This is a genomic window from Aureibaculum marinum (genome assembly GCF_003813905.1).
Lineage (GTDB): Bacteria > Bacteroidota > Bacteroidia > Flavobacteriales > Flavobacteriaceae > Aureibaculum > Aureibaculum marinum.
In genome coordinates, this window is sequence record NZ_RPFJ01000017.1 from 1 (window position 1) to 57,671 (window position 57,671).

Annotated in this window: 52 protein-coding genes and 2 pseudogenes (1 of these 54 running past the window's edge); 17 read left to right on the plus strand and 37 right to left on the minus strand. The window is 29.7% G+C overall.

Annotation, left to right across the window (positions count from 1 at the left end; genetic code table 11):
* From EGM88_RS16045 to EGM88_RS11975, 8 genes and pseudogenes are all read right to left on the minus strand, one after another.
* Nucleotides 1-1,482 (minus strand): annotated as a pseudogene (locus EGM88_RS16045) (hypothetical protein); the annotation flags it as partial.
* Between the two features lie 96 nt (nt 1,483-1,578).
* Nucleotides 1,579-2,325 (minus strand): DUF6090 family protein, encoded by a 747-nt coding sequence (locus tag EGM88_RS11935; RefSeq protein ID WP_123898530.1) that lies wholly within the window; start codon nt 2,323-2,325, stop codon nt 1,579-1,581.
* Nucleotides 2,326-2,444: 119 nt separating this feature from the next.
* Nucleotides 2,445-3,626 carry a DUF1624 domain-containing protein gene (locus EGM88_RS11940; RefSeq protein WP_123898532.1) on the minus strand — a complete coding sequence of 394 codons (1,182 nt, stop codon included), beginning with the start codon at nt 3,624-3,626 and terminating at the stop codon, nt 2,445-2,447.
* Nucleotides 3,627-4,055: 429 nt separating this feature from the next.
* Nucleotides 4,056-5,885 (minus strand): annotated as a pseudogene (locus tag EGM88_RS11955) (DUF885 domain-containing protein).
* Between the two features lie 181 nt (nt 5,886-6,066).
* On the minus strand, nt 6,067-6,945 hold the full coding sequence (locus tag EGM88_RS16050; protein WP_238988434.1) for an ester cyclase: 879 nt from the start codon (nt 6,943-6,945) through the stop codon (nt 6,067-6,069).
* 280 nt (nt 6,946-7,225) lie between these two features.
* Entirely contained in the window at nt 7,226-7,744 is a 519-nt protein-coding gene (locus EGM88_RS11965) for a nuclear transport factor 2 family protein (RefSeq protein WP_123898536.1), read from the minus strand.
* 19 nt (nt 7,745-7,763) lie between these two features.
* Complete coding sequence (locus tag EGM88_RS11970; RefSeq protein ID WP_238988435.1) at nt 7,764-8,522, minus strand: hypothetical protein; 759 nt, start codon at nt 8,520-8,522, stop codon at nt 7,764-7,766.
* Nucleotides 8,523-8,571: 49 nt separating this feature from the next.
* The gene (locus EGM88_RS11975; protein ID WP_123898539.1) at nt 8,572-9,084 is read right to left on the minus strand and encodes an ester cyclase; all 513 of its coding nucleotides are present in this window, start codon (nt 9,082-9,084) and stop codon (nt 8,572-8,574) included.
* A 175-nt stretch (nt 9,085-9,259) separates the two neighbouring features.
* Here EGM88_RS11975 and EGM88_RS11980 point away from each other — a divergent pair, with 175 nt between their 5' ends.
* A complete protein-coding gene (locus tag EGM88_RS11980; RefSeq protein WP_123898541.1) occupies nt 9,260-11,194 on the plus strand; it encodes a sensor histidine kinase in 1,935 nt (644 codons plus the stop codon).
* Nucleotides 11,195-11,219: 25 nt separating this feature from the next.
* On the opposite strand, the gene EGM88_RS11985 is transcribed toward EGM88_RS11980, so the two are convergent.
* Nucleotides 11,220-11,948, minus strand: coding sequence for a LytR/AlgR family response regulator transcription factor (locus EGM88_RS11985; protein ID WP_123898543.1), 729 nt, complete (start codon nt 11,946-11,948; stop codon nt 11,220-11,222).
* A 250-nt stretch (nt 11,949-12,198) separates the two neighbouring features.
* Here EGM88_RS11985 and typA point away from each other — a divergent pair, with 250 nt between their 5' ends.
* Together typA and EGM88_RS11995 are read left to right on the plus strand one after the other, a co-directional pair.
* On the plus strand, nt 12,199-13,971 hold the full coding sequence (typA, locus tag EGM88_RS11990) for a translational GTPase TypA (protein WP_123898646.1): 1,773 nt from the start codon (nt 12,199-12,201) through the stop codon (nt 13,969-13,971).
* 184 nt (nt 13,972-14,155) lie between these two features.
* Nucleotides 14,156-15,016: an FKBP-type peptidyl-prolyl cis-trans isomerase gene (locus tag EGM88_RS11995; RefSeq protein ID WP_123898545.1), complete on the plus strand. Its 861-nt coding sequence runs from the start codon at nt 14,156-14,158 to the stop codon at nt 15,014-15,016.
* Nucleotides 15,017-15,102: 86 nt separating this feature from the next.
* Here the strand turns inward: EGM88_RS11995 and EGM88_RS12000 are convergent, their stop codons facing one another.
* The 10 genes from EGM88_RS12000 to clpB all read right to left on the minus strand — a co-directional run bounded on the left by EGM88_RS12000 (nt 15,103) and on the right by clpB (nt 26,199).
* Nucleotides 15,103-15,741 (minus strand): outer membrane beta-barrel protein, encoded by a 639-nt coding sequence (locus tag EGM88_RS12000; RefSeq protein ID WP_123898546.1) that lies wholly within the window; start codon nt 15,739-15,741, stop codon nt 15,103-15,105.
* Between the two features lie 355 nt (nt 15,742-16,096).
* Nucleotides 16,097-17,050, minus strand: coding sequence for a transketolase family protein (locus EGM88_RS12005; RefSeq protein WP_123898549.1), 954 nt, complete (start codon nt 17,048-17,050; stop codon nt 16,097-16,099).
* A gap of 55 nt (nt 17,051-17,105) precedes the next feature.
* A complete protein-coding gene (locus tag EGM88_RS12010) occupies nt 17,106-17,693 on the minus strand; it encodes a Maf family nucleotide pyrophosphatase (protein WP_203229463.1) in 588 nt (195 codons plus the stop codon).
* A complete protein-coding gene (locus tag EGM88_RS12015; protein ID WP_123898551.1) occupies nt 17,683-18,612 on the minus strand; it encodes a geranylgeranylglycerol-phosphate geranylgeranyltransferase in 930 nt (309 codons plus the stop codon). The genes EGM88_RS12010 and EGM88_RS12015 overlap by 11 nt, the downstream gene beginning before the upstream one ends.
* On the minus strand, nt 18,609-19,067 hold the full coding sequence (gene smpB / locus EGM88_RS12020) for an SsrA-binding protein SmpB (protein WP_123898553.1): 459 nt from the start codon (nt 19,065-19,067) through the stop codon (nt 18,609-18,611). The genes EGM88_RS12015 and smpB overlap by 4 nt, the downstream gene beginning before the upstream one ends.
* A gap of 85 nt (nt 19,068-19,152) precedes the next feature.
* Nucleotides 19,153-19,653: a SixA phosphatase family protein gene (locus tag EGM88_RS12025; RefSeq protein WP_123898555.1), complete on the minus strand. Its 501-nt coding sequence runs from the start codon at nt 19,651-19,653 to the stop codon at nt 19,153-19,155.
* A gap of 169 nt (nt 19,654-19,822) precedes the next feature.
* Nucleotides 19,823-20,281, minus strand: coding sequence for a hypothetical protein (locus EGM88_RS12030; protein ID WP_123898557.1), 459 nt, complete (start codon nt 20,279-20,281; stop codon nt 19,823-19,825).
* Nucleotides 20,282-20,358: 77 nt separating this feature from the next.
* Nucleotides 20,359-20,787 carry an Hsp20/alpha crystallin family protein gene (locus tag EGM88_RS12035; protein WP_203229464.1) on the minus strand — a complete coding sequence of 143 codons (429 nt, stop codon included), beginning with the start codon at nt 20,785-20,787 and terminating at the stop codon, nt 20,359-20,361.
* A 280-nt stretch (nt 20,788-21,067) separates the two neighbouring features.
* The gene (locus EGM88_RS12040) at nt 21,068-23,440 is read right to left on the minus strand and encodes an alpha/beta fold hydrolase (RefSeq protein ID WP_123898561.1); all 2,373 of its coding nucleotides are present in this window, start codon (nt 23,438-23,440) and stop codon (nt 21,068-21,070) included.
* Between the two features lie 170 nt (nt 23,441-23,610).
* Nucleotides 23,611-26,199 (minus strand): ATP-dependent chaperone ClpB, encoded by a 2,589-nt coding sequence (gene clpB, locus EGM88_RS12045; RefSeq protein WP_123898562.1) that lies wholly within the window; start codon nt 26,197-26,199, stop codon nt 23,611-23,613.
* A gap of 223 nt (nt 26,200-26,422) precedes the next feature.
* Here clpB and ytxJ point away from each other — a divergent pair, with 223 nt between their 5' ends.
* A complete protein-coding gene (gene ytxJ, locus EGM88_RS12050) occupies nt 26,423-26,794 on the plus strand; it encodes a bacillithiol system redox-active protein YtxJ (RefSeq protein ID WP_123898565.1) in 372 nt (123 codons plus the stop codon).
* A gap of 83 nt (nt 26,795-26,877) precedes the next feature.
* Here ytxJ and EGM88_RS12055 read toward each other — a convergent pair whose 3' ends face one another.
* From EGM88_RS12055 to EGM88_RS12075, 5 genes are all read right to left on the minus strand, one after another.
* On the minus strand, nt 26,878-27,858 hold the full coding sequence (locus EGM88_RS12055) for an OmpA family protein (RefSeq protein ID WP_123898567.1): 981 nt from the start codon (nt 27,856-27,858) through the stop codon (nt 26,878-26,880).
* Between the two features lie 384 nt (nt 27,859-28,242).
* On the minus strand, nt 28,243-28,620 hold the full coding sequence (locus EGM88_RS12060; protein ID WP_123898569.1) for a DUF2752 domain-containing protein: 378 nt from the start codon (nt 28,618-28,620) through the stop codon (nt 28,243-28,245).
* A gap of 31 nt (nt 28,621-28,651) precedes the next feature.
* Complete coding sequence (locus tag EGM88_RS12065) at nt 28,652-28,990, minus strand: CCC motif membrane protein (protein ID WP_123898571.1); 339 nt, start codon at nt 28,988-28,990, stop codon at nt 28,652-28,654.
* A gap of 21 nt (nt 28,991-29,011) precedes the next feature.
* On the minus strand, nt 29,012-29,311 hold the full coding sequence (locus tag EGM88_RS12070) for a DUF2752 domain-containing protein (RefSeq protein WP_238988436.1): 300 nt from the start codon (nt 29,309-29,311) through the stop codon (nt 29,012-29,014).
* Nucleotides 29,301-30,140: a hypothetical protein gene (locus EGM88_RS12075; RefSeq protein ID WP_123898573.1), complete on the minus strand. Its 840-nt coding sequence runs from the start codon at nt 30,138-30,140 to the stop codon at nt 29,301-29,303. Before EGM88_RS12075 ends, EGM88_RS12070 begins: the two co-directional genes overlap by 11 nt.
* Nucleotides 30,141-30,325: 185 nt before the next feature.
* Between EGM88_RS12075 and EGM88_RS12080 the strand changes: the two genes are divergently transcribed.
* Nucleotides 30,326-31,459 (plus strand): cysteine desulfurase family protein, encoded by a 1,134-nt coding sequence (locus EGM88_RS12080; protein ID WP_123898575.1) that lies wholly within the window; start codon nt 30,326-30,328, stop codon nt 31,457-31,459.
* A 100-nt stretch (nt 31,460-31,559) separates the two neighbouring features.
* Here EGM88_RS12080 and yidC read toward each other — a convergent pair whose 3' ends face one another.
* The 6 genes from yidC to dnaN form a co-directional block, all read right to left on the minus strand.
* Entirely contained in the window at nt 31,560-33,479 is a 1,920-nt protein-coding gene (gene yidC, locus EGM88_RS12085; RefSeq protein ID WP_123898577.1) for a membrane protein insertase YidC, read from the minus strand.
* A 237-nt stretch (nt 33,480-33,716) separates the two neighbouring features.
* Nucleotides 33,717-35,423, minus strand: coding sequence for a gamma-glutamyltransferase (gene ggt, locus EGM88_RS12090; protein WP_123898579.1), 1,707 nt, complete (start codon nt 35,421-35,423; stop codon nt 33,717-33,719).
* Between the two features lie 147 nt (nt 35,424-35,570).
* Entirely contained in the window at nt 35,571-36,161 is a 591-nt protein-coding gene (locus EGM88_RS12095; RefSeq protein ID WP_123898581.1) for an acyl carrier protein phosphodiesterase, read from the minus strand.
* Nucleotides 36,162-36,268: 107 nt separating this feature from the next.
* The gene (locus EGM88_RS12100; RefSeq protein ID WP_123898582.1) at nt 36,269-36,964 is read right to left on the minus strand and encodes a hypothetical protein; all 696 of its coding nucleotides are present in this window, start codon (nt 36,962-36,964) and stop codon (nt 36,269-36,271) included.
* Between the two features lie 111 nt (nt 36,965-37,075).
* Nucleotides 37,076-37,774, minus strand: a complete 699-nt coding sequence (locus EGM88_RS12105; protein WP_123898584.1) for a hypothetical protein — start codon at nt 37,772-37,774, stop codon at nt 37,076-37,078.
* A gap of 361 nt (nt 37,775-38,135) precedes the next feature.
* On the minus strand, nt 38,136-39,254 hold the full coding sequence (gene dnaN, locus EGM88_RS12110; protein ID WP_123898586.1) for a DNA polymerase III subunit beta: 1,119 nt from the start codon (nt 39,252-39,254) through the stop codon (nt 38,136-38,138).
* A 211-nt stretch (nt 39,255-39,465) separates the two neighbouring features.
* On the opposite strand from dnaN, the gene EGM88_RS12115 reads away from it, so the two are divergent.
* Complete coding sequence (locus EGM88_RS12115) at nt 39,466-41,952, plus strand: PIG-L family deacetylase (RefSeq protein WP_123898588.1); 2,487 nt, start codon at nt 39,466-39,468, stop codon at nt 41,950-41,952.
* 123 nt (nt 41,953-42,075) lie between these two features.
* Complete coding sequence (locus EGM88_RS12120) at nt 42,076-43,803, plus strand: sodium:solute symporter (protein WP_123898589.1); 1,728 nt, start codon at nt 42,076-42,078, stop codon at nt 43,801-43,803.
* Nucleotides 43,804-43,856: 53 nt separating this feature from the next.
* On the opposite strand, the gene EGM88_RS12125 is transcribed toward EGM88_RS12120, so the two are convergent.
* From EGM88_RS12125 to corA, 3 genes are all read right to left on the minus strand, one after another.
* Nucleotides 43,857-44,234 carry a hypothetical protein gene (locus EGM88_RS12125; protein WP_123898591.1) on the minus strand — a complete coding sequence of 126 codons (378 nt, stop codon included), beginning with the start codon at nt 44,232-44,234 and terminating at the stop codon, nt 43,857-43,859.
* Between the two features lie 214 nt (nt 44,235-44,448).
* Complete coding sequence (locus EGM88_RS12130) at nt 44,449-45,573, minus strand: DmpA family aminopeptidase (RefSeq protein ID WP_123898593.1); 1,125 nt, start codon at nt 45,571-45,573, stop codon at nt 44,449-44,451.
* Nucleotides 45,574-45,605: 32 nt separating this feature from the next.
* The gene (gene corA, locus EGM88_RS12135; RefSeq protein WP_123898595.1) at nt 45,606-46,685 is read right to left on the minus strand and encodes a magnesium/cobalt transporter CorA; all 1,080 of its coding nucleotides are present in this window, start codon (nt 46,683-46,685) and stop codon (nt 45,606-45,608) included.
* Between the two features lie 145 nt (nt 46,686-46,830).
* Between corA and EGM88_RS12140 the strand changes: the two genes are divergently transcribed.
* Nucleotides 46,831-47,676 (plus strand): transketolase, encoded by an 846-nt coding sequence (locus tag EGM88_RS12140; protein WP_123898597.1) that lies wholly within the window; start codon nt 46,831-46,833, stop codon nt 47,674-47,676.
* A 61-nt stretch (nt 47,677-47,737) separates the two neighbouring features.
* On the opposite strand, the gene EGM88_RS12145 is transcribed toward EGM88_RS12140, so the two are convergent.
* Entirely contained in the window at nt 47,738-48,343 is a 606-nt protein-coding gene (locus EGM88_RS12145; RefSeq protein WP_123898652.1) for a trimeric intracellular cation channel family protein, read from the minus strand.
* A 58-nt stretch (nt 48,344-48,401) separates the two neighbouring features.
* Nucleotides 48,402-49,118: an RDD family protein gene (locus EGM88_RS12150; RefSeq protein WP_123898599.1), complete on the minus strand. Its 717-nt coding sequence runs from the start codon at nt 49,116-49,118 to the stop codon at nt 48,402-48,404.
* 123 nt (nt 49,119-49,241) lie between these two features.
* Here EGM88_RS12150 and EGM88_RS12155 point away from each other — a divergent pair, with 123 nt between their 5' ends.
* Genes EGM88_RS12155 through hisIE form a run of 8 tightly spaced genes read left to right on the plus strand, consistent with a single transcriptional unit; the run spans nt 49,242 to nt 56,162 of the window.
* Complete coding sequence (locus EGM88_RS12155; RefSeq protein ID WP_123898601.1) at nt 49,242-50,195, plus strand: stage II sporulation protein M; 954 nt, start codon at nt 49,242-49,244, stop codon at nt 50,193-50,195.
* 4 nt (nt 50,196-50,199) lie between these two features.
* On the plus strand, nt 50,200-51,090 hold the full coding sequence (locus EGM88_RS12160; RefSeq protein WP_123898603.1) for a glycerophosphoryl diester phosphodiesterase membrane domain-containing protein: 891 nt from the start codon (nt 50,200-50,202) through the stop codon (nt 51,088-51,090).
* A gap of 4 nt (nt 51,091-51,094) precedes the next feature.
* Nucleotides 51,095-51,820: a DUF4129 domain-containing protein gene (locus tag EGM88_RS12165; protein ID WP_123898605.1), complete on the plus strand. Its 726-nt coding sequence runs from the start codon at nt 51,095-51,097 to the stop codon at nt 51,818-51,820.
* A 1-nt stretch (nt 51,821) separates the two neighbouring features.
* Nucleotides 51,822-53,015 (plus strand): DUF4350 domain-containing protein, encoded by a 1,194-nt coding sequence (locus EGM88_RS12170; protein ID WP_123898606.1) that lies wholly within the window; start codon nt 51,822-51,824, stop codon nt 53,013-53,015.
* A gap of 2 nt (nt 53,016-53,017) precedes the next feature.
* Nucleotides 53,018-54,022: an AAA family ATPase gene (locus EGM88_RS12175; protein WP_123898608.1), complete on the plus strand. Its 1,005-nt coding sequence runs from the start codon at nt 53,018-53,020 to the stop codon at nt 54,020-54,022.
* 18 nt (nt 54,023-54,040) lie between these two features.
* Entirely contained in the window at nt 54,041-54,769 is a 729-nt protein-coding gene (hisA, locus tag EGM88_RS12180) for a 1-(5-phosphoribosyl)-5-[(5-phosphoribosylamino)methylideneamino]imidazole-4-carboxamide isomerase (protein ID WP_123898610.1), read from the plus strand.
* A 29-nt stretch (nt 54,770-54,798) separates the two neighbouring features.
* Nucleotides 54,799-55,554, plus strand: a complete 756-nt coding sequence (gene hisF, locus EGM88_RS12185) for an imidazole glycerol phosphate synthase subunit HisF (RefSeq protein WP_123898612.1) — start codon at nt 54,799-54,801, stop codon at nt 55,552-55,554.
* A gap of 11 nt (nt 55,555-55,565) precedes the next feature.
* Nucleotides 55,566-56,162 carry a bifunctional phosphoribosyl-AMP cyclohydrolase/phosphoribosyl-ATP diphosphatase HisIE gene (hisIE, locus tag EGM88_RS12190; protein ID WP_123898614.1) on the plus strand — a complete coding sequence of 199 codons (597 nt, stop codon included), beginning with the start codon at nt 55,566-55,568 and terminating at the stop codon, nt 56,160-56,162.
* Here the strand turns inward: hisIE and EGM88_RS12195 are convergent.
* On the minus strand, nt 56,159-56,596 hold the full coding sequence (locus EGM88_RS12195; RefSeq protein WP_123898616.1) for a hypothetical protein: 438 nt from the start codon (nt 56,594-56,596) through the stop codon (nt 56,159-56,161). The two genes, hisIE and EGM88_RS12195, sit on opposite strands and share 4 nt — an antisense overlap.
* A gap of 137 nt (nt 56,597-56,733) precedes the next feature.
* Between EGM88_RS12195 and EGM88_RS12200 the strand changes: the two genes are divergently transcribed.
* Nucleotides 56,734-57,411 (plus strand): DUF2461 domain-containing protein, encoded by a 678-nt coding sequence (locus tag EGM88_RS12200; RefSeq protein ID WP_123898618.1) that lies wholly within the window; start codon nt 56,734-56,736, stop codon nt 57,409-57,411.
* Nucleotides 57,412-57,437: 26 nt separating this feature from the next.
* Here the strand turns inward: EGM88_RS12200 and EGM88_RS12205 are convergent, their stop codons facing one another.
* Nucleotides 57,438-57,671, minus strand: partial view of a ribose-5-phosphate isomerase gene (locus EGM88_RS12205; RefSeq protein WP_123898620.1) — the 3' portion only. The gene runs 117 nt beyond the window's last position; 234 of the gene's 351 nt are visible here — the last part of the coding sequence; the start codon falls outside the window, past its right edge; the stop codon is at nt 57,438-57,440.

The window sequence follows — 57,671 nt, forward strand, 5'->3', positions numbered from 1 at the left end:
TTCAGAAAAATTATTGACAAAGTTTAATGGGTTTTGAATTTCATGAGCAATACCCGCAGTCAATTCTCCTAAACTTGCCATTTTTTCAGATTGAATTAATTGAGATTGTGTGGCTTTTAGTTCTTCTAAAGATTGATTGAGTTCTGAAGTACGTTCCATTACTTGAGTTTCTAAAGTTTCATTTTGTGAAGCAATTAGCGAACTCTTTTCAGCTTCTACTTTTACAAGTTCCATTGCTTTCTGTTGCATTTCTAAATTCTTCTCTCTCATGCGATAGGCTACATATGCTAACATACCTAAATAGAGAATGGCCTTAGCTATCACATCAGAATTAACCATGATTAACCTTAAACTAAAATCATCGGCTACATAAGATGACCTTATTAATAGTCCAGTAACAGTTAAGATATAAGATAATGTTAAACTGTACATAAGAACCCGAACAGACATTGCTTTCTTTGCAGACTTGACGGATAAATAGAGTAAGAAAACACCAGTTCCAATTGTTAATAGAAAAAATAGAAAATAGTAGGGAATAAATGGTATGATTAAACTAACTAGAATGAACCACTTTGGGAGTTTACCATAGAAAATTCTGTAGGCAAATAAAAAGCACAATGGGAAATAGTAGTAACCTAAAAAACCTCTAACAAAACTAATGAATACCATGTAATTAGATGGTAGTGTAAATAATAAGCTGTCCCCACCATTGAAAACCACGCTAAGGTTAAATAGTAACATTACAGTGCAAAAAAGAGCTAGAATGAGTAGCTCACGTTCCTTTCTAATCAGAAAATAAAGAAGCCAAAAAAGGATGAAGAAAATAAAAGAACCTAGGAAGTTGAATAAATCTTTATAACCCAAAAAGCTCATATAGTCAAAATAGTCATTCGTTACAATTCGAGTAGAACCTAATAGAAGGTTTTTTGCAACACCACCATAGGTGCTATAGTCTACATAGTGAATTACCAATGTGTGTACCGTATCAGGTTCTAAAAATATTGGGGTTCTAATTTCGAAATCTTGAATGTGTTCTTTGAATGACGCTCTGTCGTTCCCTTTTTCTCCAAATTGGCGGAATAATTTACCATTTAAATAAATGTCTTCTGCAGCATGATCTTCTTTGTCTAAATAGAGTGGAAGTTTTGCTATAGCACTATCAATGGTAAATTGCAATCTAAACCACCCTTCAAATTTGCCAGAACTATCTGCCATGTCATTAGATATCTGTGAAGGACTTAATCGTTCCCAACCCCTTAAATCAATATTTACAGGAGATGAATCTTTTTCATTGCCCGATTTAAATATCCAACCAGCACTATTTTTTAAAGTTAAGCCAAAAAGTGGATCTAAATCTGACTCGGTGAAATGGACGATTGTATCCAGTGCCAATCCGTTTTTATTTACAGGGTTTTCTTGTCCACTTGCTGTAAATAGCATACAGAAAAATAGACTAATTGATATAAGCGTTTGTCTAATCATTGATACTTAAGTTAATAGTAAATATAGTAACTTTGTTTTTGTTTGTCTCCACCTTTAATTCCCCACCATGACCACCGGTAATAATTGCATAGCTATTTAAAGAATTTTATTGGTTTCTTTAATAATTCTATCCATAGCATTTTCAAGGCCTTCAAGAGCCATTATATGATTTAATATGGCCCAAGATTGATTATCCATCACATTTTCAAATTCTATATCCTGAAACATGTTATGGTTATCATGCTTAAGTTTTGTTTTTTTATTCCACTGTAAAAAGCCATAATTGTCTATGTTTTTCATAGAAGCGTTCTTACTTAAAAAAGGTAAAACAAGATTTTGACCAATTTCATCTAATGTGAGATAGTTTTCTTGATTTTCTTCTAATTTGCTCGACCACTCAAATAGCTTTGCCCGCAAAGAATCTGAAGAAATTAAATTTAGCTTTCCAGAAGATATTAAGTCTAAAACCACAGCTTGACTTGGTTTATAGGTTCTATAATCTAAAGTTTGTGCTTGTAGGCTATCCAGATTATATTTATCAAGAATTTCCTTAAGTTCGCCAATTAAATTCATAATGTCTTTTGCAGATGAAAGGATCTTTTTGTGATGCTGAATATATTCTTGAAGATTTACCCTATTCTTTTTAAATTCAAAATTTAGACTCTTAACAATGTGCTGCTCGTCTCTTTTATTACCAAATTCATTATTCCAATTATTTATTTGAAGTGCTATTAAAATCCCAACAACTACTAGTACAATTTCTCCAATGGCATATTTGAAGTACTTGGAAGTTTTACTTTCTGTAAGAAGTTTTTTTCGGATGTTTCTAAAGAATTTTATCATATTTTTGGTTTCTATTTTTTCCGCAATCAGCTATCTTCATCAAATGTCCACAAGACATTCGATTTTGCGAAGGAAAAATTTTGTTTCGATAATCGGAAAAAATCAATCATAGTTTATAATTAAAGGTAGCTAAGCCACCATTTGCTTTTATTGTTTGTTTTATAGTTCATATATTTTTTACAGATAGGGTAAAGTAGAAGTATTATACCAATCCAAATTGCATATACTACCAAAAGAGAATAGCCATAAATCAATAGATTTTGATTGATAAAAGATTGGGCATCTAAAATCATATTTTTCCATTCACCTCCAAAAATTAAGATTCCAACAATTGCGAACACATGAATTACGAGTACATGCAAGAAATAATAGAATAAAGGAACTCGACCAAAAACTAAAAAGAAATTAGTCACTTCGTTTTTAGTAGTTTCAATGGTATATAAAAACAATAATGATGGACCAATGGTAATACATAGATATAATAGTGACGGTGGGTATTTGGTGACATTAAAAAAGGATATGATTGTTTTGGATGTAGTTTCTTGATGTGTCCAAGGTACTAAATCACCATAAACATTTAAACCTCTTAAACCAAAAAATAAAAGAATGGTACCAACCCCTAAATAGAATAACCATTTTTTGCGAAGACCGACTTCAAAATCTTTTTGATAAAGTGTACCGAATAAATAACCGAGAGCCATCAGCCCAATCCATGGAATTAGAGGGTAATGAATGAATATTATGGAGTTTGGGCTTAAAACAAAAAGTTTTCCTTGATGAAAAATATACCAAATGACAGATTGTAAACTTTGACCTTCTAAAACAACTCCATCCATAGCATTATGGCCTGCGACTAATAGAATACCAATAGTGAGAATTATTTGTTTTGGTAAATAAATTAAAAAAGATAGACATACCATACAAATACCAATAGTCCAAATAACCTGAAGAATTAGAAAGCTATAAGTGAGGTCAAATGTCCATATCAAATTATTAACGACTACCTCAAGGAAAATGAGCCAAATTCCGCGTGTAAACAAAAATTTAAAAAGCTGAGGTTTTGATTTTTTAGTACCGTACAAAAAAGCTGAGGTTCCTGCTAAAAATACAAATACAGGTGCACAATAGTGTGTTATAAAACGTGTAAAAAAAAGGATTGGCGTAGTCGTTTCCAAATTAGTAGGATTTGTAAAGAAAGAACCATAATGGAAATAACTACGTACATGATCTAATGCCATGATTACCATAATAACACCTCGTAAGATGTCTATGGATTCAATTCGGGTTGATTTTGGTTTCATAGTCCCTAGAACGGGTATTTAGTTAATTGACTTTTTAATTTTTTAGATATACTCCGTTCATTAATTCCTTCCTCTTTATATTTTATTCAAAGTGTGTAAGTTACAATTTTTAAACAAAGGTTTTACGTTTAACTGCTGATTTATAATTTGTTATTAAATCGGGATATGTGTAAACTTCTATGTTTGCATAGCATCCGCTAATTTTTTGGTATCAGCATACTTTTGAAATTTGTCAATTTTGTTGTCTTTTAAAGTCCAAAAATATGCTACTAGAGTATTGTAGGGTTTTCCTGTTTCTTAGTTTTTACTCCCTTTTAATTTCTCTTGTTTTTTTAAAGAACCCTAATTGACATTTTTTTTAGATCAAATTAATTTTGGTATTCATCTATTCCATAAACTTTGAATTCGTGTTATTTTGCGTGTTACCAATCAATTACCTTTTTGATTGATTATCCATTGGTTTACATTGTCTTCTAGTACATTTAACGGAATTGAACCACTACCAAGAACTACATCATGAAATGACCTAATATCAAATTTATCTTTAAGGGTTTCTTCAGATTTCTTTCTAAGTTCTTTTAATTTTAGTTCACCAATTTTGTAAGCTAAGGCTTGTCCGGGCCAAGCGATATACCTATCGATTTCAACCACAATATCATTTTCATTTTTTCCGGAATTCTTTAAGAAATAGTCAATGGCTTCTTGTCTTGTCCATCCAAAAGCATGAATACCTGTATCAACCACCAAACGCATAGCACGCCACATTTCATACGTCAATTGTCCGTATTGAGAATAGGGGTCTTTGTACATTCCAAGTTCTGGACCTAAACTTTCAGAGTATAGTCCCCAACCTTCAATAAACGCTGTGAAATTAAGCATGGTTCTAAACTCTGGAACGTTCTCTAACTCTTGGGCAATTGAAATTTGTAAGTGATGGCCAGGCACGGCTTAATGAATAGTCAACGCTTCCATCTCCCATTTTGGTCTCGATTTTAAGTTATAGGTATTCGCAAAGAAATAGCCTGCCAGACCTGTCTGCAAAGAACCTGGATTATAATAGGCAGTTGTGCTAGCTTTCTCTGAATAAGCAGGAACTTTTTTTACTCCATAAGGAAGTCTTGGTAGTTTTCTAAAAAGTTGGGGTAAGACAGGATCTAGTTTTTTGCAAATGTCACGATAAGCCGAAAGTAATTCTTCGGGCGTATTAAAATAAAACTGAGGGTCTTCTTTTAGGAACTTATTAAATGCATTTAAATTTCCTTTGAATCCTATCTCAGATTTCACCTTTTCCATTTCGACTAATATTCTCGCAACTTCTGATAGACCTAAGTCGTGGATTTCCTGAGCCGTCATATTTGTGGTGGTATGAAACTTTATTTGTTCATTATACCAAGCTGTCCCATTTGGTAATTCACTTATACCATAGGTGTCTCTTGTGTTGGGTAAATAGGTATCCGTCATAAAACTCCTGAACTTTTCTAAAGCTGGGTTTACACTTTTCTCAATAATCATTTTCACCTTTTCTTTTAAAACATCATTTCCTTCTAAGTTTGCAAAAGGTGTATAAAAAAGGCTTTCTATTGAATTTTTAGCAATCATGCTTTTTAATTGCTCGGGTACTTGTACTACAGTATTTCGTGGCATTACGATTCCCTTTTCAATACCTTCAGATAAGGTTATTTCAATATTTTGTAGAAGTTGTGGTATTCCCTTAAGTCTAGCTATAATGTCTTCTAATGCTTTTGATGAATTGGTTGGCATCATTTGAATTATTGCGGGGATATACGTATGAATGCCCTGAATTTGATCTATAATTAAATACTGTTCTGGAAACTGGCTATTCAAATCATATTGGTCGCCAACAGAGCGATTAAAAATGCTGAAATTAATCTTATCATCATCTGTTAACTTATCCAGGTTAAACCAGTTTTTAGATTCGTTAAAAATCTTTAGAACCGCTAAGTTTTTTTTAGTTCCTTCTGGTGAAACGTCATCCCATAAATGATTGAATCCAGGTTTTCCAAAAAAAGTAGCCCTTGCGGGAGATGCTTCTAATTGACTCTTTGTATAGACTTCAAAAAGCACCTTTATACGTTCACTTTCACTACTGAAATTTTTACTGTCTTTTATATAGGCGAGTTTTTCGATAATAGTACCATCAGGTAGATTTGTTTCTTGAGCATATCCGTAAATAGTCATTATAAGAAAGAAAGCTAGGCTTAACAAAAAAAATATATGCTTCTTGATGATTTTTTTCATGTTGTTTTATTTTAAAATTATGTTTCTAAGATTAATCAATTAACGTGTTTTGCTTTTTCAATTTATTCTTTTTTCAATCTATGTTCTAACCTGCTGTTCTAAAACAGAAAGCAACACATCATCAATGGGGAGAGAGGATTGATATAGAATTAGTGTAATGAATTAACCATTTTTAGTCAAATTATATTTTCTCAGCATCCGTCAATTTTTTGGTATCGGCATATTGTTGAAATTTGACAATTTTATTGTCTTTTAAAGACCATAAATGTGCAACTTGTGCATTGTAATATTTTCCTGTTTTTTTGTTTTTAGCATCATATCTTAAAGTAGCTAACACTTTGTTGTTACTCATTTCATGAAGTTCAATATCAGATAGTTTAAAATATTCATGATTGGCTACGAGACGTGCAAAAACACCATTTAAAATAGCATCCGGACCAATGTATGGATTGCCATCAGCATAACTATTTCCTTCTGCTTCGTTCCAAACAATTGCGGCGTCCATCGTACCAAGAACGGAGGACATGTCTCCAGTTGAAAATGCATTATAAAGTGCATCTATAATAGTAATGTTATTAGGGTTAGAAACTAACCCTAATTGCTCAATAAAAATGGCATTATCCATAAAATCTTGTTCTTTAGCAATTTTCCCATTTTTCATTTTTATAAGCGTAACACCATCAATATTTACTAATTTTCCTGTGGCAGGTATACCAAAGAAATCACCAGTATGTTTACCTTTAAAATTCCAATGTTTCACCATTTTTTCTCCTTGACCAAAAATATCTATAATAGAAAATTCTATATCAGAAAAGCCGATTAGGAAATTTTGATAATAGCCTTTAAAATCATTAACTCCAATAATATTTTCAGTATTTGAAACAAGTATAATATCGGTATCAAAATAGATGTCATTGATAAGATCAATTTGACCTTGGTTAAGAATTTTATCCCATATATGTTCATACATTTTTATGTTACTTTCAGTAGAATGTTTTTGTCCGTAAGATATTGATATGGTAAGTATAGCAAATACAAATAAAAAGTTTTTTGTTTTCATAGTTTAGGGAGTATATATATATTTAATTAAAGGTTTTATTTTTGGTACAAAATGTTATCTAGAACTTTTTCAGATAGCTTTTATTGGTTACTAAGTTGTCATCTGAATTGAAAACTTTGTTGTAAAAATGTTTTGGTTACATAACTTTCACTAAAATCATAATCTCCAGTAATTACTTCTTTTTTTATAGTTATTAAATTTTTAAGGTTAACTGTTTTGGAAGAGTTAAGTGCGTCCTTAGTTTTTTTATAATATTTAGGAGTGTTATAAAAATTCAGTATCATTCTTCAGACTGGTCTTCATTAGCTAATTTTTCTTTATCAGCTTCTATAGTTTGAAGATTTAATACGATTTCTGTTGGGTCCCAATATCCATACTCTTTAACAATTTTTCCATCTACAAATTGATAGGTTAGATGTATGGGCATTTCAATTTTTTTACCATTTCCAGCCAATGTTGCATTCCATTCTAACCAACAATTCACCCAGGTATCACCGTCATCAGTAAGTACCATTTCATATTCAGGATCTTCGTTAGAAAACATTCTAGATGTATAAAGGGCTTCCCTTTCTTGATGATATGTTTTTACTTCAGCTGGTGACATCGGGTTATCATTCGTATTGTAAAATGTTTTTGAGCTATCAGCATAGATGCTTATATCAATTGTCTTTTTGTTATAATTATCAATAAGCATTTTTACTGTTTCAATCTCTGGTGATTGTTGTGTGTAGCGTTTCATTTGCTTTTCACAAGCAGTAAATAAAACTATTGCTAGTGCTAAAAAGATAAGCTTTTTCATGATTTATTTTTTTTAATTATTATTTTGCTGTATAGCCCAAATCTGGACGCATCCATCCGGATGTAGTTTCATATTTATCCAATAAAAGGAACATTTCTCCCATTAGTTTTTTGCCTTCATCACCAAGGAGAGTCTCTGTTTGATTAGATAATTCGATATAAGATTTTTCATCTTTGGCTGAAATAGTAACAAGATAATAGTCGCCCATAGTTCCAAATCCGTTATAGTAAATTCTAAAATATTCTTTAGCTCCTTTTTTTTGATAAAGAGCTTTTATTTCTTTAATTTTTGCTTTCAATTTGGTAATATTACTAGGAGTAACATGTAAGAAATGCCATTTTCTATAATTTTGTCCTGCTGTATTCGTGGTTAGTCCGTTAGGCATATAAGAAAGTTCAGGGGTTAACACAACAACACGGTCTCCATGTTTATCATAGCATTCGTTAAATCGTCTAAAAAGGTCATTAAATTTATCTTCACCCATTTTATCCGCTAAAGGAGCTAAAGGATTCTTGTCAAAGTCGCTCATATTGTTGATTGGAGTAATGCTTAAATATGTACCATTATTTACACGGGCAGTGGCCCAATCAGCCCCTTTAAGGTTATGTTTTTTGCAGGCTTCAATAAATTCTTTTGTGATTTTTTCATAATCGCCTTGTTTAGAAGGTTTTACTTGGTCTTCATGAATCCAATAGGATTGGCGATTATTAGTTTCTTGTGCGTTTAAGGTCACTGGACTTAGCATAAACACAAGTGCTAAGATTAGTATTGTTTTCATAGTTTTCATAATTATCTGTTTTAAGGTTTGTTATAAATGTTAATTTAGTTTATTCAGTAATAGGTAGATTTAGTGTAAAACCTAATTGTTGTAATAAATCCAGTTTATTGTAAAACACATCTTCTCTATATATTTTGCCTTCTTTATCAAAAAAAAGATGTGAAATTCCGTTTACTTTTACTTTTTTTCCAGTGGCATTAATTTCTCCAAAAGTTCCTGTATGTGTCCCTGTAAATATCCATACGATAAAGGCTTCATTACCTTTTATAAGTTGAGTTGGAAAAGTAAAAGTCATATCAGGAAAGCCATTGAGAAAAACATGCATATTGGATTTGTGTTCACTAATATTTGATACCATTTGAATTCCATTCATATTCCTGATAAAAGATTCTGAAAGTAACGTATCAACTCTATTTTTACCTATACTATTTTGAGTTAATAAATAACTAGAAACCTGATTTTTAAAATTAGGAACAGCTTTATTTTTAGTCGTTTTATTAGTATGGTTACAAGAAACCATTAAAAAGAGTGTAAGAACATAAGTAGAGATGATAATTCGCATTGTTTTTCTTGTTATTAAACTCTAAATAATTGATTTATAATATAGAAAACAAGACGGTTAGGACGAAGTATCATTATTAGTGTCCGAAAGAGCTTTTTGAGTTTTCAAAGCTTTTTACTGCATTATAATTATAAATGGTAACTTAGCTTAATTCAAATAATGTACTTTTATATAGATGGTAAAGAATTTAAACAAGCAATTAATATTCACAACAATAACTATTTTAAGTACTATTTTTTGTTATGCTCAGCTAATTGATTTACGTAAAAAAAACTCTTATAAAAAGGTATTTGTAGATACTGATAATTTTGGTGCTTCTTACTTAGATATTTTAGAAGTAGCCTTACCTAAAATAAAAACGGATACCATTAAATTTTCTGTGTTAAATGATTTGGCCTATTATTGGCATACACGAAATTTAAATAAAGCCTTGCATTTTGTAACTCAGGGTTTAAAAATAACTCAAGAGAAGAACGATACCTTGTGGCATGGCAAATTTCAAATAACTCAAGGAGCAATTTTGCTTAGGATGGAAAAACTAGATAGTGCTTTTTTTGTGTTACAAGAGGCTAGAAGTAAAGTTAGAAAGCAAGATTTACCTAAGTTAAATACAGAATTAGGTTATGTTTTTGAACGAAGAGGGTTATTGGCTAAAGCTGCTGATTATGCGTTAGAAGCATTAAGGTTAGGAGAGGAATTAAAAAACAACAGAGTAATTGCATTGGCATACAGTGATTTAAGTAATTTATTTTGGAAACAATCTAAATTTGATGAAGGCTTAGAGTATGGATTAAAATCGGTTGCTCTATTTGAAGAAGTTGGTATTAATGATTTAGATTATGATTTTACGTTGTATGTAGTAGGTAATAATTATCTAGCACTAAAACAAGAGGAAAAAGCTCTCAATTATTATAACCATGCAATTGCAATTGGCGAACGCTATGGCTTTTATAACAATTTAAGTGATATTTATATTTCATTAACTGATTTAAATGCTTATTTAAATAAATTTGATCAAGCAGTATGGGCAGGTGAAAATGCAATTAAATATGCGAATTTATTGGATAATAATTTTTTGCTTATGCGGTCATGGCTTTCATTAGGCAAAGCTCAGAATTTGGAAGGAAAATATCTTAGTGCTATCGAAAGTCTTCAAAACTCTATACGTATTGCAACGCCTAATTTTGGGGATAATTACTATCTAAGTCAGGCGTATAATAATCTTGGTAGAGCACATGCGGGAAATCATAATTATCAAGAAGCTTATGCTGCCTTTGCGGAGTATGATCAGTTAAGGAGTAAAATATTTACGGCAGAAGCAGATCAGAGAATTTCTTTATTACAAACAGAATTTGAGGTTACTAAAAAGGAGAATACCATTAAACTACAAGAAATTGAGATTAAAAAACAAAAATTAAGGGAGTCTTTAATTTTTGTCATCTCAGGAATGCTTTTTATAGTGCTTGCACTTATCTATTTTGCATATCAAAACATAAAAAAGAAAAGAGTATTACTCCAAAAACAAAATCAAGAAAAAGAGTTTTTATTAAAAGAAATCCACCATCGGGTAAAGAATAATTTGGAAATTGTTTCAAGTTTATTGGCATTACAGTCTGCTCAAATGGAAGATAAAAAAATGGTTGATGTTATGCTGCATTGCCAAAACAGGGTTCATACAATGAGTTTGATTCATCAAAAGTTATATCAACGTAATAATTTGTCAAAAGTTGAAATGAAAGATTATTTTATGAATTTATGTCAACATGTATTAGATTCGTTTGGAAGTAATAATCGTATTGCAGCTGTTTGTGATATGGAACCTCTTGAAGTTGATATTGATATGGCTATACCATTAGGTCTAATTGTTAATGAATTATTAACCAATGCAATGAAGTATGCATTTCCAAATAATAAAAAAGGAAATATTTTTATAAGTTTAACAAAAAGAAATAAAAATAACTATAGTCTTATTTTTAAAGACAATGGTATTGGATTTGATGAAAAGAGACAGGCCCTTGGTACAGGTTTTGGTACGCAGTTAATTAACCTTTTAGTAAGTCAATTGGGGGCGTTATTAATAAACAGAGTGAGAATGGAGCCTCAATATTAATTACCTTTAGTTTTGAAAAAACAACTTAAATTGTTTGAAGCCTTTTCATTAAATCCATTTTAAATGATTTACTCATAGGAACAATTTTGTTAGCTACCATTAAATGACTTCCTGCTACTTCATCAATTTTAGTCAGATTTACAATATAAGATCGATGTATTCTTAAAAAATGTGTTTTTGGCAGTTTTTCATTAATATTCTTTAATGTATTTACAATTAAAAACGCTTTGTCTCTGCAAAAAATGCGACAGTAATTCCGATCAGCTTCAATATAATATATATTTTTAAGAGAAATTTTTACCATTTTTTCATGATCTCTTACAAAAATGCAATCTTCTAATACATATGGGTTTTTTAGTTCTTTTTTTTCTTTTTCTATCTCAATTGTATTTATAGCTAACTCTATTGCACGTTGTAAATCTAAATTCTTAAAAGGTTTAGATATAAAAGCAGCTGGTTTTGTAGTTTTAGCTTCATTAAAATAAAAATCGTCCGTATTGGCAGTTAGGTAAATTATGGGTATTTCAAATTTAGTTTGTATTTGCTTTGCGGTATCTATTCCACTAAGTTTACCTTTCAGTTGAATATCCATTAATATAATGTCAGGTAAATTGGCTTCAATGTGTACAAATGCATCTTCTCCATGGGAAACCATACCAATTACTTCGTACCCCAATTTTTGTAGTTGTAAAGAAATATTGGCGGCAATTATCATTTCATCTTCTACTATAAAAATTTTAATTGGGCTTGTCATGGTTATGAAAAATGCTGATTCTTAATGTGTTAAATGTACGCTTTTTTATTTAGTTAGAAGTATTTTTTAAATACCATTTCTAATACTTGAAATTCTAAGAAATTTAGTTTCTTATAAAATAGAGATTGATTTTAATTACTCATAATTTTAGTGTATTTTCTTACTTTATTAAAAACTAATAGAAAAAAAAAGAACCTTAAACCATTATTAATCAAATTAAACACTACTTTTGCACCTCGAAAAAAAATATATGCAATCTATTAGAAACATAGCTATTATAGCACACGTTGATCATGGTAAAACAACTATGGTTGATAAAATTATTGATCAAGCCAAAATTTTAGACGAGCGTAAAGAGCGAGTTGATTTGTTATTAGATAATAACGATTTGGAACGTGAACGCGGTATTACAATCCTATCCAAAAATGTATCGGTAACTTATAAGGGAGTAAAAATTAATGTAATTGACACACCAGGTCACGCCGATTTTGGAGGAGAGGTAGAGCGTGTATTGAAAATGGCCGATGGGGTTTTATTATTAGTTGATGCTTTTGAAGGTCCTATGCCACAAACTCGTTTTGTATTAGGTAAAGCATTAGAATTGGGTTTAACTCCTATTGTAGTGGTTAACAAAGTTGATAAAGAAAATTGTACGCCAGATTTGGTACATGAAAAAGTTTTTGATTTAATGTTCGCTTTAGATGCAACAGAAGAGCAATTAAACTTTACAACTATTTATGGTTCTGCTAAAAATGGTTGGATGAGTACAGATTGGAAAGAGCCAACAACTGATATTATTCCTTTGTTAGATGCTGTTATTGAATCTATTCCAGAAGCACCAAACCATCAAGGTACGGCTCAAATGCAAATTACTTCTCTAGATTTTTCTGCCTTTACAGGAAGAATAGCAATTGGACGAGTATTTAGAGGTGAGCTAGAAGAAGGTAAAGATTATATGCTTTGTAAAGCTGATGGTGTGACTAAAAAAGTTAGAATTAAAGAATTACACGTTTTTGAAGGCATGGGTAAAGCCAAAGTTTCAAGAGTAAGAAGTGGTGATATTTGTGCCATTACTGGAATTGAAGGTTTTGATATTGGTGATACTATAGCAGACGTTAACAATCCTGAAGCATTACCAAGAATTGCGGTTGACCAACCTACAATGAGTATGTTATTTACTATTAATAATTCTCCATTTTTTGGTAAGGAAGGTAAATATGTAACTTCTAGGCATTTACGTGATAGATTGTACAAAGAAACAGAAAAAAACTTAGCTCTACGTGTTGAAGATACAGATACTGAGGATAAGTTTAATGTTTTTGGAAGAGGAATATTGCATCTATCTGTATTAATTGAAACCATGAGAAGAGAAGGGTATGAGCTTCAAGTAGGTCGCCCTCAAGTGATTCTTAAAGAGATTGACGGTCAAAAATGTGAACCTTATGAGACTATGGTTGTTGATGTGCCTGAAGAGTCTGCAAGTAAAGTTATCAATTTAGTTACTTTACGTAAAGGCGATTTATTGGTCATGGAACCTAAAGGTGATTTACAACATTTAGAATTTGATATTCCTTCTAGAGGATTAATTGGTTTACGTAATAAATTATTAACTGCTACTGCAGGTGAAGCCATTATCAATCACCGTTTACGTGGATATGATGTTTATAAAGGTGAATTTAATGATGTTACCAACGGGGCAATTGTCTCTGCAGAAGGAGGGAAGGCTACGGCTTATGCTATTGACAGATTACAAGATAGAGGAAAGTTTTTTATTGATCCAAATGAAGAAATTTATAGAGGACAAGTGGTAGGCGAAAATAGTCGTCAAGATGATATGGCAGTAAATTTAATTAAAGGAAAAAAACTATCTAATGTTCGTAGTTCAGGAGCTGATGATGCTGCTAAAATATTTCCAAAGGTTGATTTCTCTCTAGAAGAATGTATGGAATATATAAGAGATGATGAATATTTAGAAATTACACCTAAGAGTTTGCGTATGCGTAAGATTAATTTTAAAGGATAACTTTGGTTGTTATCACTAAATTAATCTATTTTTAGTAATATAAGTTATTCTCTTAAAGAGGGGCCAGAAAGTATTATACTACTTTAGTTAAAATACTGATAATATAAACTTTTGTTAAAATAAACATGCTGTTTTAAATCATAGAAAATAGCCGTAAATTGCGAAAAAATTAAATAGTTTAGAAATGAAATTGACTTTAAACTCCATTTTTTACATTTTTCTTTTAGGAATAGTTTTAGTATCATGTAAAAAAGATGATGACGATACAATACCACACGATCCTGAAGCTCAAGCTTTATTAGATGATGAAAATTTAGTGGATTTTTTACAAACACATTACTATATACCTCCAGCTGAAGGAGAGTCATTTGGTGTAATTGATACCATTTTAAATGATGAAGAGCCTTTGTATTCAATCGTGAAAACTAAAGATATAACCTATAATGAGATTGATTATAAGTTATATTATTTGGTGAATAATGTAGGTGAAGCAGATTTGTATCCAAGCCGTACGGATTCTGTATTGGTGAAATATAATGGATTTGATTTAGATAGTACTAATTTTGATAGTAAAACTAATTTTACTTGGCTTAAATTATCTAGTACAATTCAAGGTTGGGGATATGGTTTTTCATTTTTTAAAGGGGGAACAAATGTATCTCAACCTGGAGAGCCTTTGGCTTATGAAAATACAGGTAAAGGAGTGCTTTTTATTCCTTCTGGATTGGCTTATGGACAATACGGTTCAGGATCAATTGGGGTAAATGAACCTCTAATATTCCATATAGAGTTAGCAGCTGTGAAAAGAGTAGATACAGATGGTGATGGCATTTTTGATATTTATGAAGATGAGAATGGAAATGGAAATTTTAATGATGATGATACAGATGAAGATGGTGTTCCTAATTATGGAGATACAGATGATGATGGTGATGGTATATTAACAATTAACGAAAATTCAGATCCTAATGGTGATGGTAATCCCGATGATGCGTTAGATACAGATGAAGATGGTACTCCAGATTATTTAGATGCAGATAATTAATTTATATAAAAATTATAACATAAAAAAGCACCAAATTCATTGAATTTGGTGCTTTTTTATGTTACTGAAATGCCTATATATACAAACTAACGTCGTCTATCATTAAAACGATATGCTAAACTAAATATAACCTGATTGGGTCTGTTATCTACATTAATGTTTGTATTTCCTAATTTACCATCTATATCATTAGAAAATCCTTTCTCCCAACGTACATCTAAACCAAGACGTCCTAATTCTATACCAGTTCCAATTTGTAAACCAACACTAAAATCATCAGTTTCAATATTGTTAATTTCGTCTTGACTAAAATCAGATTTTATCAAATATTGAATGGAAGGTCCACCAAAAATATGTACAGGACCAATAAGTTTTGTACCCAATAAAATAGGAATGTCTAATTTTTTGGTTTTAAATTTTGTATTAACATTAGCAATTGGTGCTTGATTGTCATACGAATTATTAAGCTCGGTATAAATAACTTCAGGTCTTAAATATAGTCCTGCAAAATGAAATCGAGTCCATAATCCAAGATGAAAACCAGCTCTATTGTCTGCACCTGTGCTAACAATATTTGAAGCATTGTCGCCAATTTCAGAGAAAATTTCTTTAAAATCGCCTCCAAAATTATAATTCACACCTCCTTTTAGACCAATATCAACTTGGGCAAATAAAAAAGATGTAGTTAAGGTAAGGGTTAGTGCGGTCAATACTAATTTTTTCATAATAATAAATTTTAGTTATAATAAAAACCCACAACTACGTATTAAAAAAAAATAGTTAATATCGTTTGAAGTAGTATAAAATAAGTTTTTATTTTTCTTAAAAAAAGAGAATACTATTTAAAAGATATAAAGTTACTTATTTTTCTATTTCAAATTTAATTAATGATTTTTAATACACAATTGGGGTTGCTTATTTTTCTTAAACGCAAAAGTCGAGCCAATATGCAAAATGTTGATAACTGTTTCTAGAATAAAATTGAGAACAATAAATTTAAAACACTGATAATGTGCAGTTTATTTAATTGTTTTTATTAATTTAAATGAGCAAAATAAAATTAATATTAACCTTTTAAATCTATTTTCTTTCTAAAACTTTAGTTACAGCTTTAACAATAGCACTACTATTTAACCCATATTTTTCCATTAATTGTTCTGGAGTACCTGATTCACCAAAAGTATCGTGAGTGGCAATAAATTCTTGAGGTGTTGGAAGGTTTTCAGATAATACACGAGCAACACTTTCACCTAAACCACCTAAATAATTATGTTCTTCAGCAGTTACTATGCATCCTGTTTTTTTAACAGATTTTAAAATGGCATTTTTATCTAAAGGTTTTATAGTATGTATATTAATAACTTCTGCTGATATTCCTTTTTCTTCAAGAGCTTCAGATGCTTGCAGAGCTTCCCAAACCAGATGGCCTGTAGCTACAATAGTAACATCTGTACCTTCTGTAAGTTGAACAGCTTTTCCAATTTCAAATTTTTGATCAGCATCAGTAAATATAGGTACTTTCGGACGTCCAAAACGCAAATAAACAGGACCTTGGTGATCTGCAATAGCAATAGTAGCTGCTTTTGTTTGATTGTAATCACACGTGTTAATAACGGTCATTCCTGGTAACATTTTCATCAAACCTATATCTTCTAAAATTTGATGTGTAGCTCCATCTTCACCTAAAGTTAAACCTGCGTGAGAAGCACATATTTTTACATTTTTATTAGAATATGCGATTGATTGACGGATTTGATCATACACTCTTCCTGTAGAAAAATTTGCGAAAGTTCCAGTAAATGGAATTTTTCCTCCAATAGTTAATCCTGCGGCAATACCCATCATATTAGCTTCGGCAATACCTATTTGAAAAAATCTTTCAGGATTTTCTTCAATAAACTTTTCCATTTTTAAGGAACCAATTAAATCGGCACAAAGTGCAACTACATTAGGATTGGTTCTGCCTAATTCTGCTAACCCTGCTCCAAAGCCAGAACGCGTATCTTGTTTTTCTGTGTATGTGTATTTTTTCATTTTGGTAAAAGTTGCTAAAAAAATTTAAAGACAAAAATATCAATTGTAATGAGGATTAACTGGTAAATTCCATCATTTCTTTATAAAACTTATGAACAGGAAAGCCCATGACTGTGTAAAAACTTCCTTCAATTTTATTTACTGCTATATAGCCAATCCATTCTTGAATGCCGTATGCTCCAGCTTTATCATAAGGTTTATACTTGGTAATATAGTAATCTATCTCTTCTTCTGTTAATTTTTTAAAATGAACGGCAGTTGTATCATTAATAATTATTGATTTATCTTTTGTTTTAATACAGATAGAAGTAATAACTTCATGTAATCTTTCTGATAAAAATAATAACATTTGTTTTGCCTCGGCACTATCTTTAGGTTTTCCTAAAACTTTACCTGCAGCTCTAACAATAGTATCTGCTGTTATCAGCATTTCATTATCTGCTAAAACTTCAGAATAGGTATCAGCTTTTAATTTAGCTAAATAACTGGTAATTTCATTACCGTGTAAATACTTTGGATAATCTTCATCAATATCAATTGTAACAGTGTCAAAGGTTAATCCTAAATTTTTTAACAATTCTTTTCTTCTCGTTGATTGAGATCCTAAAATAATCTTGTAGTTTTTTAATTTTTCAGCCAGCATAATAAATAGTTAATGAAAGGATTACTATAGAAAACATTCCTAACAACATAATTAATTTTAATAACATACTTGCAAACTTATAATCCTTTTTTGATTTTGCATATAAAATTTTAGTCATAAAATAGAGTAGTGGTAATAACACTACAATAAGCATATATGCCAATACAAAAGGAACATTAGGAAAATTATTAAAACTATATGAAGTAATTATAATTAAAGGAACGAAGCTTAATGCAAAAATAATATAATTTGTTCTTTTTCTACCTAAAAGTATAGGTAATGTTTGCATATTCATATATTTATCTCCATTAATATCTTCAACATCTTTTACCATTTCGCGTAAAAGCATAAACATAAAAGCGAATGCAGCATAATCTATCAAAACTTTAAAGGCATAATATTGGTCAATATCATTATCTTCTGTAACTACTGGTATTACCTCAAATACTCCTACAATTAAAATACTCAAAGAAACTAATAATGCTACAATAATATTACCAATTATAGGTCTTTTTTTTAAATCAGAATTATAAACTTTCAAAAGTAAAATAGTAATAACAAAAATAGCAACAAAAGATAGTTTGTCTATTGTATGAGCTAAATATAGTCCTGTTAACAATCCAACTCCATTAAATATATTGTAAAGAAAATGAGCTCTTTTTTTTGATATTTTTTTTGTGACTAAGACTTTAGTTGGTTTATTAATTTTATCCGCTTCAACATCAAATATATCATTTAGAATATTACCTGCGGCTGCAATAATTAGTGTAGTAAAAACTAAAATAGAAAAATTAAAATTTGACAACGCTGTATCTACTGTAAAAGCAGGAAAATAAACATATTTGAATAAAATTTGAATGAGAGCTAGCATTACCAAATTCTTCCATCTAACCAATTGAAGAAAAGAACTTAAGGTCATTTATAGATTTTTTTAATTCTATCTAAATTTCTTTTACTATCTCTATTTTTAATTGTTTCTCTTTTGTCGTATAGCTTTTTACCTTTGGCTAAACCTATTTGTAATTTAGCCCAACCTTTGTCCGTCAAAAACAATTTTAAAGGGATTATAGTTAAACCAACATTTTGAACTTCTTTTTGTAGTTTTTTTAGTTCACGTTTATTAAGTAAAAGTCGGCGTTCACTTTTTGGTTTATGATTATAAATGTTACCGTTAATATATTCTTCTATATACATATTAATGACAAACAATTCACCTTTATCATTAAATTCGCAAAAGCTTTCAGTTATGCGGGCTTTACTGGCTCTAATAGATTTTATCTCTGTACCAGTTAGTTGAATTCCAGCTGTATAGGTGTCTAGAATTTCATACTCATAACGAGCTTTTTTATTTCTTATATTTATATTCGGTTGCATTGCTGCAAAATTAACTAAAATTGCAGTATTATAAAGATTAAAGGGGTAAAATTTGAGATTATAACGTAAGAGATTATAAATGAAATTATTCTACATCTATCATTACATGTTCAATAAGGTCACCTTGAATGGTAACTAAATATAAATTGTCATAATCATCTTCATCCATATTTAAATATTTTCCATTACCAATTAGTTTATTTGTTAAACTGGGTATGGTATTACTATGGCCGACTATTAGTATAGATTTACCTTTGGTTTCATTTAAAAATGAATTTAAATTTAAATTTCTAGGGTGGTATTTTTTAATTGTTAACTTTTTATTTTTAGCGGTTACCGCAGCTGTTTGAAGTGTTCTGTTATAATCAGTAGAATAGATTGCATCTAATTTTAATTCATCAAAAATGTTGCTCCATTTTTTGGCTCGTTCTTTTCCTTTTTTGCTAAGTTCTGGGTTTTTATTGTTTTTATCGCTACTATCCTTTTCAGAGTGACGAATTAAATAATAAGTTGTTTTTACTTGTTGTTGCGAATATGCTGTTACTGTTAAAGAAAACAGTAAAATAGCCATTAGAAACTTTTTCATTGGGTTGGGGTTAATTAAGTTTTATTAGTATAAGTTGTTTAGCTATTAATATTAACGCACTTTTTTTAGTTTTCTTATACCAAGACTAAACCCATGAAACTTTAATGTGCTATATTTTTTTTCGAGATGGTAAGATTAATATCAAATTAATGGGCGAATATAATTCGCCCTAAAGTTGTTTTATAGAAGGATTTGTTTCTTTTAAATAGTATCTATTTTTTATAGAATCCATTTGTTTAAAGATATCAATAAAGTTGTTATGTCTTAAATTAAATCTTTTTTCAAAGAAATCATCAGTATAGAAATCATTCATTTTAAAAGGTGTATCCATAAAAAAATCTTTCATAAAAAGACTGTCAATATTAGGAAAGTTTTTATCAAAATCTAATTTAAAATTTTCAAAGAATTCTTGCTCTAAAATGGAATCGTTTTTAATATTAGAATAAAAATAAGAGTATGTAGAATCAATACTTATTAAGTTTCCATTTTCATCATATTCTTTATGAACGCTACTACTAATTTTTGGCTGTATTGTATCTTTTTTAGAAGTGTTTTTTTGAGTTTTTTCTTGCCCCATACAATTTATTAACGAAAAAGATAACAATAGGCTAACTATTAAATTTTTCATTGTTTTATGTTTTTTGATTTTAATATAAATGATGATAAAGGCGAAAACTATTCGCCCTTATCATCATTTATAACAAATTATTTAACTTCAATTAATCTTGCTGGTTTTGGTTTTGCTTCTTCTAATTTTGGTATTACAATACTTAATTCACCATTTTTGTAAGTAGCTTTTATTTTATCGCTATCTACTACATTTTTTGGAAGATTAAAACTTCTTTTAAAAGATTGGTAACTATACTCTCTTCTTGTATAATTATCTTTAGTTTCTTCGTTTTCGGCTTCTTTTTCAGAAGAAATAGTTAACACATCATTATCTAAATCAATCTGAAAATCTTTTTTATTCATTCCAGGAACTGCTACTTCAACAGTAAATTCATCTTCATTTTCTTTAATATTTACTGCAGGTAAACTTGTATTGGTTTTTGAAAAATTTGTAGAAGACCAATCTCTAAAAAAATCGTCAAAAATTGTTGGCAAAACAGGAATGCCATTACTTTTTACTAACATAATATTATTAAATTTTAAGTTAAACTTTTATTTTAAGTGTTCCTAGTTTCTCAATTAAACCTGAGAACCAATGGAACTTAATATTTAAATTATTATTATTGTTTGTTTAGTAAATAGCAAATAAAAGACCAATGTCGTTTTTACGAAATTTTGACAGAAAAAAATACTATAAATTAATTTTAAAAGACATTTTGTCTCTTGATTGTTAGGTTGTTATGACTTTTTTTCAGGTTAAAGTTAAATATTTATTAACCTACTTTTTTGACTTTAATATTTAGAATTATTTGGTTAAGGTTTCTTGAAAAAGTTTAAAAATTCTACGGTATTCATCTTGCCAACTAGAAGCTTCAACAAAACCATGATTTTCAACAGGAAAAACAGCCATTTCCCAATTTTCTTTTTTTAATTCTATAAGTCGTTGTGACAATTGAACAACATCTTGAAAGTGAACATTTGTATCTACCATTCCATGTAAAATAAGAAGGTTTCCTTTTAAACCTTCTGCAAATTTAATAGGAGAACTTCTGTGATAAGCTATACTATCATTAACGGGTGTATTTAAAATAGGAGCAGTATAGCCGTGATTGTAATTAGACCAATCTGCTACGGAACGTAAAGCGGCTCCACTTTTAAAAGTGTCTGGATATTTAAACATAGCCATTAAAGTAATAAAACCTCCATAAGAACCTCCATAAATGCCAATTTGATCTTTGTTAATACCTTGGTTTTTAGTAAGGTATTTGGCTCCGTCAATTTGATCGTCTAAATCTTTGCCTCCCATATGTCTATAAATACTTGTTCTCCAGTCTCTACCATAACCAGAACTTGCTCTAAAGTCTATAGCCAATACGGTATACCCATTATCTACTAACATATTATGAAACATATATTCTCTAAAATAGGAAGACCACCAATAATGCACATTTTGTAAATAACCGGCTCCATGTACAAAAATAACGGCAGCTCCATTATTTTTATCAGCTGTTGGTTTTAGTAGAGTAGCAGGGACTTTAGCTCCATCTCTACTTTTAAAATGTATAATTTCTGGCTGTTTCCAGCTATAGTTTTTAAATTCTTCAGTAGTTGATTGGGTTAATTGAACCATCTTGGCATTTGGTTTATTTGGCATTAAATACAACTCCCAAGGAGTAGTATTATTAGAATAGCGAATGGCTAATTGTTTTTCATCGGGAGAAAGAGTTACTTCATGCCCTCCTTTAAGATGTGTAATTTGAGTCATTTTACCAGTTTTAATAGAAACATGATAAAAATGTTTTTCAAAAGGGCTCACCTTATTGGTTATTAAATAAAATGATTTTCTGTCTTTACTCAATTTTGTTTCCAGTACTTCATAATTGCCTGAAGTTAAAGTTTTTATTTCTCCAGTATTTACGTTTGCAATATAGATATGAGCATACCCTGTTTTTTCAGATTTAAACCAAATTCTATTTTCATCTATCCATTCTATTCTTCCTGGAGAAAACCATCCCACTTCAGGACCTCCAATCCAAGCATCATCATGTTGCCTATCAATGAGTTTCAGTTTTCCTGAAGACAACTCTAAATTCATTATCCATCGATCTTTATAATCTTGTGAAGTAATATTAACAACAGCTTTGTTATCTTTTGAAAAAATAGGTGACCCAATAGTTACATTTCTTGGATTTTTATACTTAGGATTAAAAATAGAATCTTTAGGAGTGTAATCTTTTAAATATGCAGGTTTATCAAAAATACCTTCAATTGAATCTGTTGTTACTTGGTAGACGGTGTCTTTTTGAATGTTGTATATCCAAGTTTCTGATGTAGCTTGTTTGATGCCTACCTTTGGCCTTGCGTTTATAGATTTGGTGTATCCACTTTGGGTTACAAAATTCGGAACCTTTGTATTTTCATTTTTAGCAGGACGAATCAAATTATAAACAACATAATTTAAATCAGGTGAAATTTTTAACCCTCTTAGCCTTTTTCCTTCGAGATAAATTGAAAGAGGTCTTTTTACTCTTAGTAATTCTTTTCTATATTCTGAAGCCTTTTGTTTATTTTTTCTTTCTGCTAAAACTTCAAAATTTTCTAATTGTTGATTTTCTAACCACTGATTTTGAATGGAAAGTCTTTTTTCTTTTTCCTCTTCTTTACCATTGATAAAATTGGTTAATTGTGTGGTAGTACCTGTTTTAATATTCCATTTAAAAATGTTAGTGTTGCTTTGAAAAACTATATATTTTTCATCTCCAGAAAATATCGGATTAGATTCATAGTTCAAAGTATTGGTAACTTGAGTTGTAGAATAATTTTTAGTGTTCATAAAAAAAATATCTCCATTTTTCTCATAGACCTTCCATTGGTAATCACTACTATAAGTACCACGATTGGTTTCGGAGATTAATTCATTAGGTGTTAATTTTTTAATGGTTTTTGTGTTAATATCTACTTTATATCGAGAAGATAGTGTTTCTCTATCTGGATTCCAATTGAAATATATAGACTTACTATCATCTGACCAGCTGATTTGTTCGGGTAAATGGCCCACAAAATCGTTACCTTTCATTATTTGTTCTAAAGATAATGCTGATTTGTTGTTAACTTGTCCGTAACTAGTAAGACTGAATATAAAAAAGATTAATAATAGTGTTGTTTTAGAAACATTCATTATAAAAAGGATTAATTTATATTTCAAAGATAATTTTTCTAATTAAACAAAACCATTATTAGTTATAGATAATTTAGTTTTTAAAGAATGTTTTATTTGATTTTAAGAAAAAAAAATCCTTATAACTTATATGCTATAAGGATTTTTCTTCAATACTAATTATGAAAAAATTACTTATTTCTAAATACTAATTTATCATCAAAGGCATCTAGTAATATATTACTATTAGCAGTTACCTTGCCTGCTAAAATTTCTTTAGACAATTCATTAAGTACTTTACGTTGAATAACTCTCTTAATTGGTCTTGCACCAAATTGAGGATCAAAACCTTGACGAGATAAACTTTCAATGGCTTCATTAGTAGCGTCTAAAGTAATTCCTTTCTCAGCCAACATTTTTTTCAAACCATTTAATTGTAATTCTACAATTTGTTTTACTTCAGCTTCATTTAACGGAGTAAACATTACAATTTCATCAATTCTATTAATAAATTCAGGACGAATGGTTTTTCTTAGCAATTCAATTACTTGAATTTTAGTAGATTCAGTAACTTCATCTCTATTTTTCATATCAAAATCTTCGAAATTCCCTTGAATAATTTCAGAACCCATATTAGAGGTCATAATTATAATTGAATTTCTAAAATCAGCTAAACGTCCTTTATTATCTGTTAACCTACCCTCATCTAAAACTTGTAATAAAATATTAAAGGTATCAGGATGTGCTTTTTCTATTTCATCTAATAGTATAACAGAATAGGGTTTACGTCTCACCGCTTCAGTTAATTGTCCACCTTCTTCATAACCAACATATCCAGGAGGAGCTCCAACTAGTCTACTTACAGCATGACGTTCTTGATATTCGCTCATGTCAATTCGAGTCATGGCACTTTCATCATCAAATAAATATTCAGCTAAAGCTTTTGCTAATTCTGTTTTTCCAACACCAGTTGTGCCTAAAAACAAGAATGAACCTACAGGTCTTTTACTATCTTGTAATCCTGCTTTTGAACGTCTCACCGCGTCAGCAACAGCTTCAATAGCTTCGTTTTGACCAATTACACGGTTGTGTAATTCGGCTTCAAGATGTAATAGTTTTTCTCGTTCACTTTGTAACATTTTTTGAACAGGAATTCCTGTCCATTTTGCCACTACTTCAGCAATATCTTCTGCTGTAACTACTTCTTTAATTAAAGCGGTATCTTGATTTTCTTTAAGATCTTTTTGTAATTCGGCTAACTTTTCTTCTTCTGCTTTTATTTTACCATAACGTATTTCAGCTACTTTGCCATAATCACCATTACGTTCGGCTTTTTCAGCTTCTAGTTTATATTCTTCAATAGCTTTTTTAGCAGCCTGAATTTGATCTACAACTTCTTTTTCACTTTTCCATTTAGCATAAATACCTTCACGCTCTTCTTTTAAATTGGCAATTTCTTCTTTTAAGAATTTAAGCTTTTTTTCGTCTTTTTCACGCTTAATGGCTTCAATTTCTATTTCTAATTGCATAATTTTTCTGTCTAAGACATCTAATTCTTCAGGTTTAGAATTAATTTCCATACGCAATTTTGAGGCAGATTCATCCATTAAGTCAATAGCCTTATCAGGTAAAAAACGATCAGTAATATAACGTTGTGATAGTTCTACAGCGGCAATAATGGCATCATCTTTAATTTGTACTTTATGATGCGTTTCATATTTATCTTTAATACCACGTAAAATAGAAATTGCACTTTCTGTATCAGGTTCATCAACTATAACTTTTTGAAAACGACGCTCTAGAGCTTTATCTTTTTCAAAATGTTTTTGATACTCATCTAATGTAGTTGCACCAATGGCACGTAATTCTCCTCTGGCTAATGCGGGTTTTAAAATATTTGCAGCATCCATTGCTCCTTGTCCTCCACCAGCACCAACTAAGGTATGAATCTCATCAATAAAAAGTACAATTTGACCATCAGCCGAAATCACTTCTTTTACAACTGCTTTTAATCGCTCTTCAAATTCACCTTTATATTTTGCACCTGCAATTAAAGCACCCATATCTAATGAGTAAATTATTTTCTCAGCTAAGTTTTCAGGCACATCACCTTTGACAATTCTGTGAGCTAAACCTTCTGCAATAGCAGTTTTACCAACACCAGGTTCACCAATAAGTATTGGATTGTTTTTGGTTCTGCGTGATAAAATTTGAAGAATTCTACGTATTTCTTCATCACGTCCTATAACCGGATCGAGTTTTCCTTCACTAGCTAGTTCATTTAAATTTTTACCATATTTATTTAAAGCATTATAGGTGTCTTCTGCACCTTGGCTGGTTACTCGACTTCCTTTACGTAAATCTTTAATAGCCTCTTTTAAGCCTTTTTCAGTAATTCCATTATCTTTCAATAATTGAGCAGCATTATCTTTACCTTTAAGTATTGCTAATAGTATGTGTTCTATCGAGATGTATTCATCTTTCATCTTTTTTGCAATATTAGCAGCGTCGGTAAGCATCGTTCCTGCGTTTCTAGAGAGCATCAAATCAGCTCCAGAAACTTTTGGAAAACTAGAAATTATGGTGTCTAATGTTTGTTTAAAAATATCAACATTTACTCCTAATTTATTTAATAAGAAAGGAGTTACGTTTTCGTCAACTTCAAAAATACCTTTTAATATGTGAGCATTTTCTATTTGTTGTTGTCCAAAGCCTTGTGCAATCTGCTGAGCTTGTTGCACGGCTTCTTGTGCTTTTATTGTATAGTTATTAAAATTCATCTGTTGTGTTTTTTATGGTATGTGAGCAATATTTATTCCAATTGAAAAAAAGAAAATTAGCAAGACAAAATGGCTGTGATTATTGATTTTATATGACTTTTTGTCTATTTAAAAGACTTTCTGTAGTCTTTTGACTTTTATTAAAGCTATGAGCTGTAAAAGTTTTAATTCATATTAAATTGGTTAACTTTGAATGTTCAACTTGTAAACATTGAATTTATTTATGGGAATTATTAAAAATCTATTTGGAAAGAGTAATGATAAAGCTGATTATCCTTCAATTAATTGGATACCTTTAACGGAGCATAAACAATTAACCGAAATAATACAAAACTCTAATTTGAAATATCAAGCGATATTTAAGCATAGTACGCGTTGTGGTATAAGTAGAAGTGTGTTAAAACAATTTGAACGTCAAGAGAATAATGAAAGCATAGATTTTTATTACTTAGACTTATTAAGTTACAGAGCTATTTCAGATGAAATAGTGGAAAAATTTGGTGTAATGCACCAATCTCCACAATTATTAGTAATTAAAGAAGGAGCTGTAGTGGCCCATGGCTCTCATTATGATATCATGACCATAAAAATATAAATATAGTATATATAGATTTTGGTATAAAACTCCTATAATTTTTATTAAAATTATAGGAGTTTTAATGTTTTAGCTAAGATTATCTATTTTACTATCAATTCAACTCTTCGTGCAAAGTCAAATGAAGAATTGGTTTTGTCTAGATCTTTTCCTTTAAATTGTATAGTGATTTTATCTGGACTAACACCTAATTCAATCAATTTATCAAAAACTGTTTGTGCTCTTTTTTCTGAAAGAGAATTGTCATAGTCGACAGTTGTATTAGCAGTGTTCGATGCAAATCCTATCAGGGTTATCTTGTGTTCAGGATTGGCCTTTAGGTAATTTACAATTTTAGTAATGGCGTTTAAACCTGTTGATTTTATTTCGTATTTATTATTGTCAAAAAACACATATTCATTTTGGCTATAAATACTATCATTTACTTTAGTGATATAATTGTTTATAACTGGTTTTTCTATAATTGTTTTAGTGCTATCAATAATAATAGGTTCGGTATCTTTAACAGACCAGTCGATATGATCCTTGTTTCCTAGAGTATATGAAATACCTAAGTTAATACCATAAGAATTTGTTGTGTAAAGATCACTTTCTTGAATATCATTAATACCAGTAACAATATTTAGAGAAGCTTTTAAAGCGATTTTTTTATTAAGTTTATATAAATTATCTATACTTGCAGTTAAGTGAAAATTACCATTATCTCTAAATATTTGAGGCTGATGTACTTTGTGTAAATAGGTAAAATCTCCACCTACACCTAATAATATAGTATAGGCTTTGGTAAAGTCTTCAAAATTTAACACTCTACCAACATTAACTATTCCCTGAAGATTTGCAGAGTAATAATTTTCTAGACTTTGGGTGTATGTTGCAGATGCTCTTACTCCAAATTTATTATTGAGCATGTATCTTCCTCCTAAATTGTAGTTTGCAAAACTAAAAGAGTATACATCTTGAATTTGTGTAATTCCAATGGAGGGCTCTAATGTAAATTTACTATACTCTTGAGAGTACATTGTAGTTGCTAACATTAAGAATGTTGCTAAAATCATTTTTTTCATAGGGGTAAACTTTATTTATATTAATTAATATAATTTTGGTATAGTTTACTTTTAATGTAGTATAAACCATACAAATATGCTATAGAGCTACATGAATAGTTTACATGAGCTAAATAGTTAATGTATAGGTTGGGTAAGTTGGTTGTATATACAACAATTTAAAACTGAAAATTCCTACCTTATTGGTTTTGATTTTTTTTTCACAGCTAAAATTTAAAGATTTTAAGTTTTATTTTAGTGGCTTTTATGCTGAATAAAAGATATTAACATGACATGTAAATGTGTTATTTCAGCGGATTAATGTTTGAAAACGGTATTACAAAATTGATTTTTATTTTTAGTAAGTTTTGTAGTGTATAATGAAAATATAGGATAAGTATATAGTTAATTTGTTGGAGCTAAAAAGGTAAATGGATAATAAGGTATGTTTCGCAATATCCAAAAAAGCAATAGTATTGCTAGAGCAATTAAAAGTACTTTTTTGTTGTTTAAAATACTTTTAAAATTTGTCTTAAAAATACTATTACTCAAAACTATTCCATAATGATAAAGTAATGCTAATACCCCTAATATTAGCATAATATTTTGTTTTAAGGCAGCTAAAAAATTACCATGAACCAAATTGTGAATAGCACGTTGGCTTCCGCATCCTGGGCAATACACCCCAGTAGTATCATAGAGAGGACATCTTAATATAAAACCAATTTCGTTTGGAAATACTATAAAATAAAATAATGCTATTACTCCTGAAAGTAATAGCATTAAGTAGTGTTTTAGTTTCACTTGTTTGAATTTATTGACCTTGTTGCATTTGCTCCATCACTTCTTTATACTGCTCTATTATTAAGTCAAAGTCTACAGTTGCTAATCTGTAAATAAACCAAGCTAAGGTTAAAATACCAATAATTAGTCCAATTTTTGAAAGTAAAGCTCCAGTATTAGCATTGTTTATGCCTTCGTACATGTCAGGATTTTCTTGATCTAATGCTTTTGCTTTTTTTGCCGAGTTCATCCCGATAAGACCTAGTATAATTCCTGGTCCTGGAATAAAACAACAACAGAAAGTACTTACTATTGATATAACACCTAAAATTAATGAGGTTTTTGAGTTAGGTAATTTTTGTTTTTCCATAATGTGTGTTGGTTTTTTTGATTAATTGATTTTAATAATATAGTTAGTTAATATAATAATAATATTAATAATAAATAGATAAAGTAAAATTCGATGTCCATTTTTAAAAGAAAATTTCAAATGAAAGCCTAAATAGACAAACATGCCTATTAAAGTATAAATGGCAGGATACATAAAAAAAGCGTTTACAAATTCTCCTTTTAATATATAAATTATAGAACGCTGCATACCACAACCCATACAATCCATGCCTAACTGTTTCCATTGGCAGGATAGCATATTTTCTTCTAAAAAAGAAATAATACCCATATTACTCTTCACTAATTGTTTTTACAACTTCTTTAGTGCCAAACTCATACACATCATAGTTTATGGTGTTTCCATCACTATTTTTTAATTGTAATCCTTCAATTATAATAGTAGTTTTATATGTTTTTTGGTAACTATTTTTTATAGTTCTTGCTTCGCTTAGCCTTGTTGTTGTATCTGAATCGAGATAGTCAGGACTATCATTTGCATTTGCATCTTCTGTAGAAGATTCGTACTTGGTTGGAACGCCATCACCATCATCATCATCATCTAAATAGTTGGGTATACCATCACCATTAGTATCATCATTAGTAGGGTCACCATCCCCATCAATATCTTCACTACTAGTTAATATACCGTCGCCATCATCATCAGAATCAATATAATTTGGATAAGCATCACCATCTGTATTTAGTTCTTTGTCTAATTCTTCTACACCATCATTATCATCTTCTATTACTTCTGTACTAACTACAACAACACCTGTACCAGTCCATTCATTAGTAACTTTTGGAGAAACAGGAGGTATGTTTTGACAAAAATAGTCACTAGAAGGTTGTTCAGATAATGTCCTATAAGTAATTTTATTGGTTCCAGATTCACTTACTGTAAAGGTCTGTTCATCTCCCCAATCATGAGTTAAAAAAGTATCTTCTGTATCATCTAAATTTGAATCTAATTCAATAATTAAAACTTCATTTTCATTAATTTTATAAAGAACAATTTCTCCACAATAACCAATATCATCAATTGCAGTAAAATTAAATTCAGGTAAATCAAAATTACCATCATCACATGATAATGAAATTAAGAGTAAAAAAAGTATAAGTAATCTGTTCATTTAAAGAATTTAGTAAAGTGACAGTAGTGACAAAAATAATAGAAATACCCAACAAACTAAAAATACTTACTGTTAATTTTATTTACTTTTGCAATTACAATGTCGCAATAGGCATTTAATTTTATAATTGACAACATTTATTTGTATAAAATAATAGTTAATATAGAGCGTGTAAATTTATTTAGATGAATATAATTTATTTTGACAATGCTGCTACAACACCTATACACCAAAAGGTAATTGAACGAATTACTGAAGTGATGACAACAGTTTATGGAAACCCGTCATCTACACATCGAATAGGGAGAAAGGCAAAAACTGTAGTTGAAGAAGCTAGAAAAAGTATAGCTAAACATTTTAATGTGACCGCTGGAGAAATAGTTTTTACCGCTGGAGGAAGTGAGGCTGATAATTTAATTTTACGTAATGCTGTTGTAAATTTAGGGGTAAAACATATTGTTACATCAAAAATAGAGCATCATGCAGTATTGCGTACTATACAAGCTTTAGAGGATGAGTTTGATATAAAAATTGACTATGTAGACTTAGATAAGAAAGGGAATATTGATTATACTCATTTGGAAAAATTATTAACAGCTTGTAATGATAGAACTTTGGTAAGTTTAATGTCTGTTAATAATGAAATAGGCAATTTGTTAGACGTAAAAAAAGTATGTGATTTGTGTGCTTCTACTAAAGCTTTATTCCATTCAGATACGGTACAATCTATTGGTCATTACAAAATAGACTTGCGTGAAACTCCCATTGATTTTATAACGGCTAGTGCTCATAAATTTCACGGACCAAAAGGGGTAGGGTTTGCTATTATAAAAAAAGGATATGGTATAAAGCCTTTATTAACAGGAGGTGAGCAAGAACGTGGTGCTAGAGCTGGAACAGAAAATGTACCTCAAATTGCGGGAATGCAAACCGCTTTGGATATTGCATTAAAAGATGTTGAAGCAGATAAAAAATATTTAAAAAGTTTAAAAACTTATTTTATTGATTCATTAAAAGAAGCTATTCCGGAAGTAGTATTTAATGGCTGTTCTGCAGATTTTAAACATAGTACATATACCATTGTAAATGTTCGCTTTCCTAAAAAAATGCCGATGTTATTGTTTCAATTAGATTTAAAAGGTGTTGCAGCTTCTGGTGGAAGTGCTTGTCAGAGTGGAAGTGCTTTAGGGTCACATGTGTTAAATACTATTCTATCTAAAAATGAAGCAGAGCATGCTTCTGTACGATTTTCTTTCAGTAAATACAATACCAAAAATGAGGTTGATAAAGTGGTTGAAATTATTAAAGATTTATTTTAAATTTAATTGAATAGGTAGCGTAATACAACCAAGTAAAAAATAATGATAAAAAAAACCGAAGTGATGAGCTTCGGTTTTTATATGGTATATAGTACTTTAATTATTTTCGTTTTCTTTGTTGTTCTTGTTGTTGTTGTTGAGCCTGTTTCATAGCCTCATCTAAACGTTGTCTAAACTTGCTTTTCTTTTTCTCAGGCTTTGCCTTATTTTCTTGTATTTGAGCATGAATTTTATCTTCGTCAATAATAAAATTCTTAATCACTAACATAATTACAATAGTTAATAAGTTAGAAACGAAATAGTATAAACTTAAACTACTTGCATAATTATTAAAGAAGAACAACATCATAAGAGGTGAAAAGTACATCATGTATTTCATCATCTTAGTCATGTCTGGCATTCCTTCTTGTGTAGGTTGTTGCATATTCATTTGTTGACTTTGTGTCATTCGCATGTAAAAGAATATTGCTACAGATGCTAAAATTGGAAATAAACTTATGTGATCACCATAAAATGGAATTTTAAATGGTAGCCTAGCTATCATATCATAAGAAGATAAATCATCAGCCCACAAAAAGCTTTTTTGTCGTAGTCCTATTTCTGAAGGGAAAAATCTAAATAACGCAAAGAATACAGGCATTTGAATTAATGCAGGAATACAACCTGATAGCGGACTAACACCGGCTTTACGTTGTAACGCCATAGTTTCTTGTTGACGCTTCATAGCGTTTTCTTTGCCTTTATATTTTTCGTTGATTTCATTAATTTCAGGTCGTAATACTTTCATTTTTGCACTAGACAAGTATGATTTATATACCACCGGAGACATAATTATCCGAACTACAATAGTCATCAATATTATAATTAAACCATAATTACTAATAAATGAACTTAAAAAAGTAAATACAGGAATAAATATAATTCTGTTTATCCAACCAAAAATACCCCAACCTAAGTCGGCTACATCTTTTATATCTGTACCTTCATATTTTTTGAATATTTTATAGTCAGTAGGACCATAATACCAATTCATGGCATAATTAAGTTCACCATTTTTCATGTCTAATGGTGCTTTTATGGTGTACTGTTTGGTAAAAGTGGTGTCTATTTCTTCATCTTCCACTAAATCTGTTGAAGTAACCTTTGCAGATGTAAATGGAGTATCTGTTTTTAATAAAGATGTAAAAAAGTGTTGCTTAAAAGCTACCCAATTTACCACTTCTAATTCGTCTTCATCATTATGGCTTAAATAACTTACATCATCATCGGCTTTATAATAATAATAGCCGTACATATTTTCGGTTTTTAAACTTTTTTCTTGACGATATGCTTTTAAATCCCAATCTAATTGCAACGATTGTGAAGTGTTAATTGCTTTATCCATACCTTGAGATTTTATGGCAAAATCTAGCATATAATCTCCAGGTTTTATCTCGTATCGATATTCTAAATACTGGTTTGAAGCTACTTTCAATTTCATTGAAAGTACTTGGTTTTTGCCATTTTTAGATAAGGTTGGTTCAAAAAATAGATCCTTAGTATTTAATATTCTATTGTCTGTAGTAGTAAAATTGATATTAAATAAAGCATTATTATCTTTTATTAGATATAATGGTTTTTGGTCATAAGTTTTAAAATTTTTAAGCTCAACCTCGGTTATTTGTCCACCTTTATTTGAAACTTTAATTTTTAATAACTCATTTTCAATAGTAGTTTCTTTTTCAGTGGCCGAAGGCAATGTTGCACTATAAGCGAATGCACCTAATTGATTTTTTGCATTAGCAAGAGCAACTGAATCAGTAGGATTTATGGTAGTTACTACATTATCAATTGTTTTTGAATTGGGGTGAGCTATATTTTGTTGAGTTGCATTTTTAATTGAGTCTTTTATTCTTTGCTCAGTTTTTTGTTTTGCAAGTTCTTCTGGTGTAGGTTGATTGGTATACATATACCAAATCATAATTGCACCTAATAACAAGAATCCTATAAGGGAATTGACGTCAAATTTCTTTTCTTCCATAATCTATAAAATCAACCCACCAAGTACTTGAATTTTTTTAATAAAGAATAGATGGGTTTTTGAGACTGCGAAAATATGAAAAATGGATGAGAAATATCAATACTCAACCTTCAAAAGGCAAATAAATTCTAAAAAGAGGAAATTCTGAATTCCAAAATGTACTATTAGAAAGGTATTTTTCAATGAACTAGTTCTTTCTATAGTATTTTTTAGAATTTAAAAAGGAATTTATCTGTTTTAAAATCCAACAGCACTATCATCACCTCTAGGATCAGCTCCTCCTTCTAATTTTCCATTAGGTAAAACTAAAATAGCGTCTACTTTACCTATTATTCTAGAATCACTTTGGTCAATGGAATATCCTTTTTTACGTAAATCTTTAAATACTAACGTATCAAATGAGGTTTCAAATTTAATATCATCAGGATACCATTGGTGGTGAAACCTCGGTTGTGAAACAGATTCTTGCATGGTCATATCATACTCTAATACATTTAAAATATTTTGCATAACCGAAGTAATAATTGTGGAACCTCCAGGCGTACCAATTACCATTTTTAAATTACCATCTTTTTCCACAATTGTAGGTGTCATTGCACTTAACATTCTTTTTTGTGGAGCTATAGCATTGGCTTCGGCACCTAAAAGTCCAAACATATTTGGTTCACCTGGTTTTGAGCTAAAATCGTCCATTTCATTATTTAAAAAGAATCCAGCATCTTTTACATATACTTTAGATCCATAAGCTCCATTAATTGTAGTGGTTACTGCTACAGCATTACCAAATTGGTCTACAATTGAATAATGCGTAGTTTCTTCACTTTCAGGTAACGTAATTTGTCCATAACTTATATCAGATGATTTAGTGGCTTTATCCCAGCTAAAATCTGACATTCTTTGTGCTAAATAATAAGGTGAAATTAAAGTATCAATGGGAATGTTAACAAAATCAGGATCACCTAAAAATTCAGACCTATCCGCATAGGTTCTTCGTTCAGCTTCTGTAATTAGTTGTATGTACTCTAGAGAGTTGTGTTTGTATTGGTTTATGTTGTAAGGTTCAATACTTTTTAATATTTGAGCCACACAAATACCACCACTTGAAGGAGGAGACATTGAAATAATTTTATTTCCTTTATATGTGAAAGTAATTGGATCTCTCCATTTAGCCTCATAGTTTGCTAAATCTTCTTTAGTAATTATTCCTCCAAGACTTTGAACATATTCAACTAACATATCAGCAGTTTTACCTTTATAAAACTCGTCTTTACCATTGTCTCTAATTCTAGTTAATGTTTTGGCTAATGCTGAATATTTTATGGTGTCGCCCACTTGCCAATCTTTGTCTAAAAAAATGGTTCGGTTGTTCGCTTTTTTAAATAAATGACGATATGCCCTAAACATTCTAGCTTGATTTTTGGTAACTACTACACCATTTGTAGCTAAATCAATAGCAGGTTGTATTAACTTTTCAATAGGCATAGTTCCAAATTTTTTGTGTGCTTCGAATAATCCTGCTACAGTTCCAGGCACTCCAACAGCCATGGCACCTAATGTACTTTTATTGGGAATTATATTTCCATCTTTATCCAAATACATATCTCGTGAAGCAGCAAAAGGAGCTTTTTCTCTATAATCTAAACAACCAGTTTCACCATTATTTAACCGATATACCATAAAACCACCACCACCAATGTTTCCTGCAAAAGGGAAAGAAACTAACAATGCTAAATCTGTTGCTACCATGGCGTCAAAAGCATTTCCGCCTTGTTTCATTATTGAAACACCAATTTTAGAAGCTTCTTCTCTAGCAGATACCACCATAGCAGAATCTGCTATAAAACCGTAGTTTTTTTTTGTTTTAGTTGGTAATGTACTAGGATTACCTTTTTTACATTGTATTGTAAGTAAACTTATTGAAATTAGAATTAGAAAAGTTCTCATAAAGTTAAAACAGTTTAATAAATAAGTTGAACATTTGTTTTTAATAGAGGTAAAACATTTTAAAAGATCGATTAACAAAATATTATTTATAATAAGAGTTTTGTAACTAAAATAATTAGCAGATATAAAAGGTTAAATGTTTGGAGTTTAACGGTTAAGTGTTTTTAGTTGTTCAAGTGACGCAGTACGTAAATCTTCAAAAAAAGTGGTAAAATCATTTTCAAAATCTTTGTAATGGATTTGTAAATCTTCTATTGCTAAATTCATTTTAGATTGGTTTTTAGTACGTTTATTCATTCCAATTAAAACACTTTCAATACCTTCTAAAGTCCGGTAATTGTAAAGCCAATTGCCTTTAATCATGAAAGGCAATAGGTGTTTAATTTTTTCAGGAAGTATATCGTGATTTGAAGTTAATAAATTATAAAATTGTTGTGCAAAATCATTCAAATCATGTGTACTATAAGTTGACCAATTTTTAGCTAAATAATGGTCATATAAAATATCTATAATTACACCATCATAATGCCTATACCTAGGATGCAACCTTTTTTTACTCTTTCTTACAATTGGGTGAGTGTCTGTAAATGAATCTATTTTTCTATGTAGCAGAATGCCTTTTTGAATTTCACTAGAAAAATGACTGTACTTGTTTCCAGAAAGACCATCAGCTATAAAGTTTCCAATTTTAAGTTCATCATTATCTCCAGAAAGGTAAATGTGTGCTAGATAATTCATTGGGGAAAGATAGTAAAAAAAGTGTTTAAAGAACAAGCTTTTTTGTTCAGTTCATTTTCTTAATTATCTTCCAATATAACTTCTTTAAATATATGTGCAGAATTAAATTACTTCTCTGGTATTTCAAAAAACCAATCTAACTTTTGAAAGAGCTTAACAAGTTCATCTTTTTTTTCTGTTTTACAGACAAAAAAATCAAAATTGGAAATCATAGCTGTTAACCCTTTAGAATTTATAGCTTTATTTGCTGAGCTCAAATAGAAACTGGGCCAATCATTACCATAAATAGATCTAAATTTATATTTATTGGTGTATAGCATATTAGCTAATGCTTTTTTTACTCCTTTGGCATCTTCACTATATCCCATTAATTTATAAAAAGTTAATAATTGCCCAAAAGCATCTTTAAAATAAAGGATGTCATTTTCTGCTTTGGTCCATTTTGCTAAAAAAGGATTGGGTTCGATAACAATTTCTCCTTTAAAATTCTTTTTATTCCAATTAGGAATAGATTGAACGGCAATGTCTTTAAAGACATAATCAAATTTTTTAGGGTCAATAAGTGCGAGCCATACTTTTTCTGTAATATCTAAGATTTCATCATCATCATAAAAAGAGCTACCTAATAATGAAATAATTCTTTCAACATCTCCTTTTTTTAATTCTAAACCTTCCATACTTGGCTTCTCCTTTTTGTATTCTTTTATGGTACTGTAAAAGCGTACTGTAGAATAATCAGGCTGAGACCATAATTTAAAACTAACTGTTGTAACCGCTAAACATAATAATATGATGTTTTTCATACTTTAGATGAATTTTTAATATTAATTGTTGGTTTGGCGTTGTATGGAAAAAAACCGCTCCCTAAAGAGAACGGTTTTTTAATTATTTGAGTATAATTTTTTTATTAAATTTTAGGGTTGAATAAAATCCCATTCAATTTTTTTGAATAATTCAGTAATTTCTTCTTTCTTTTCAATTTTACATACAATAATATTATAGTAGCCTTTAGTAACTAAAGCAACTAATCCTTTGGATGCTAAATCTGAATTAACAGTCTCTAAATACGAATATGCCCAATCATCATCTTTTGGGTCTTTAAAATCTAAATTTTTTGTAATTAGTAGTTCATTAAATGATGATTTTACACTTTCAGCATCATCACCATATGTAATTAGATTATAATGACTTAATATTTTACTTAAAGCCAATTGAAAATAAGGGAATTCATTACTGTTAATTGTCCATTCTGTAAGGTAAGGATTGGGTTCTAATACCAATTCACCTTTTGCATTTACTTGACCCCAATTTTGAATGGTTTTAACAGCAAAATCCTTGTATACAAAATCAAATAATTTAGGATTAGAAAAAGCCAACCATGCTTTATCAACAATATCCTTTTTTTCTTTTTCTGTATACAGAGAATCACCAAGATTATTGACAATATTAGACAATAAATCCTTGTCGATACCTAATTCTTTGGTTCGAGGTTCATCACTTTTGTATTCATATATTTTACTACTAAAAATAACTTTAGAGTAGTCTGTTGTCTGTGCAACAGCTATATAAGAGAATACCAATAATGTTAAAATAGAGAGTAGTTTTCTTTTCATAGAGTTAATTTAATTACACTTCGTTTTTACGCACGAAAATTAATAATATTCTAAAGTGAAAATATTAATCTTAAAAAAATAATAAATGATAAAAATTATAGAATTTAGGGGATTCTAAGACTGCTAATATACTAATTATTTTACTACCTTACTGTAAAATCAATAAAAAGCAAAATATTCTAAATAAATGGTAAGTTATTAACAATATTCTGTTTTTTATAAAATCAATATTTTAGACAATAAGAAATTATATAAGAAGCAGATGCAAAATTAATTTATAGTCTAATGCTGTTCAAAACTATACATAAAATAAACAAGTTAGGTTTTATACCTAACTTGTAACTTATATTAAAATAAAGTTTTAACTGTTAAGCATAACAGGCATTACAAGCATAGTAATGTGTTCACCTTCTTCTAAACCATCTATTGGAGTTAAAATTCCAGCTCTATTTGGTAAAGACATTTCTAGCATAATTTCATTTGATTCTAAATTACTTAACATTTCAGATAAAAATTTAGAATTAAAACCTATTTGCATATCGTCACCTTCGTAATTACATTTTAAACGCTCATCAGCTTTATTAGAAAAATCAATATCTTCAGCTGAGATATTTAATTCGGTGCCGGCCATTTTTAGGCGTATTTGATGTGTGGTTTTGCTAGAGAAAATAGATACACGTCTTACAGAATTTAAAAACGAACTTCGTTCTAAAGTTAGTTTATTCGGATTTTCTTTAGGAATTACAGCTTCGTAATTAGGATATTTACCATCAATTAAACGACAAATTAAAACTGTTTGATCAATTGTAAATTTAGCGTTGGCGTCATTGTATTCAACAATTACATCGTCTTGAGATCCAGATAATATGTTTTTTAATATGTTTAATGGTTTTTTTGGCATAATAAACTCTGCAACTTCGCTAGCACTTACATCATTACGCGTGTATTTAACCAGTTTATGGGCATCTGTAGCAACAAAAGTTAAATTTTCTTTTGAAAATTGAAAAAACACTCCACTCATAACAGGACGTAAATCATCATTACCAGAAGCAAAAATAGTTTTAGAAATAGCTGTGGCAATAATATCTCCTGTTATAACAGTTTTACTAGGTTCTTCCAATTCAACAGGTTTTGGAAATTCAGCTCCATCTGCATAAGCCAAAGCGTATTTACCACTTTCAGAACTAATCTCAAGGGTATTGTTATCTTCAACAACAAAAGTTAAAGGTTGTTCAGGAAACGTTTTTAACGTCTCTAACAATAACCGTGCATTAATAGCGACAGTTCCGTCTTCATCAGCTTCAGCATCAATAACGGTTGTCATAGTTGTTTCCAAATCGGAAGCAGAAACTTTTAATTGATTATTTGACAATTCAAATAAGAAGTTGTCTAAAATAGGTAACGTATTATTATTGTTTATTACACCTCCTAAAACTTGAAGTTGTTTTAATAATTGATTACTTGAAACTATAAATTTCATCTGTCTATAAATAGGTTAAAGAGTTTGTTGTCTAATATTTGTTAAAAAAAATTAAACTATTTTGCCAAAACCCTCAATAGGGTTTAAAATTACAATTACAAATATAGATTAATATAAATGAGCTAAAAAAATAAATTTTACAGTTTTATTCACAATCGTTATTTTTAAGTAGATTTGTGAATCTAAGATTTAATTAGACTTAATAAAATTTATGAAAAACATACTATTTTTACTAGTAATTCTTTTGGTTTTTATACCAGTAAATGCACAAAAGCCCGATAAACCCAATGCTTCAGAAATTTATGAATCTATAAAAAAGTTAAATTTTTTAGGGACTGTTTTGTACGTTGCTGCTCATCCTGATGATGAAAATACACGTTTAATCTCCTATTTTTCTAACCATATTAAAGCAAGAACAGGTTATTTGTCAATAACTCGTGGAGATGGAGGTCAAAATTTAATCGGTTCAGAGTTGCAAGAACTTTTAGGGGGTATTAGAACTCAAGAATTGTTAGCAGCCAGAAGAACAGACGGAGGGGAACAATTTTTTACACGAGCTAAAGATTTTGGGTATTCTAAACATCCAAATGAAACACTAGCAATTTGGAATAAAGATGAAGTTTTAAAAGATGTAATTGCGATTATCAGAAAATTTAAACCTGATGTAATAATCAATCGTTTTGACCATAGAACACCTGGAACCACACATGGTCATCACACTTCTTCTGCTATGTTAAGCATGGAGGCCTTTGACTTGGTAGGTGATGTAAATTTTAAAGGTCATAATTTGTACAAACCTTGGCAACCGAAAAATTTATTTTTTAATACTTCTTGGTGGTTTTATGGAAGTGAAGAAAAGTTTAAAAAAGCAGATAAATCTAACTTGTTGGGTTTTGATATGAATGTTTTTTATCCGTCAAGTGGTTTGTCTAATAGTGAAATTGCTTCACTAAGTAGAAGCCAACATCAGTCGCAAGGTTTTGGTAGTACTGGCTCTAGAGGTTCTGAAATGGAATATATAGAACTTTTAAAAGGAGATATGCCTAAGAATAATTCTGTTTTTGATGGAGTTGATACTTCTTGGAATAGAGTAAAAGGTGGAGCCCCAATAGGTCAACTTTTAGAGAAAGTATTAAAAGAATATGATTTTAAAAATCCTGCTGCGAGTATTCCTGATTTGATAAAAGCTTATAGTTTGATTACTAATTTAGACGATAATCATTGGAAAAATGTAAAGTTGCCAGAAATTAAATCTATTATTGCAGCATGTGCAGGACTTTATTTAGAAGCAGTAGCAGAAACGCCATTTACTTCCCTTAATGAAAGTGTAAAAGTTAATATTGAAGCAATAAATAGAAGTGATATCTCTATGCAATTGGAAGGTATTTCTATTCCTGAAGAGCATAAGGAGATTGTTGCTAATATTCCACTTATAAATAATAAACCATATAAAAAAACGACTGAGGTTTATATTGCTGCTGATGAGCGTTTTACATCTCCATACTGGTTAACTAAAGTTAGCAGCTTGGGAATGTATAATGTAGATAACTTGCAATATATTGGAGAACCCGAAACGCCTAAGAATAGAAGTATTCTGTTTAATGTGAAAGTTGGGAATGTGATAATACCTTTTACAAAAACAATTGTTTACAAATACAACAACCCAGTCAAAGGAGAAGTGTATCAGCCTTTTGAAGTTTTGCCAGAAGTAACCGCAAAAATTTTAAATAAGGTTAATATTTTTGCCGATAACTTGTCAAAAGAAGTTCCTGTAACTGTTAAGTCTTCAAAAAATAACCTTTCAGGTGTTGTTAGTTTATCAGCTTCTGAAGGTTGGAAAGTTACTCCAGAGAAAATTAATTTTACCATTTCTGCAAAAGGAGGAGAAAAAACAATAGTGTTTAAAGTAACACCTCCAATTACTCAAAATGAAGGTGTAATTACACCTACAGTAACTGTAAATGGTAAAGTTTTTAAACAGGAATTAATAAGTATAGATTATAATCATATACCAAAACAAACTATTTTAATGCCTTCGCAAGCAAAAGTAGTGCGGTTGGATATTAAAAAGAAAGGAAATTTAATTGGATATATTCAGGGAGCTGGTGATCAAGTGCCTACTAGTTTAACCGAAATAGGATATGAGGTGGAGGAATTGAATGAAGATCATATTATTTTAAATAACTTGCAGAAATATGATGCTATTGTTTTAGGAATTAGATTGTATAATGTGAGTGAAAAAGCAAAATTTTATCAATCTGCTTTACATAAATATGTAGAAAATGGAGGTACGTTAATTGTACAATACAATACAAATAGAGGATTGAAAGTTGATAAAGTGGCACCATATAATCTTAAATTATCAAGAGATAGAGTAGTAGAGGAAGACGCTAAGGTGTGGTTACTTAAAGAAAAGCATAAACTGTTAAATTTTCCAAATAAAATAAGTGCACCTGATTTTGACGGATGGATTCAAGAACGTGGTTTATATTTTCCTAACCATTGGAGTAAAGAGTATATTCCAATTTTAGGAATGAATGATACAGGTGAAAAAACAAAAAAAGGAAGTCTATTAATTGCAAAATACGGTAAAGGACATTTTATATATACAGGCATTAGCTTTTTTAGAGAACTACCTGCAGGTGTGCCGGGAGCGTATAAGCTATTTGCTAATATGCTTTCGGTTGGTAAAAATTAAACTATTATGGAAAAGGTTAAAAAATATAAATGGCAAAAGTTATATACTTGGGTATTAGTTGCCAATGCTTTTTATGTTGTACTTTTTTATATAATAATGAAATTATTTTCATAAAGGACAATTATGCAGCAAATAGATTGGATAATTTTAATATGTACTCTTATATTTATTGTAGCTTACGGTGTTTGGCATACAAGAGGGAGTAAAAATGTTCAAGATTTTATCAGAGGAGGAAATCAGTCAAAATGGTGGACCATAGGTTTATCTGTTATGGCTACACAAGCCAGTGCCATTACTTTTTTATCTACACCTGGGCAGGCTTTTCATGATGGAATGGGCTTTGTGCAATTTTACTTTGGTGTACCCATTGCTATGGTAATCATATGCTTGGTATTTATTCCTATTTATCATCGTTTAAAAGTATATACAGCCTATGAATATTTAGAAAGTCGATTCGATTTAAAAACTAGAAGTTTAGCAGCTGTACTCTTTTTAATTCAACGAGGATTGGCTGCAGGAATAACTATTTATGCACCATCAATTATTTTATCTGTAGTATTGGGTTGGGATTTAATAACGCTAAATATTATTATAGGAATTTTAGTAATTATTTATACCGTTTCTGGAGGTACAAAGGCTGTCAGTGTTACTCAAAAACATCAAATGGCTGTTATTTTTACAGGAATGTTTATTGCTTTTTTTGTGATAGTAAATTCTTTACCGGCCGATGTTAATTTTACAAAAGCCTTAAATATTGCTGGAGCAAGCGATAAAATGAAAATATTAAATTTTTCGTTTGATTTGGATAATAGATATACGCTTTGGAGTGGTATAATTGGAGGAAGTTTTTTAATGTTATCTTATTTTGGAACTGATCAAAGTCAAGTACAACGATATCTTTCAGGAAAATCTATCAAAGAAATGCAATTGGGGTTGTTGTTTAATGGTTTATTAAAAGTACCTATGCAATTCTTTATTTTGTTAGTTGGAGTTATGGTTTTTGTATTTTATCAATTTAATGCAACACCGCTCAACTTTAGTCCTACAGCTACAGCTACAGTTTTGAACTCTTCTTATTCAGATGATTATCAAGCATTAGAACAAAAACAGATGTTGCTTTTTGAGAAAAAACAAGCTCTAATAAATGAGTTTGTAAAATCTGAAGATAAGGCTTTAAGTGAGCAAATATCTAAGGCAACTATTGCAGATAAAGAAAATAGAACAGCAGCTAGAGAATTAATTAAGCTAGCAGCAGAGGAACAAGAAATAAAAGTTGAAGACAATGATAAAGATTATGTTTTTATTCATTTTATATTAAACAATTTGCCAAAAGGTTTAATAGGATTGTTACTAGCCGTAATATTATCAGCAGCTATGTCTTCAACAGCATCAGAATTAAATGCTTTAGGATCAACAACAGCATTAGATTTGTACAAGAGAAATGTAACTGTTGAAAAGTCCGAAAATCACTATTTATTAGCTTCTAAATGGTTTACATTATTATGGGGCATTATTGCTATTTTAATTGCTTGTATTGCCAATTTATTTGATAACTTAATACAATTGGTAAATATTATAGGTTCTATATTTTACGGAAATGTTTTGGGTATTTTTTTACTTGCATTTTTTGTAAAATATGTAAGAAGTAATGCTGTTTTTGTAGCCGCTCTTATCACACAAGTAGTTATAATAGGTGTATATTACTTTGTAATGTTTTTACCTGAAAGTCAAGGTGAAAAAGCAATGTTGGGTTATTTATGGCTTAATTTAATTGGGTGTGCATTGGTCATGGGTATTGCAGTTTTGATTCAATTAATTAATGGGAATAATGAATATAAAGTTGATCAATAGTCAATTTTAAATAACAATTACTAAGTTACTGATAGTTTTTTATGTAATTCCAGTTAAGTATTAGCTCTAACTTCAATTGGTTTCCATTCATTTTCGATAAATAAATACCATACGGTAAGTTCTAAATTTGAAGGCCTTTTCCATTGTGCTTCTAGAAAATACACTTTTTTGTATTCATACTCTTTATTTGGAAAGTATTTATTTACGATGGTAAGTTGTTCTTTACTTAAATTTTTTTCTGTAACTTTTATTTTATGACTGCTAATAGGTTCTCCATAAAACCTAATTGCATTTGTATATTTAGCATGACTTAAATGAGCTTTTTCTTTTTGGATAATATTTGTTTTAGGTGTATTATCAGAAACAGCCTCATTAGTGTTACATGAAATTAGACATATTAATATAATAAAAAGGGATGAAAAAGTTCGCATAAGTGATGTTTTAAAATTATTTAAAAACAAAACTAGACGTATTGCGATAGTTGAAATAGGTCGTTTTTGGTAGAATTGTAGCCCCAATTTTCAGGGGTATACTATTTTAAAAAGTAAGAACAAGTTTAAAATACTATAAGTAAGTTTAACATAGTAAAAAGAAGTTTCTTAATTATCCAAAAGGATTGTTTAACTAGTTAAGAGCACTCTTTATTTACTTTACCCTGTTGTATTTTTTCATAATCTTTATTATGTCATTAACAGGAAGAGCTTTAATTTTATGATTTGCTCTTCCATCCATATCTTCAGCAGCAAATAAAGAGTTAATAATTGCTTCTTCGGTAGCTTCAATAGTCGCTAAAAATAGAGGAGTAACCTTGCTGTTTTTTAATTCTGTTTTATTGTAAAAAGAAGAATCATTAGTGGAGTCGATTAAATTTTCTTTCGCTATTGAAAGAGCAATTACGTAATCACCACTACCATTTGAGGCAATACCACCTGTTTTTGCCAAACCTAACATGGCTCTTTTAGCCATTCTTTCTAGATTTCTAGATCCAATAGGAGCATCTGTAACTACTACAATCATACAAGAACCATCGGCTTCCATACCATTTTTATAAGGATAACTATTTAGTTCTTTTGCTATCGGAGCACCATTAATTTCTAATACACCTCCGTAATTAGTTTGTACCAAAACCCCAACTGTATATCCGCCTAGTGATTCTGGAATTACTCTAGACGATGTTCCTATACCTCCTTTAAATCCAAAACAAATTGTTCCTGTTCCTGCACCAACATTACCTTCTTTAACCTTTCCAGTTTTTGCATTTTTAATAGCTTCAAGTACATGTTTTTCTGTAATATGTCTACCTCTAATATCATTTAAATACCCATCATTAGTTTCACCTACTACAGCATTTACTGATCTTACATTTTTATTTTCAGGATGTTCTAACGTGTAGCTTATTAGAGCGTTAGATGCAGTAGGTACACTTAGTGTATTTGTTAAAATTATTGGTGTTTCTATATTTCCAAGTTCTTTAACTTGACTATATCCTGCCAATTTGCCAAATCCGTTTCCAATATAAATTGCAGCTGGAACTTTTAATTGGTAAATGTTTTGTGAATGAGGCAAAATTGCAGTTACACCTGTTCTAATACTGTCACCTTCAATTAATGTTGTATGACCAACTTTTACGCCTTCAACATCTGTAATAGCATTATTTATTCCTGTTTTTAAAACACCAATTTTAATTCCATAATCTCTGGCTCGTTTTTCTTGAGAACTTATAGTTTGACTAATTAAAAATATAAGAAGTAAAGAAAATTTAATATTCATTTTTAGGTTGTTAAGAGATATTACATGTAACATTATAACCATTTTTTTCTTCTAAAATAAAGTAACAATCCAATGCCAATAATCAAAGAAGCTCCCCAAAAATAATAGTAACCATATTTCCAATGCAATTCAGGAATATTTTTAAAATTCATTCCGTAGATACCAGCCATAAATGTAAGAGGTATAAAAATGGTAGCCATAATAGTTAAAACTTGCATTACTTGATTCATTTTAAGGCTTAAACTTGACAAATAACTATCTTTCAAACTCGAAGCTATATCTTTATAAGATTCAAGTATTTCAATAATTTGAATAGTGTGATCATAAACATCGTTAAAATATTTAATTGTTTTAGGATCTATAAATTTGTCATTGTCGCGTACTAGTTTGTTGATGGTTTCGCGTAATGGATAAATAGACCTTCTAAGTGTTAATAAAATATTTTTATTAGCATGAATTTTTTCTAATGACTCTTGTGTTGGGTTATTAAAAATTTCATCTTCTAAATCTTCCAAATCATTACCAACATTTTCAATAGCGACAAAATAATTATCAATAATTGAATCTATTAGTGAATAAAATAAATAATCATTCTTTTTTTCTCTAATCTGTCCTTTTGGAGCTTTAATACGATCTCTAATATGCTCAAAAACATCTCCTGTTTTTTCTTGAAAACTGATAACATATTCTTTACCTAATACTAATCCAATTTGTTCACTTTCAATACTTTTGGTTTTTTCGTCGTATAGTATCATTTTTAAAGATAAGAACAAATAATTTTGGTATTCTTCAACTTTTGGTCTTTGGTTAGTGTTAGTAACGTCTTCCAACATTAAGCGGTCTAAATTAAAGACAGTGTGAAATTCATTAATTAATTTGTCATTATGAATTCCATCAACATTTATCCAATTGACTGAATTTGGTACTAAATTTTTATGTAAAGCATCACAAGCTTCATATGTATTTTTAGACAATACAGTTGTGTTATAGCTTATTAGCTCTAAAAAAGCATCTTCTAATCTTTCTTTACCAATATATGTAATACTTCCTGGAGGTAATCCTATTTTTTTTGAAGCAGTTGAGTTCCTTTTTCTGATAGGTCTTTTTTTCAATTGGAAAATGTTGAGGTTCTTTATCAAAGATAATAAAATTATAAGAATATAGTTACTGTTAATAACTACCAAAAAAATATACTTACTTTAAATTTTAATATTCCTAGGGTTTTGTATTTTTACACCGTTTTTCAAATCAATAGAAATGCCCAATATAAAAGAATTAGAAGAGTTTGCAACTCAAGTTAGACGAGATATAGTTAGAATGGTACATGCTGTAAATTCTGGTCACCCAGGAGGTTCATTAGGATGTGTCGAATTTTTTACCGCTCTTTATAAAGATGTAATGTGCTATTCAACAGATTTTAAAATGGATGGTAAAGGTGAAGATTTATTCTTTTTATCAAACGGTCACATTTCACCTGTTTATTACAGTGTGTTAGCTAGAAGCGGATTTTTTCCTGTTTCTGAATTGGCTACTTTTAGATTGATAAATACGCGTTTACAAGGACATCCAACTACACATGAAGGGTTACCTGGTGTCAGAATCGCTTCAGGTTCTTTAGGTCAGGGAATGTCAGTTGCAATTGGTGCCGCTCAGGCTAAAAAATTAAATAATGACGATTCTATCGTTTATTCTTTACATGGTGATGGTGAATTGCAAGAGGGGCAAAATTGGGAAGCAATAATGTATGCTGCTGGTAAAAATGTTGATAATTTGATTTCTACAATTGATTATAATGGACAGCAGATTGATGGTGCTACTAAAGATGTACTGCCTATGGGTGATTTAAAAGCTAAATTTGAGGCTTTTGGATGGGATGTATTAGAAGTTGAAAAAGGAAATGATATTGAAGCTGTAATTGCAGGATTAAAAGAGGCTAAATCTAGAACAGGAAAAGGAAAACCTGTTTGTATTTTGTTGCATACTGTTATGGGTAATGGTGTTGATTTTATGATGCATACTCATGCTTGGCATGGAAAAGCACCAAATGATGAACAATTAGCTCTTGCATTAGAGCAAAATCCTGAAACTTTAGGAGATTATTAAAACAAGAGTTTTTAATTAATGCTGATATTGTAGAATAAACTTTTTAACAAGTATAATAATTCTATTTGTTTTCTATAAAAGTAGGTAGGCTTAATTTAAATTTAACTGCTATTAATCGGATAGTAATTACTATTAATGAAGTAATTACATAGTTTATATTAATAGTTATATTATAGTTTGATAAAACTAAAAAAGTTATTGCCCCAACTATACAAGCACTTGCATAAATTTCTTTGTGAAAAATTATTGGAATTTCGTTACACAATATATCTCTAATTACACCTCCAAAGGTGGCTGAAATTACGCCTAATGCTACAGATATTATGGGGTGAAGATTTTGTTGAATTCCAATTTCGGTTCCTATTATTGTAAAAATACCTAATCCAATAGTATCAAATAAAAAAAGAGAAGTACTTAAATAATCTATTCTTTTTCTAATTAATATGGTAAATATAGTAGCACCAATTATCGCGTAAACATAGTTTAAATCTTGCATCCAACTTACTGGAGTCCTTCCTATAAGTACGTCACGCAAAGTACCACCTCCAACTGCAGTAACAAAAGAAATAATAAAAACGCCAAAAGGGTCAAATCTCTTATTAATAGCTGTTAAAGTACCAGAAATGGCAAAAGCCATAGTACCTAAAATATCTAAAGTGTAAAATATGGTCATAAATGTGTTGTAATGTCAATTCCTAATTTCGAATTGTTATTTGAAATTACTTTTATTGTTGTGTATAATAATTATAATCTTTGATTACTTTATCTACAAAATCAATAGGTTTTAAATCTGTTTTAATATCTGTAATGTCAATTATTTTTTGATGTAGTTTGTTAATAACACTATGATTTCTTTTTTTAATAGCACTTTTATATAATTCTTTAATAGACTGAATATCTCTGTCAGAAAGCATTGTAACTTGAGGAAAAGTTGGAGTATAATCTTCTGGAAGGTCAGCTATTAAGGTATCTTCAATAGCAACGTGTTTTTTTTCAGAAATAACAGTGGTAGAGGCTGCAATATCTCCTAAACGTTGTCCTTTACCATTCAATAAAATGGTTAATAAAGCAATAGACCCAGTAGCAAGGTCAATGTCAATTAAACGAAGCATCCAGCGTAATAAATAACTTCCAAAAGTAGGTTTAGAACCATCAATTTTAACTACACGTATATTATTGACGAATTTTCCTGGGGTTTGCCCATTCATAAGAACTTCAAAAAATAAACTATAAAAAAAGATAGGTAATCCCATAATGGTGTATATAAACCAAGATTCCATATTAGCAACAAGACCTATAGCATTTAGTATCCACATCATAATAATAGCATAAGCAACTATAATTAGCATATCTAACAAAAAAGAACCAATTCTACTACTAACATTAGCAACATTTTGATTGATACTAACATTTTGAGCGGTTTCTATTTGAAAATTATCCATTTTTACCTTTATTTGTAAGAAATAAATTGAACTTTTTTAACGTAAACGAAAGTATAAAAAAACTATTACTTATTTGTTTAATGTATTGAAGAAGTTAAAATTGCTACAACTAAAAAAACTTAAATGCGGGAAGCGGCTTTTGTAAAAAAACACAAAGAGAGATGGCAGTTGTTTGAAAATGTTCTTTCCAAAAAACAACATATTTCACCCGATAGATTGTCTGACTTGTATATAGAAATAACGGACGATTTAAGTTATGCTAAAACATTTTATCCAAATAGTAATACTGTAAGGTATTTGAATTCAATTGCTGCTAATGCTCATCAAAAAATTTACAAAACAAAAAAAGAAAGCAAGAATAGGCTTATTTCTTTTTTTAAAACTGAATTTCCTCTAGCTTTTTATAAGCATCAAAAACAATTATTAATAGCATTTTTAGTTTTTGTTTTTTTTTCTATAGTTGGGGCTTTTTCAGCAGCTAAAGATGGTGATTTTCTTAGATTAATATTAGGAGACGCTTATGTAAATATGACGTTAGAAAATATTGCAAAAGGTGACCCCATGGCTGTTTATAAACAAGAAGGGCAAACAGAAATGTTTGTATCTATTACAATAAATAATATTAGAGTTGCAATGAATGCCTTTTTATTAGGCATGTTATTTTCTGTTGGAACACTCTATATTATGATGCGAAATGGCATTATGCTTGGGTCTTTTTTATATTTTTTCTATGATCAAGATTTGCTATGGGAATCTACCAGAACTATATGGATTCACGGTACTATAGAAATATCAGTAATTATTATTGCTTCTTGTGCAGGCATGGTTTTAGGTAATGGCTTACTTTTTCCAGGAACTTATACGAGATTAGACTCTTTTAAAAGAAGTGTAAAAGCCGGTTTAAAAATTATGGTAAGTACTATTCCATTTTTTATTATTGCTGGATTTTTAGAAGGTTTTGTAACTAGACATACAGAAATGCCTGACTGGTTAGCAATTCTTATTATCGCAGCTTCATTGTATACCATTATTTATTATTACATTATTTATCCTATTAAATTAACCAAACAAAATTAGCAATATGCAAAATTATAATTTTATTGAATTTAAAAAAGAAAGAGATTTAGGTGCTATAATTAATGATACCTTTAAGTTTATTAGAGAAAACTGGAAACCTTATTTTGGGGCTATTATAAAAATTGCTGGTCCATTTATTTTAATAGGTTCTATTTTAATGGTACTTTTTTTTAGTTATTATCTTGGAGTTGTTGGTGAGGTTGCTGGGATGAATCAAAGTTCTAATCCTGATGATGTTTTTGGTTTAATAGGACCTATGTTTGGTTGGATAGGACTATTAGCAATTGTTTTAATTTTAGTATTTATCATTGTTTCATTAACTTCTTTATTTTATATAAAATCTTATATTTCAAATGATGGAAATGTAAATTTTGATGATGTGAAAAGTAATACGTTTCAAAATATTTGGAAATATTTGGGCTTAGGTATTCTTGTTGCTTTAATGATTGGTTTTGGATTGATTTTATGTTACTTACCAGGAATTTATTTATGGGTAGTTTTGTCGTTATCAACTTCTATAATGGTGTTTGAAAATAAAAGTGTTGGAGATTCAATATCTCATAGTTTTACACTAATTAAAGGGCAGTGGTGGAATACTTTTGGAGTGCTATTAGTTATTGGTATTTTAGTTAATATTTTGGGTTATGCTTTTTCTGTGCCAGCTCTATTATATCAATTAATTGGGCAAGGTACAATGCTTGGAAGTGATGATCCAACAGAAGTATTTAATATTTTTAAAGATCCAATATATATTGGGTTAAATGTACTATCTTATATTGGTAAATTTGTATTGTCTTCAATAACACTAATTTCAGCAGTTTTTATTTATTATGATTTAAACGAACAAAAAAATTTAACAGGAACTATTGAAAAAATTGATAGTTTAGGTCAATAATCAATTGAAACAAATTTTATTTTACATACTCGTTTTTTTTACTTTATATAGTAATGCTCAACAAGACTCTCTTAAGGTTAAGATAGATCGTGAATATATTGAGTTAAAAAAAATTGATGTTGATAATCTTGAGGAGTATAGATCTGATAAAGATTTTAATTATGAAATTGAGAAAAAAGAACCTTCATTATTACAACAAGCCTTTGAATGGTTGTACAGAGTATTTTTAAATTTTTTGCGATGGATATTTGGCAATAAAGCAGCAACAGGTATTATGTCTTTTATAGTAAGGTTAATTCCTTACATTATTGTTGGTCTTATTTTATTTTTATTGATAAAGTTTTTTCTTAAAGTAAATGCCAATGCCATTGTTTCGGGTAAAACTAACACATCAACAGTGCTAATAACTGAAGATGAAGAGTTGATTAAAAGTGAAGATTTGCCAACATTGCTTAATAATGCAATTACTCAAAAAAATTACCGACTGGCTGTTAGATATTATTACTTATTGATATTACAAAAATTATCAAACTCAGAAATTATTGATTTGCAGCAGCAAAAAACAAATGAAGATTATATAAAAGAAATAAAATCAGAAATATTAAAAAAGAAATTTGCTTCTAGTACTTATCTTTATGATTTCGTTTGGTATGGAAATTTCGAATTAAAGGAAAGCGAATTTTTAAAAGCAGAAAATCAATTTAATGAACTTACAAAATTGATTAAATAATTTGAGCAAAAGATCTAAAATATTATTAGTTGCTGCTATAGTTGTGTTTGTGGCATATGTATATGTAGAAAGTGTAAAACCTAAACCTATAAATTGGTTTCCTACATATGCCGCAAAACACAAATTGCCTTATGGAACTTATGTTATACGTAATGAATTAGAAAATATTTTTAGCGATACAGACATTCAAGATATTAATATTCCTCCATATACTTTTTTACAAGACACCACTAAAACAGGAACCTATATTTTTATTGATGATGGACTTAATTTTGGAGAAGATGAATTTAATAAATTGTTGGAATTTGTAAACAAGGGGAATGATGTGTTCATTTCCACTCACGGAATTAATATAGATACTTTGAATCTTAAAACGGATGTAATTTCATCTGCAGCATTTCAACAAAATGTATTTTTTAAATTTTATAATAAAAGCTTAAGTACAAAAGAGTTTTATTTTGATAGAGGTTTTTACAATACAAAATTTAGTAAAATAGACACTTTAAACACTGTTGCTTTAGGTATTACAGGTTATTTAAATGAGAAAGAACAACGAGTTTCTGAAGGTATAAATTTTGTAAAACAACCTTATGGAAAAGGGAATTTTTATTTACATACTTTTCCTGAAGCATTTACAAATTATTTTATTTTAAAATCACCCAATCAGCAATATACTGCCGCTGTATTATCTTATTTAGACGATTCAAAACCAATATTTTGGGATGCTTATTATAAAACAGGTAAAAGTAAAATAACCTCACCAATGCAATATGTGTTAAGTTCAAATAGTTTAAAATGGGCATATTATACAGCACTAATTGGTGTTTTATTTTTTATAGTTTTTGAAGGGAAACGAAAGCAACGATACATTCCAATTATTACGCCTCTAAAAAATCAAACTTTAGCTTTTACACGTACTATTGCTAATATGTATTACGAAAAATCGGAACATAAAAGTATTGCAGAACATAAAATAACCTATTTGTTAGAGTATATTCGTACTAAATTAAATGTGCCTACGGTTACAGTTAATGATAATTTTTATACCTATGTAGCTTCTAGAAGTGGTCATAGCATAGAAGAAGTAAAAAAGCTATTTGCATATATTAATACTATTCATCAAAAGAATACTATTACTAAAGAAGAATTGATACAGCTAAATGCTGCCATTGAAAAATTTAAAAATCCTGTATAAACATGGAAAATACTGAGCAAAATCCTCAAGAAGAAGGATTACAATTTAATAGTAGAATAGATTTAAGTAAGTTAAAATTTGCTGTTGAACAGATAAAAGAACAACTACATCAAGTAATTATAGGGCAAGAAGAATTTATGGAGTTACTTTTAGTGGCTCTTTTGGCAGATGGACATGTACTAATAGAAGGTGTTCCTGGGGTGGCTAAAACGATAACAGCTAAATTATTATCCAAAACAATTAATACAGGTTTTAATAGAATTCAATTTACACCTGATTTAATGCCTTCTGATGTATTAGGAACATCTGTATTAAATATGAAAACTTCAGATTTTGAATTTAAAAAAGGACCTATTTTTTCAAATTTAGTATTAATTGATGAAATTAATCGTGCTCCAGCAAAAACACAAGCGGCTTTATTTGAAGTGATGGAAGAACGTCAAATTACTATTGATGGTTCAAAATATATGTTACCACCTCCTTTTATGGTTTTGGCAACTCAAAATCCTATTGAACAAGAAGGAACTTATGCTTTACCTGAAGCCCAATTAGATCGTTTTTTATTTAAAATTAATGTAGGCTATCCTAATTTGGATGAAGAAGTGCTAATTCTTAAATCTCATAATGATAGAAAAGGAGCTTTACCACAAACCATGATTAAATCGGTTTTATCAGAAAAAGATTTAGCTGAATATAGAAGTAAAATTTATGAAATTTTAGTTGAGCAAAAAATAATAAAATATATTGCCGAAATTATAATTAAAACTAGAAATCATCCACATTTATATTTAGGTGGCTCACCAAGAGCAAGCATTGCTGTTTTAATGGCAGCTAAGGGTTTTGCAGCTATTCAAGGGCGTGACTTTGTAATTCCTGAAGATGTGAAAAAAGCTATGATTCCTGTTTTAAGACACCGAATAATTTTAACTCCAGAGCGTGAAATGGAAGGAATGACTACTGACAAGGTAATAGAAATGATAATTCAATCTGTTGAAGTTCCAAGATAACTTTTAATATAACTTTAAATGAGAATAATACCAGCCATAGATATTATAGAAGGGAAATGTGTACGTTTGTCAAAAGGTGATTATACTACTAAAAAAGTGTATAGTGAGAGTCCGCTAGAAGTCGCAAAACAATTTGAAGCTCATGGTATAGAATATTTACATTTAGTAGATTTGGATGGAGCTAAGGCAAGTTGCATTGTGAATTATAAAGTATTAGAACAAATAGCATCTAAAACAACTTTAAAAATTGATTTTGGAGGTGGTTTAAAATCAGATAAGGATTTGAGAATCGCTTTTGAAAGTGGGGCTAATCAAATTACAGGAGGTAGTATTGCTGTAAAAAAACCTGAGGTTTTTAGAACATGGATTCATAAATATGGTGAAGATAAAATCATTTTAGGAGCTGATGCCTTGGGTGAAAAAATAGCCATTAGCGGATGGTTAGAAGAATCTGATGAAGATTTAATTCCTTTTATTCAAGAATATCAAAAAGAAGGAATTAAATATGTAATTTGTACAGACATTAGTAAAGACGGCATGTTACAAGGGCCTTCATTTGAGTTGTATCAAAGAATATTAACTGATACACCAACTATTAAATTAATTGCATCTGGAGGAATTTCTACTTTTAAAGAATTACCTAAGCTTGCTCAATTAGGTTGTGAAGGTGCAATTTTAGGAAAAGCAATTTATGAGAATAGAATTAGTTTAAAACAACTAGAAACATATATTTTATCTAAAGAGTAAGAGAATATATTAGTTATGAAATACAAATCATGTTAACAAAAAGAATAATACCTTGTTTAGATATTAAAAACGGAAGAACCGTTAAAGGTGTAAATTTTATAGATTTAAGAGATGCAGGAGATCCTGTTGAATTGGCGGCTTTGTACGCCAAAAATGGAGCCGATGAATTGGTGTTTTTAGACATTTCAGCTACTGAAGAGCGTAGAAAAACCTTAGCAGATTTAGTGTTACATGTTTCTGAAAAAGTAAATATACCTTTTACCGTTGGCGGGGGAATTTCATCCGTTGAAGATGTTGATATTTTATTAAAATGTGGAGCTGATAAAGTTTCTATTAATTCATCAGCTGTAAAAAATCCAGAGTTAATAAATAAATTGTCCGCTAAGTTTGGTAGTCAATGTGTTGTAGTTGCAATAGATGCTAAACAAATAGATGGAAATTGGAAAGTACATTTGGTTGGAGGTAAAGTACCAACAGAGTTAGATTTGTTTGAATGGGCTAAAGAAGTAGAAAAACGAGGAGCAGGTGAAATTTTATTTACCTCAATGGATCATGATGGCACAAAAAATGGTTTTGCCAATAAAGCCTTGGCTAAATTATCTACCGAATTAAATATTCCTATAATTGCTTCAGGTGGAGCAGGGAATAATCAACATTTTATTGATACTTTTGTAGAAGGAAAATCTGATGCTGCATTAGCAGCAAGTGTTTTCCATTTTAAAGAAATAGAAATTAACGATTTAAAAGCAGAATTGAAAGCACATGACATTCCTGTGAGATTGTAATTTATAAAAAAATGAAGATAGATTTTAATAAAAATACTGACGGATTAGTACCCGCCATAATTCAAGATGTTAATACTAAAAATGTATTAATGTTAGGGTATATGAATGAAGAAGCCTATAAGCAAACTGTTGATACAAAAAAAGTTACTTTTTTTAGTAGAACAAAAAGTAGATTGTGGACTAAAGGTGAAGAAAGTGGTAATTTTCTAAATTTAATAGATATTAAAGTTGATTGTGATAATGATACTTTATTAGTAAGCGTAAAACCTGTTGGCCCAACTTGTCATAAAGGAACTGATACCTGTTGGGGAGAAAAAAACACAAGTAATTTTGGATTTTTATCTCAATTGGAAGAAATTATTAAAGATCGCAAAGAAAACGCAGACAGTAAAAATAGTTATGTGGCTTCACTTTTTGAGAAAGGGATTAATAAAATTGCCCAAAAAGTAGGAGAGGAGGCTGTAGAAACAGTTATAGAGGCAAAAGACAATGATGATAATCTCTTTTTAAACGAATCAGCCGATTTACTTTTTCATTACCTAATTTTGTTAAAGGCGAAAGGGTTTTCGTTGTCAGACATTGCTAATGTTTTAGAAAAAAGACACTAAGTCAACCATTTTTTAGCAATTCCTTTTTTAGAAAACCAAAGCAATATAATACCACCAGTTAATATCATAATAGGCATTATAATTGCTCCAGGACCGTAGACTTCAATAGCATTAGTTACAAAGAAGTTGTAGGTCATTTGAAATATGATACCAATTAATGATAATAAGAAAATGGGTTTTGCCCATTTTTTTCTTAAAAGTAATGCTATGGCTCCTAGTAATCCTCCAAATACTGCAATAGCAAAGGCTGCAATAACCCATGAAGGGGTGTTTTCTATCATAACTAATTGCTCTTGATTATAAAGAGATTTAAAACTTTCAGTTTTGTAGGCCTGTTGTAAGTATTGATATACTCCCATTCCATTCCAAATAAGTGCAATTACACTTATTATCCAAAACCATATTGGCGGTCTGTTTGTTGTTGATTTTGTCATGGTTTATAAGTTTTTTCTTTGTAATTATTTGATTAGTAGTTTGTTGTTTTTTTTACTAAATTATAAAAAAAATGAATAATCTGTCTTTTTTTTGTGTAAACAATCTTCCTTACCTTTGAGTGAAATCAAATAAATTTATGTCTGCAACTATACCTAAAAAAGCATTTACGTTTTTACAAAAATTAAAAAACAATAATGATAGAGAGTGGTTTAATAAGCATAAACCAGAATTTAAAGCAATTGAAAACGAGGTAAAATATTTTTATAATGAATTGCTTAAGGTAATGCAAGAGCATGATGAGGTTGATAAATTAAAAATGTTCCGAATTTATAGAGATGTTCGCTTTTCTAAAAATAAATTACCTTATAAAACGCATTTTGGAGGGGCTTACAATCGAGTAAAACCAAAATTAAGAGGAGGATATTATTTACAAATTGCACCTGGTGATTCTTTTATAGCAACAGGATTTTGGAATCCAGAAAAGAATGATTTATTACGTATTAGAAAAGAGTTTGAAATTGATGCTTCTGAAATTAGAGAGCTATTAAATAATAAAAAGTTTAATAAAGTTTGGGGTGATTTTATCGGAGATGAGGTTAAAACGGCTCCTAAAGGGTTTAGTAAAGAACATAAAAACATTGATTTAATACGGAAAAAACAATTTATGTTTATTAAAAAGTTTACTGATAACGAAGTGTTGTCTCCAAATTTTATAGATGAGGTGAATACAGCTTTTAAAATGATTCGTCCTTATTTCGATTATATGAGTGAAGTTTTAACAACAGATTTAAACGGAGTTTCTTTAATAGATTAACTTTAGAAATTTAGAGATAATCTCTTTTAATTAAACCAAACAGCATATTTCATTCTTCTTAATTCAAGGGCTAATGTTTTTTCCATTTTTAAAGCTTCAGCTCTAGTTTTTATAGGGTTTAAATGATTGTACAAACTTGGACGTAAGTACATGCCATATTTTTCTACAATACGAGAAGATATTTTATACCCTTTTTTATTTCTATGTCCTGTTTTATGTTGTTTAAAACGTTCTTTAGGTGTTTTACTAGTCATGCCTAC

Bases quoted from the DNA above. Each gene is read 5' to 3' on its own strand.
- EGM88_RS12015 (WP_123898551.1), bottom strand. From the start codon at position 18,612: ATGACCTTAAGTTCTTTTCTTCAATTGGTTAGATGGAAGAATTTGGTA.
- smpB (WP_123898553.1), bottom strand. From the start codon at position 19,067: ATGCAACCGAATATAAATATAAGAAATAAAAAAGCTCGTTATGAGTAT.
- EGM88_RS12155 (WP_123898601.1), top strand. From the start codon at position 49,242: ATGCGGGAAGCGGCTTTTGTAAAAAAACACAAAGAGAGATGGCAGTTG.
- EGM88_RS12195 (WP_123898616.1), bottom strand. From the start codon at position 56,596: ATGACAAAATCAACAACAAACAGACCGCCAATATGGTTTTGGATAATA.
- EGM88_RS11995 (WP_123898545.1), top strand. From the start codon at position 14,156: ATGAAATTGACTTTAAACTCCATTTTTTACATTTTTCTTTTAGGAATA.
- EGM88_RS12065 (WP_123898571.1), bottom strand. From the start codon at position 28,990: ATGGAAAAACAAAAATTACCTAACTCAAAAACCTCATTAATTTTAGGT.
- EGM88_RS12160 (WP_123898603.1), top strand. From the start codon at position 50,200: ATGCAAAATTATAATTTTATTGAATTTAAAAAAGAAAGAGATTTAGGT.
- ytxJ (WP_123898565.1), top strand. From the start codon at position 26,423: ATGGGAATTATTAAAAATCTATTTGGAAAGAGTAATGATAAAGCTGAT.
- EGM88_RS11965 (WP_123898536.1), bottom strand. From the start codon at position 7,744: ATGAAAAAGCTTATCTTTTTAGCACTAGCAATAGTTTTATTTACTGCT.
- clpB (WP_123898562.1), bottom strand. From the start codon at position 26,199: ATGAATTTTAATAACTATACAATAAAAGCACAAGAAGCCGTGCAACAA.
- EGM88_RS12055 (WP_123898567.1), bottom strand. From the start codon at position 27,858: ATGAAAAAAATGATTTTAGCAACATTCTTAATGTTAGCAACTACAATG.
- EGM88_RS12000 (WP_123898546.1), bottom strand. From the start codon at position 15,741: ATGAAAAAATTAGTATTGACCGCACTAACCCTTACCTTAACTACATCT.
- EGM88_RS12140 (WP_123898597.1), top strand. From the start codon at position 46,831: ATGCCCAATATAAAAGAATTAGAAGAGTTTGCAACTCAAGTTAGACGA.
- EGM88_RS12005 (WP_123898549.1), bottom strand. From the start codon at position 17,050: ATGAAAAAATACACATACACAGAAAAACAAGATACGCGTTCTGGCTTT.
- EGM88_RS12120 (WP_123898589.1), top strand. From the start codon at position 42,076: ATGCAGCAAATAGATTGGATAATTTTAATATGTACTCTTATATTTATT.
- EGM88_RS12115 (WP_123898588.1), top strand. From the start codon at position 39,466: ATGAAAAACATACTATTTTTACTAGTAATTCTTTTGGTTTTTATACCA.
- EGM88_RS11970 (WP_238988435.1), bottom strand. From the start codon at position 8,522: ATGAAAACAATACTAATCTTAGCACTTGTGTTTATGCTAAGTCCAGTG.
- EGM88_RS12095 (WP_123898581.1), bottom strand. From the start codon at position 36,161: ATGAATTATCTAGCACACATTTACCTTTCTGGAGATAATGATGAACTT.
- EGM88_RS12030 (WP_123898557.1), bottom strand. From the start codon at position 20,281: ATGAAAAATTTAATAGTTAGCCTATTGTTATCTTTTTCGTTAATAAAT.
- EGM88_RS16050 (WP_238988434.1), bottom strand. From the start codon at position 6,945: ATGAAAACAAAAAACTTTTTATTTGTATTTGCTATACTTACCATATCA.
- EGM88_RS12075 (WP_123898573.1), bottom strand. From the start codon at position 30,140: ATGAACAGATTACTTATACTTTTTTTACTCTTAATTTCATTATCATGT.
- EGM88_RS12130 (WP_123898593.1), bottom strand. From the start codon at position 45,573: ATGAATATTAAATTTTCTTTACTTCTTATATTTTTAATTAGTCAAACT.
- EGM88_RS12105 (WP_123898584.1), bottom strand. From the start codon at position 37,774: ATGAAAAGAAAACTACTCTCTATTTTAACATTATTGGTATTCTCTTAT.
- EGM88_RS12035 (WP_203229464.1), bottom strand. From the start codon at position 20,787: ATGTTAGTAAAAAGTAATGGCATTCCTGTTTTGCCAACAATTTTTGAC.
- EGM88_RS12060 (WP_123898569.1), bottom strand. From the start codon at position 28,620: ATGCTATTACTTTCAGGAGTAATAGCATTATTTTATTTTATAGTATTT.
- hisIE (WP_123898614.1), top strand. From the start codon at position 55,566: ATGAAGATAGATTTTAATAAAAATACTGACGGATTAGTACCCGCCATA.
- EGM88_RS12010 (WP_203229463.1), bottom strand. From the start codon at position 17,693: ATGCTGGCTGAAAAATTAAAAAACTACAAGATTATTTTAGGATCTCAA.
- EGM88_RS12100 (WP_123898582.1), bottom strand. From the start codon at position 36,964: ATGAAAAACATCATATTATTATGTTTAGCGGTTACAACAGTTAGTTTT.
- EGM88_RS11975 (WP_123898539.1), bottom strand. From the start codon at position 9,084: ATGCGAATTATCATCTCTACTTATGTTCTTACACTCTTTTTAATGGTT.
- yidC (WP_123898577.1), bottom strand. From the start codon at position 33,479: ATGGAAGAAAAGAAATTTGACGTCAATTCCCTTATAGGATTCTTGTTA.
- EGM88_RS12080 (WP_123898575.1), top strand. From the start codon at position 30,326: ATGAATATAATTTATTTTGACAATGCTGCTACAACACCTATACACCAA.
- EGM88_RS11935 (WP_123898530.1), bottom strand. From the start codon at position 2,325: ATGATAAAATTCTTTAGAAACATCCGAAAAAAACTTCTTACAGAAAGT.
- EGM88_RS12025 (WP_123898555.1), bottom strand. From the start codon at position 19,653: ATGAAAAAGTTTCTAATGGCTATTTTACTGTTTTCTTTAACAGTAACA.
- hisA (WP_123898610.1), top strand. From the start codon at position 54,041: ATGAGAATAATACCAGCCATAGATATTATAGAAGGGAAATGTGTACGT.
- EGM88_RS12175 (WP_123898608.1), top strand. From the start codon at position 53,018: ATGGAAAATACTGAGCAAAATCCTCAAGAAGAAGGATTACAATTTAAT.
- ggt (WP_123898579.1), bottom strand. From the start codon at position 35,423: ATGAGAACTTTTCTAATTCTAATTTCAATAAGTTTACTTACAATACAA.
- EGM88_RS11985 (WP_123898543.1), bottom strand. From the start codon at position 11,948: ATGACAAGCCCAATTAAAATTTTTATAGTAGAAGATGAAATGATAATT.
- EGM88_RS12200 (WP_123898618.1), top strand. From the start codon at position 56,734: ATGTCTGCAACTATACCTAAAAAAGCATTTACGTTTTTACAAAAATTA.
- EGM88_RS11940 (WP_123898532.1), bottom strand. From the start codon at position 3,626: ATGAAACCAAAATCAACCCGAATTGAATCCATAGACATCTTACGAGGT.
- EGM88_RS12040 (WP_123898561.1), bottom strand. From the start codon at position 23,440: ATGAATGTTTCTAAAACAACACTATTATTAATCTTTTTTATATTCAGT.
- EGM88_RS12125 (WP_123898591.1), bottom strand. From the start codon at position 44,234: ATGCGAACTTTTTCATCCCTTTTTATTATATTAATATGTCTAATTTCA.
- EGM88_RS12150 (WP_123898599.1), bottom strand. From the start codon at position 49,118: ATGGATAATTTTCAAATAGAAACCGCTCAAAATGTTAGTATCAATCAA.
- EGM88_RS11980 (WP_123898541.1), top strand. From the start codon at position 9,260: ATGGTAAAGAATTTAAACAAGCAATTAATATTCACAACAATAACTATT.
- dnaN (WP_123898586.1), bottom strand. From the start codon at position 39,254: ATGAAATTTATAGTTTCAAGTAATCAATTATTAAAACAACTTCAAGTT.
- typA (WP_123898646.1), top strand. From the start codon at position 12,199: ATGCAATCTATTAGAAACATAGCTATTATAGCACACGTTGATCATGGT.
- hisF (WP_123898612.1), top strand. From the start codon at position 54,799: ATGTTAACAAAAAGAATAATACCTTGTTTAGATATTAAAAACGGAAGA.